Source organism: Mesobacillus thioparans (assembly GCF_965138835.1).
In the GTDB taxonomy this organism is placed as follows: Bacteria; Bacillota; Bacilli; order Bacillales; family Cytobacillaceae; genus Mesobacillus; species Mesobacillus thioparans.
The window spans coordinates 1-57,671 of the sequence record NZ_CBCSFH010000013.1 but is presented as its reverse complement, the minus strand read 5'-3'; the positions used below and the strand labels follow the sequence as shown (position 1 = coordinate 57,671).

Here is a 57,671-nt window from a genome sequence, read left to right as displayed (position 1 = left end):
TTCTTGTAGTCATTCATTGCCCTTTCTATTTGTTGTAACGAAAAAGTCGAGAACTTTCCTGATCCACTGACACCAGCATAAAACTTAAGTGAGTCAAGTAAATTGTAAAGCAGCAGTGCATTACGATTCCCCATGCTAAAACGCGCATAAGCAATTTCTTCCCTTGCTTTATTCAAACCGTATATATCATGACCCATTCATAATCCTCCTTCAAAAATAAAATGAAATGCTTAAGAAACCTTAGTAAAGCTGATAACAGTTACATGGCTAATCACTCCTTTCACGTTTGAAGGGAATTATTTTAAAAACAATACGAGAGTAAGAGATATTCGAAAGACAATCTCAGGATTCATATATGAGGTATTCATGAAAGGTAAGAAATCAAGGATTTTAAATAAGGAGAAAATCGAGAGCGGCATACGAGGAAATTTCTGAAGGTAAGCTGTCTGTCTACAGAAAAAATAATACCATATTACGTATTGTTTCAATTCAGTTTTTTTCAAACTTATCAACAATTATGTGAACACCTTCTATTTATACAATGATTTAGTAGTGTTGCAACTAAAAATCCCTCAAACTCATAGTCTGAGGGATTTCAGTGTAAATGGATTAGTAGATTCCCACCGCGTCAAATCCAGCGTTAGCAGCTGCTTCTTCCTCGCTGCCTTCACCATAAAGATCGATTGCAGACTGGACGACCGCCTGTCTTGCATCGCTAAAGTCGGAATTCGCAGTTAAGTATACCGTTAACGCGCGATAATAGATCTTCCCTAGTTTTTCTCTTCCAAGGTCTTGAGCAATCAAGTATGCCGCATGGTTCGTGATCGATGAGTTAACATGGACTCCGCCGCCATCTACTGAAGTTGGCATATTATAAAACTCGTCCATATGGTCTGGATAGACTCCGCCATTTGTGCTGTATGCCCTTCTTTGCTCATTGCTCACAACAACACCGTTTGGATTGCTTAAGCTGCGCAGTACGGTCATGCCGTCGGCTTTAGCAGCTGGCGCCATAATATCTTCGCCCATTTCCCAGTCCTTATCGTCAACCAGCGCACCAAACACATCGGCAAATGATTCGTTTAGTGCCCCCGATTGATTACGGTAGACTAAATTTGCTGAATGAGTGATCACACCATGTGTCATCTCGTGAGCAGCAACATCAAGGCCAGCTGATAGGGAAATCATGAATTCACCGTCCCCATCACCGTAAGTCATCCATCGTCCATTCCATGACGCATTGTTGTAGTTGTTGCCATAATGGACTTTGGAAATGATCGCCATCCCTTTCCCATCAAGGGAATTCCGGCCATGTTCATTCAGGAAGTAATTATAAACTTTTTCGGAATTATAGTGTGCATCGACAGCGGCGCGGTCATAATCACCGATGAAGGCCGCTGAATTCCCAACATATAGTGTATCATTGCTGGCAGTGTTATCGTTTTTGGCATCGTACGTTTCGATTCCGCCCAGGTTTGCATGGGAATAATCCGCTAACGCAAACTTAGTGCCCGCATTAGCTTCTTTTACCTGGGTGATATGCAATTCCCTGTGGTCACCATGTACACCTTTTCCGGCTCCTTTTTGTGTCTTCATTTCATCCGCGTGCATCAAGCCATTGTACTGATCGATTACCTCGCCTGTCTTTGCATCCACGAAGACAAACCAGTTGCCAGGATCGTCTCCCATGAAGTTGACATTTACTTTATAGGCTGTGTGATTTTTTCCTTCGAAAGGATAGACAACCAGTTCAGCTGTCGGGTCATATGTAAGCTCTTCAGATGCGTTGACAGAAGACTTGGCAGCTTTCAATGCAGCTTCACTGCTGATTGAAGCCGTTGTATCCAATTGCGCGTTGTCGATAGTCTCATTCATTCTTCCATTGACAGACACCACTTCATTATTCTTATTAAAATGCACAATGATGTCTGACCCTTCTACGTTCACTCCATTGACCGACTGATTGAAACGGACGTGAGTCATCCCCAGTTCATCTTTCTCTACATTCTTCACTTTCAGTTTTCTTTCTGGGTCCTTAATTCCTGTTTTAGATTCGTTTTTCTTCAAATAATTCAATGCATTAGCTGGAGTACTGGAAGAGAATTTTTCAGCGAACCGCTCTTTCACAAATAAAGGAACACTAGCTTTCTCATTCCACGCCTTGGAAGCTTGTCCACTGCTGGAATCAAGTGGCTGCGCGAACACACTGCTCACTGGGATCGAACCTACCAACATTGCCGACGACAGAACTACGGGTAAAATAAATTTCTTCTTCAAAAACACCATTCCTCCCATCAATTTCCATTGGATGGGTTAATTATATATTTCCACACGCGAAATATCATGAATAATTAGAATTATTTGAATAAATTAAATAACTGGATAATATATACTAATTTTCCAAGCATAAGGGCGTACCTGTCCTTCTATCTTCCTTCATTGACGCGGGCATTTTGGATTACTGCTTTTAAAGCTGGAATGAATGATTATCATTCCCCTGTCTTTTCATATACCTCATCGCGCAGATGAAATCCATCAGCAATAATAGTGTTATCTATATTACTTTTATCTACAGCAATGGGCGCAAGGAAGAGAGATGGTATTTCTAATTTCCCGTTGTTTATCTTTCTATTCGTTGTAATGGTCTCCCCCCCTGCCATTTTGATAGCTGCTCTTGCAGCTTCGTATGCTAAGGTTTTAATAGGTTTATAAATAGTCATTGTTTGAGTCCCTTGCACAATATGCTGAGCTGCTGCTAAGTCTGCATCCTGTCCGGCAACTGGAATTCCCCCCTCAAGACCTTGTGCTTCAAGGGCTTTTATGACTCCTCCTGCTGTCGCATCGTTTGCAGCAATAACAGCATCTATCTCGTTATTATTTATCTCCAAGGCGGCTTCCATATTGGCAAAAGCATTTTCTGGCGTCCAATTTTCAGTCCATTGATCATACACAATCTGGATATCCCCCCTATCTATGAACGGCTGGAGGACATTAAAAACTCCCTTTTTCAATAAATGGGCATTATTGTCTGTACTTGCCCCGCCGATATATACATACTTCCCTTTTGGAACTAATTTTGTTATTGCCTGAGCTTGAAGTTCCCCAACTAACTCATTGTCAAAAGAGATGTACAAATCTACAGATGAATTTTTTACTAAACGGTCATAGGAAATCACTTTAATGCCCGCAGAATGGGCTTTGTTGACGATGGTTGCTACCGCCTCCGCGTTATGCGGAACGATTACGAGCAAGTCCACTCCGTCGCTGATTAAGGTTTCAGCTTGCACAATTTGCAAGGTATCGTCACCCTTTGCTTCTCGTATCACAACTTCCGCTCCTAATGACTCGACCGCTTCTTTAAAAAAGTCTCTATCTCTAGGCCAACGCTCCTCTTCTAAGGTATCCATCGAAAAACCAATTTTAAGCTTTTTATCAAAATCAGTAACACTTTCATTCTCTGCTTTGTTCTCTTTATGTATTGAAGTTACCCCTTCTTCGCATGCCGCCAATAACATTAGAAGGAAGATAAGATTCAATAAACCAACTTTCCTTAACTTTGTCATCACAAGTTTCCCCTCCCTTCCCTGTGGAACTTCTGTTTCAGTTTTTCATTTTACTAATAGAGTGCATTTTTTCAGGAAAGAGACTAATCTTTTATTCCAAGCAATGTTTTACGATATTCTCTTGGCGTAACATTGCACATCTTTTTAAATACTTTGCTAAAATAATTTGGTTCATGATAGCCAACTTCAATTGTAATTTCCTTAATGCTCTTATCCGGTTCTGCCAACATTTTCTTTGCTTTTTCAATACGGCACTCTGTTAAAAAATCAATATAATTAATCCCCAGCTTTTCCTTGAACATCTTACTGATATAAATGGGGCTTAAACCTACTTTATTACTAAGTGTTTCTAATGAAATATTCTGTTGGGAATTTTCCATGATAAATTGTTTGATCCGATAAATTGTATCCGCTTCCAAACTAGTATAATGCTGATCATAGGATTCTTTCATCTCTGCCAGAAGATTGGCTGTTTCAAAACGTAATTGACGGTAATTTGACGCTTGATAATGGTAAATTGGGGTTGCTGCCCCAATCCCCAAATCGCTTATAATCGACCAGATTGACCATAGTGATTCTAATACATATTGTTGGGCTTGCTGGATTTCTATCCCTTCCATCTCGTAGGCTTGAATAAGATGGCTAAGATTCGATTTTATTTGATCCCACTGCCCTAGTCGTATATGGTCGGTTAGATCCTTTTTTAAGTATTTTGCCTGCTGCCAACTGCCGGTTTCATTCAAAACAGGAATATCTTGATAAAACCGATATTTGACCGGTAGTGTCTTATTGCTCGAAGCAATGATTGCCTCTTGATAAGATTGCCGGATTTTCTCCAATGAGTTGCAATCATCCCCAATCCCAATGAACCAGCCAGACTTCTGCTCCTTTGTTACTTCAAATAAAATATCTCTTGCCAGAGAAGTCGCTTGTGCCCGAAACGACTGGCCGTTTCTGAAGATAATAATCGGCAGCTGTCCATCATAAAGAGCACCCATCCAGCCACTTTTTGTTTTCCTGACTTTTTCCTTAATCCGAGAGTAGAGATGTTCCATGCCCTCCGGTACAATCACATTCATGACGAATACCTGACTTGTTGATTGGATATCGAGCATCTCTATTAGCATGTTCAAATGGACTTCATGCACATGGTCAAAAAGCAGCTGCGTTACAACATCTGTTTCAACGAGAGCTAATGTTTTTTGCATCATTTCCCGTTGTAAGCTGCTTGCTGCTTGTTGCTCCCTCTCGTTTTCTATCTCGTTCAATACCTTCCCTACCGTTGCTCTAATTTCACTTACCTTACTAGGCTTTAAGATATAGTCTTTTGCTCCAAGCTTTAAGGCAGACTGCACATAATTAAACGTATCGTATGCTGTTACCATTATGAATTTTATATGAGGAAAATCAGCGAGTATCTGCTCTACGGCTTCCAACCCATTCATGCCAGGCATCTGAATATCCATTAATACTAGATCCGGTTTAAAGCTTGCTGCTAATTCCACTGCTCTATTCCCATTATTGGCTTGTTCAACAATCAGGTCCGGGAATGCTCGATTTAAAATGGCTTCCATCCCTTCCCGTTCTATTTGTTCGTCATCCACAATTAAAATTTTAATCATGTATCTCGCCTCTTTGTTCCGGAATTTTTAATAGAACGGATGTGCCGCTGCCCAATTTGCTTTCAAGTTGAATGACGTCATCGCTCTCATAAAATAGGCGCAGACGCTTTACAACATTACTGAAACCTATTCCTGTGGAATGTCCTGTTGTTTGCACTTGACGTTCCATTAAAATTTGAGAGATGACTTCATCAGACATGCCTATTCCGTCATCTTCAATTCGAACCAGGACATTTCCATCTTTTCCTTGCACACGAATTGTGATGACACCCCCGTTAATCTTGGGCTCAATTGCATGAATGACAGCATTTTCAATAATCGGCTGCAGGGTTAGTGCGGGAATTGCAACATCTAAGCATGAGTCATCAATGTCTAATTGCAGTTCAAGCCGATCCGTAAAGCGTGCCTTTTGAATCTGCATATATTGATTGACAACAACCAATTCATCTCTTAATGTAACGGACCGGTCAATTTGCTTTAAATTGTAACGTAAAAGGTCTGCCACGCTGACGAGCAAATCACTGATTTCTTCAGACCCTTCTAAGTAGGCTTTTTTTGATAGCGTATTAAGTGTATTAAACAGGAAATGCGGATTCATCTGGCTTTGCAGACTGCGAAAGTGGCTTTCCTGCAGCAAAATTTTGTTTTGCTGCAGTTCGTGTTCCAGCTTTGCTTTTTCCTTTATTTGCTGTATTAAATTATTGATATTCGTACGCATATGATTAAATGTTTTAGCCAGAAAGGCAATTTCATCATTCGATTTGACTGTTATTTCATTATCGAATCTTCCCTTCGCCAGTTCACTTGCAGCCTTCGTTAACTGTTGGACCGGCCTTGTGATGCCTAGGGAAAACCAATAAGTAGCCAATAATAGCAATAAGGAGGTTAATAAAACCATCCATATCGCAAGTTTCACCAATTCTATGGATTGCTCCATAATGCCACGATAAAATGGCTCATGTGTTTTGAGTTCCATATCGATTAAGGTAAGCGTCATATCGGAAATATAGTTACTAATACGTGTAATTTCTGCAAGGTCCTTGACCGCTGCCTCGGAATCTCGTTCAAGTCCCATTAATCTGTCTGTTGTTTCAATTAAGCTGCCCATTAAATTTATGTAATTTGTTAATGTAAAATCATTCACTTCATTTCTTACCTTAAATACTTCATATCTAGCAGATTCCAGTGCCTTTTTGCTGTTCTCTAATTTTTGTAAATTTCCTGGTGTCGATTGGTTCATATAGTTATTCAAGTCTGTGATGACTTGATTACTGGACCTCGAAACATCACTTAATATTAAGTATCGGTTTAAGATATCATTATATTTCACTTGTGTTTTATAGTTATAGAATGTCAGAGCAATCCAAATGATGGACATAATGATGATGATTATAGTGGTGAATGATAATATTTTCTTTCTAATGCTATTCATTTCTGCTGTCCTTCAATATGCGTATGTTTGTGAAGTAACCATTAATATCAAGCGGGACCGTTTCTCCGTTCAGCCATTTAACAATTTGCTGCACACTGACTTCACCCATTGTTTCAGGATCTTGCTCAACGACTCCGTCAATCTTCCCCTCTTCAAAGAGAGGTAACGATTCTGGTCCATCATCAAAGGTATAAATAAAATACGGTTCAACCTGGGAACGTTTCCCGATTTCCTGTACCATTGGACCAATCATCTTAGCGTTTACCGCGATAAATCCATTCACATCCGGCATTTGATTCAACTGATCTCTCATCGTCGTAATGACTTGATCTTTTGACTCTGCTGTTTCGGCAAATTGTATTTTAATATTGGGATACACTTTCAAAGTGGCATAGATGCCCTTTAATCTCTCATTCTGGTAATACTCTTTCTGTTCGTCAGAAAGCAGTACAACCTTCCCTTCAGTACCCATATCATTCAATAACTGTCTTGCTATTAAACCTCCAGCACGAAATTGGTCAGAACCAACGTAGGTTCTTCTTAAGCTTTCCTTCATTGGCACATCATTCGCTACTGTGATAATCGGAATTCCATTAAACGCGGCCTTTACTTTTGTAAGTTCTTTAAACTCATCTGTATCAAGTCCTTGTATGATGATTCCATCCACTTTGGAATGGATCGCCAGTTCTAACTTTTTTAAAAATTGCTCTGAATTATTGCTATAGCTTCCCCAAACTTCAAGGCTGGCTCCTTCTTTCACTGCCTGTCTCGATGCTCCTGTGCCAACCTTATTCCAAAACGCAGTGTCCATGTCTCTCGTGATTAGAACTAAGCGATAGCGAGAGTCTGTTTGCTTTATTGCTTTAGGTAAAGCTATGTCATTACTGAAGACAATGTTGGCTGATACAAAAATGAGATAACAAAGGGAGACAAATACAAGACTCAATATGGCATACATATACTTTTTCATATTTGCATCCTCCCCTTTCCGTTCCATTAACTGTTCGATGTTATGTAATTTGATTCTATCAGCCTGGCTGTTAAACTGCATTATAAATAAGGCTGTTTCCGGAAGATTGTTGTTAAAATCCTAAAGCCGATTTTAACGTGATCATACGCCATTTGTAGTTCGGAATTAAGTGTGCAGGCTCTTTTCTCTAAATTAGTTTTTTTGTGAAAAAATATATGTCTTTGAATCCAATTTTGCAGCCAAAAACAACAAAGTTTGAGAAAAGAGCCATAAATAAAGACAATTATGCAAAAAAGGCTTCCCCAATGATCTTGGTGAAAGCCCGCTAGAAGAGGCAGTTAGTTTCCTTTTTTTCTTGTCATAACATCGAAGATTACAGCTAAGGCTAAAACGCCGCCTTTAATCATATATTGATAGGAAATCCCTACACCGAGCAAGTTCATCCCACTCGTTAAGGATGCCATTACGATTGCTCCGATGATGGCTCCTGTTACTTTACCTACACCGCCTGCCGCAGATACACCGCCAACGTATGCTGCTGCGATGGCATCAAGTTCGAATAGTGTTCCAGCAGTTGTCGTTGCTGACTGAAGGCGAGAGGTAAATAGAATGCCTGATAAAGCTGACAGCAAACCCATTGAACCGAATACAAGGAACGTAATCTTGTTAACGTTAATTCCGCTTAAATGCGCAGCTTCCGGATTGCTGCCGACTGCATAAATATGTCTTCCCATTACTGTCTTCGTTGTCAAGAAATGATAGACAAGCACAACTAATAAGATAATCATTACTGTCCAGGAGAAGCCGTTATATCCAGCTAAGATCCAAGTGATTGCAGCGATGATAGCTGAAACAAACACAAGTTGCAAAATGAAAATCTGCTTTGAAACTACTTCGAAATTATACTTAATTTTGTTTCGGCGATTGGAGACTGCACTAAAATTGTAAAATAATATTCCAAGCACACCAATTAATAAAGATAATAAGTGTAACCCACTAACCTGCATAAGAGATGGAATGTAGCCATTTCCAATTGCGTTAAAAGCGTCATTTTGAACGATAATGGTTCCAGACTTTTCTGTTACTTGCAGAATTGCACCGCGGTAAATCAACCAGCCCGCCAGTGTTGCTACAAATGCAGGAATTCCTACTTTTGCAACAAGGAAGCCTGTAAACAAACCGGCAATCGTCCCAAGTATTAAAATGATAGGAATAACAATATAAACAGGTAAACCATGCTGCATCAGAAGAATGGCCGCAATTGCTCCAAGAAAACCTGCTAAGAACCCGATCGATAAGTCAATATGCCGAATGACAATGACCAGCATAACACCGACAGCCAACACCGCAATATAGCCCGCAGAGTCTAGTAGGTTACTAATATTTCGAGAAGATATAAATAAGCCATCCGTTAAAATGGTAAAGATGAGAAAGATGACAAATAGTGCAATGTACATCCCGTAATCACGAATATTTTTACTGATTAACGTTTTCACGTCATTTATTAAAGTCATTGGTTTAGCCTCCTATTGTGTTGCAAGTTGCATTATTTTTTCCTGATCGGCTTTTTCTATTGGCAATTCGCCTTTGATTTCACCTTCGGCCATGACATAAACTCTGTCACTCATTCCCAATACTTCGCCAAGCTCAGAAGAAATCATGATAATACTCATTCCCTCTTCAATCAGCTTGTTCATCACCGTGTAAATCTCAAATTTTGCGCCTACGTCAATACCTCGGGTAGGCTCATCTAATATTAGGAGTTTAGGGCCAACAAACAGCCACTTGCCTAACGAAACTTTTTGCTGGTTACCGCCACTTAGTTTGCCAACAAGCTGTTCTAAAGAAGCAGCTTTAATATGCAATGAAGATTTATAGCGATCTGCTACTTTAATCTCTTCATTGTCGTTAATGACTCCGTTGGCAGAAATCCCTTGTAAATTCGCGGCAGAAATATTGCTTTTAATATCTTGCAGTAAAAACAACCCATCCCCTTTGCGATCCTCGGTAACATACGCAATTCCAGCCTTAATTGCATCACTAGTATGTTTCAAAGCTTTTGGCATACCATCCAACAGCAAGTCACCTTGCAGCTTATAAGCTTTCGCATTACCAAAGATACTAAGGGCAAGTTCCGTTCGGCCAGAGCCCATTAAGCCTGCCAAACCAATGATTTCACCTTTTTTAACGTTTAAGTTTGCATTTTTCACAACATGTCTGCCAAGCTTTGGGTCGTAAGCAGACCAATCCTTTAACTCTAGTACCTTTTCTTCATATGATTTCTTATCGCGTTTTGGATAAATATCTTGAATTTCGCGTCCAACCATATTTTTTATGATTGTACTTTCTGTTATCTTCCCCTTGGACGCATCCAGGGTCGTAATCGTTTGTCCATCACGAATTACAGTTGCACTATCTGCTATTGAAATGACTTCCTTCAACTTATGGGAGATCATTATGCAGGTAATCCCCTGTTTTCTGAGTTCGTCAAGCAATCTCAATAAATTTTCACTGTCGTCCTCGTTTAAAGCTGCAGTCGGTTCATCGAGAATGAGAAGCTTTACATCTTTACTTAACGCTTTGGCAATTTCAATTAACTGACGTTTCCCTACTCCTAAATCTTTAACAAGTGTTTCCGGGTTAATGTCGAGGTTAACTTTTTCAAGCAGCTTTTTCGCTTCTACAATCGTCTCATTCCAGTCGATAAAAGCCCCTTGCTTGATTTCATTGCCAGCAAATATATTTTCGTAAACTGTGAGATCAGGAAACAAAGCTAGCTCCTGGTAAATGATCACGATACCTGTATTAACACTATCGTTAATCTTATTGAATTGCTGTACCTTACCTTCGTAAACAATATCACCATCATAAGTACCGTAAGGATAAACACCGCTTAGCACTTTCATCAGAGTTGATTTCCCAGCCCCATTTTCTCCAACTAAGCAGTGAATTTCACCCTTCTTCACTTTAAAATTGACATTGTCGAGCGCCTTAACTCCTGTAAATTCCTTTGAAATCTGTTTCATCTCCAGAATATATTCGCTCATCCTCATTCCCTCCAACCAAAACAGCTATAATAACTGCGTGATCGTAATCAAGCTGAATACGATCACGCAGTTTTAATTTTTACAGTCCTTTAAACTCACTGGCTTCATAGTACTCTGAATCAATCAGTTCTTTCTTAACATTCTCTTCGTCTACGACAATTACGTCTGTTTGTTTCGCTTTTACATCGACTTTTCCATTGTTGTAAGAACCCGTTGTCTCTGGTTTTTTATCATCCAGAATGTCGATTGCCATATCAATTGCATCTGCAACCAATGTTCTTACATCTTTAAACACCGTCATAGATTGCTTGCCATCAATGATGTATTGAATCGAAGCTTTCTCAGCATCTTGGCCTGTTACGACGAAACTAGAAATGTCAGAGTCTGTTCCGAACACGTCTGCAATGGATCGAGCCGTTCCATCGTTTGGAGCTAAAACAGCTACATCACCTTTTAAATTCGCAGCAGCTGCTGTTAAGTGTGTTTGCGCTTTATTTTTGGCTTCGTTAGGATCCCAGTTAGTTGTTACCTGACCCAGAATTTTCCCTAACTCATCACGAGAAAGCTCTTGCTTATCTTTTAATGCCACTGCTTCTGTAGAGTTAGCGATCACAAAAGTACCATCCGCAATCTTCGGCTGAAGAACTTTCCAAGCACCCTCAAAGAATAAAAATGCGTTGTTATCAGAAGAAGCACCTGCATAAAGGTATAACGGGACATTCTTGCCTTCTACATTGTCAATTAAGTATTGACCTTGAGCGGCACCTACCGCCAAACTATCAAACGTTACATAATAATCGACTGCGTCTGTTTCTGTAATTAAACGATCATAAGCTATAACGGTTACTCCTTCTTTTTTCGCTGCCTCTACCGCAGAACCAGCTGCTGCGCCATCGTGAGGAGCAATAATTAATACTTTGATCCCTTTGTTAAGCAAAGTTTCTACATTTTCTTTTTCCTTGGCTGAAGAACCCTGGCTGAATAAAATTTCAGTCGTGTAATCAGAATCAGCTAATGCATCTTTAAAGCGCTGCTCATCTTGCACCCATCTAGGCTCATCCTTCGTTGGAAGAACAATTCCCACACTCACCTTACTGCTTCCGCCAGTTTTCCCACTGCATGCTCCCAGCATTCCAGTCAACACTGTCATTACGATTAAAACAGAAAATAATTTCCAAGCTTTTTTCACTAATATTTCCCCCTTTAAAGATGAAATTAATTTGCTACAACTCCATCTTATAGCGGTGTATTAACTTTGAAAGCGTTAACATATAGTAATCTTTTATTATCTTCTGTACTTTTTTATCTTTTCTGAAAAAAGCAGTTCGAGTTAGTTTTCTTAAATGGATTAAATGTACCAGACTCCAGCCTTGTACTATGACTTGACTAGAAGAGCCTCCTCCTTCAAAAAAGGAAAAGGCTCTTTTTTCTACCGTATGAAAAAAAGAACGGAACCAGTTTCACCTGATTCCGCTAGCAACATCTTGTTGTTCCTCATTTAGTCCAGATTTTTTGACGCAAATTCACCAATCAATTCCCGCACTTCAGCTGTTGACTTCGTGTTCATTAATTGATTTCTTAATGCACTTGCCCCTTTAAACCCTTTGACATAAATCTTGAAAAAGCGATGCAGAGCCGTGAACGGCCGCAGTTCTAAATGTGAGTACTTATCATGAAGATCCATATGCAGGTTTAAGAGATCAAGCAATTCTTCACTGCTATGCTCTTTCTTTTCCTTTTCAAAGGCAAATGGATTATGGAAAATGCCACGGCCGATCATCACCCCATCAATACCATATTGACGGGCTAGCTCTAGGCCCTTTTGCCGGTCAGGAATATCTCCATTGATCGTCAAAAGCGTATCCGGGGCCACTTCGTCACGAAGCTTCTTAATCTCCGGAATCAGCTCCCAATGCGCATCGACTTTGCTCATTTCATCCCTTGTACGCAGGTGAATGGAAAGATTGACAATATCCTGTTCCAATATGTGCTTCAGCCAGCTCTTCCATTCGTCCAATTCTGAGAAACCAAGTCTCGTCTTAACACTTACCGGCAATCCACCTGCTTTTGCCGCCTGGATCAGTTCTGCTGCCATGTCCGGACGACGGATCAGGCCGCTTCCCTTCCCGTTCTGCACCACATTTGGCACCGGACAGCCCATATTGATATCCAGACCCTTGAAGCCCATTTCCGCCATACCAATGCTCATTTGCCGGAAATATTCAGGCTTGTCCCCCCAGATATGGGCGACAATCGGCTGTTCATCCTCTGTAAAAGTCAAACGCCCCTGCACACTTTTGATGCCTTCCGGATGACAATAACTGTCACTGTTTGTAAACTCGGTAAAATACACATCAGGCCTCGCCGCCTCACTCACTACATGACGGAAAACAACATCCGTCACTTCCTCCATTGGTGCCAATATAAAAAATGGCCGTGGTAGATCACGCCAGAAATTTTCTTTCATAATCGTTCAGTCCCTCTCATCATGGGATACCAGATTGAACCCTGATCCCAAAATTAAAAAGCAGAATGCTCCTGCTCCTTTTACACTTATACCATGCTTAAGCACTTTTTATCAAACTGATTGAAATGGTAATTTTAGCTTTACAACCAATGTAAATTTAAAACCCCTTGATAAATCCTCACTAAGATGCCCAGATAAAAGACTATCAATTATATGATCAATGGCAACCTTAATTTCTTCTTGCAAAGTACACACAAGAATGAATCCATGCATTTAATTCGACTTATAAGCAGATAGAATTTTGAATTGATATGCCCAAAGATTCCAACTTTTCAACTGCTTTATCTTTCAAACTATCATTAGCTGCTGCAATGGCATCTTTAATAACAGTAACTTTGATCCCTTGCTTTTTCGCACCCTTTGCTGTTGCAAATACACACCCTTCAGCAAAAACACCTACTATTATTACTTCATTAATTTTATGTTCATTTACATATTCCACTAATTTTTTATTATGAAATGCATCACCACTTGTTTTAGAAAAATATAAATCATTAACAACATTTACATCCTCATGAATCATTGCTCCTGCACTGCCTTTTAATGCTGCATTATCCCGGAACCAATTGGATATTAATTGGCTCTTTTTAAATTCATTTCCTATATAGATAATATGCCATTTTTCCTCATTCTTTTTTCGAATAATATGGTTAACATTTGAGATCATAGAGGGAACTTGATGTCTTGCAACTGGAAACTTTGCATTTATACCAATGAAATCATTCTGTAAATCTAATACCAGCACTGCTTTCCCCAAGTTATTCATTCTCTTTCCTCCTTAAATCGGATGACTACTTTCAGATAATTTTTGTTAATTAACCGCATGACCCTCTTATTTGAGGGCTTACTCATTTTTCAATCTCCTCTTACAATTAATAAAACGAATAAAAGGTTAATATGTATACAAATATTTACTAATTTTTTAAAAATAAAAAATGCCTCCCTTTGAAAACCAGATAGTTTGATTGGGACAGGGGAGGGTTTATGTGAATCGAAATACCATTTCAATCCGTGAACTTTTACGCTGGCTAAAGAGCCTTATCCACATTAGGATGAGGCTCACCTATTAATCCAGATTTCCAACTCATCACAATGCAAAGAACGAAGATATTGATACAATGGATGCTGGTGTAGTTATGGGCTTTAGTCTTGGTATATCAAGTTCTACTTCTGACGAACATCAATCCACCAACGATCTTTCGCATTCATATTTTCAGTACTGCCAAACCCACTGTAATGGAAAGCATCAAGGAAGATTGAATCCAATTTATCCTCATCAACAAAATAACCTATATTAATCTTCTTCGTTTGACCTGGTTGGATTCTACTTTATCAAAATCGTTCAAAGCAATTTTTTCTGCAAATTCATCCATTTTTCTTGAGTTCTCATATTTTGTCTTTATTTTTCATTATTACCTTGGTAGTAAATCTCTGATGGATAATTCGAGGCAACTGTAATGAATAAGAAATAACAACCAACCGAACCTAACGTATTTCCAATACTCACGGCTAACTAAGGCTTAATTTAACAGCAATAATCATAAGGATGAAGCGGGGGACTAGCCGGGAATATCCACTTTACATTATATGAAGAGTCCTTCCAGTGCCATGCACCTAACGCAGCTGCACATGCATCGATGGAATGGCTTTCTTCTTCTATTTCAACAGGTAATTGTGTAAGCCCCTGCTCTGTAAGCCAATTACGAATAAAACTTCTAGCGGATTGTTCTTGTTTGTACGCCAACACATATTCAATATTTTGCTTGGACAGTCTTGATCCAATTATGGCCCCTGGATGGACTTCCACTAAAGAAATGGGATACGAGGCGTTTAAATTCTCTATTTCTCTGCTAAGCTTTATTCCCCTTAATGTTAAATACACCATTCTATTTAAGGTTGGCGGCATGATCGACCCAGATCTCATCCCTAAGCCCACAATGAACTTTCTTAGTTCCCGATCACTCTTTCGATCTCCGCCGCCATCTTGATAGGATAATGGTGCATCAATTCCGATCACGACCTCATCTAATTGACTTTGCTCAAATACCTCGTTCAATATATCCTGATCATTTAAGTTATTTGCCCACTTAACCAATTGCAGGTGGTTTCCTTCTTGTTTAAAAATAGCGAGGACTGTATCCTTATGATTTTTTGGTCCTGATAGGTCAATTCCGATTATCCTCAAATTAAATCCTCACTTCCGCCATTACAATTTAGCTCAATGTACATTCAGCAACTTTATTAGCCGAATGACCTTTTGATTGTCACCGGTATCGATACGGACGAGCTTTGTACTTTGAATGATTTCATTATAAAAATCTTTCCCTGCAGGATATTGACCATCCCAGCTCCGTGCAGATTAAAGTTCGAAATCTTGTTAATCTCTATTAGAACACTCTTAAAAGTTCTTCAAAACTCTCAATTTTTATATCATATTGGCTTACCTGGCCAAATCCATATTCAGCATAAATAAAGGGAATATTAGCAAACCTGGCTGCTTCTAAATCACCTTTTGTGTCGCCCACATACACTGGATTTGATAAATTATTCCTCTGAATGATCAAGTTAATATTTTCACCTTTTGACAGACCCGTTCTGCCTGGGTTTTCAAAGTCTAAAAAATACTGATCAAACCTATGAAACTTGTAAAAAGCTTCTATGTAACCATCTTGGCAGTTACTGACGATGTATAGTTTGTATTTTTGGGAAAGCTCCTTCAGCACATTCTCTACATTTGGAAAAAGAACCCCTCCGTTTTTTTCTATGAAAGAATGTTCTACTTCGCAACAATCCTTTATTATTTTTTGCCGCTCCTGATCATTGAGAGCAGGGAAGAACCTCCTGCTGATTTCATCCATCTGTAAACCCATCGTACCTTCAAAGTCCTTCCGGGTTAATTCCCTATTTATCTGATTGCTTTTTCTAATAACGCCGTTCCAAGCACTAAGGACTATGTCGATTGGATCCCAGATGGTTCCATCCAAATCAAAAATGATACTATCCAATTCAGTTCATTCCCCTTTCAAGGTAACCCTTTCCTTCAAGGCCCTCTAAAGACTCATACCAATATAACACACCAAAAGATGGAAATGAAATAAACTACTAAAAGAGCCTTATCCACAAAGGGATAAGACTCTCTAGTTTTGCAACAGCTTCACAATTTGTATTTATAAGATTTCATTTACTTCTGGCAATTGGGACAAAAGTACGTTTTCCGAGAAGAGATTTCGCCTTTTATAATGGAAGCATGGCAACGCGAACACGCTTCACCTTCTCTGTCATAAACATAAAATGGATAGCCTCCTGTTTTACCATCCCCTTTATAAAGCGGGTTTTCCATATAACCACCTTGTTGAATTCCTTTTTTAAGAATAAATTGAATCGAATGATATAGGCGTGATAATTGTTGATCATCAAGATCATTGATTTTTTTATCAGGGCGAATCTCTGCATGCCAAAGAATCTCATCAGAATACCCATTCCCTATTCCAGCTAGCACTTCTTGATTGATCAAAGTCGTTTTAATTGTTCCTTTTCTTTTTTGCATGATTTGATGAAAGGCATCCAATGTAAAACCAGGATCAAACACTTCAGGTCCCAGTTTTTTGAACTCTTCCTGAACCTCTTCAGGTGATAAAAGATGCAGGTAGCCCAATCTCAGGCCAATGAAATATAAATGTTGTTCACCGAAAGATAACTTTACTTGAATGGTCCTGTTTGGTTTATCTTCCTCTTTCCCAAAAAACATCCATCCCCCAAGCATCAGGTGCAATAATAAACATTTTCCATTCTGTAATTGAAATATTAAATATTTTGCTCTTCTAGTAATCGTAGTTATAGCTTGATTTGAAACTTGCATGTTAAACGTAGCAACTGGTACGTTAATAGATTTTTCCCGCCCAATCTCGACATTCGTAACTTTTTGCCCGCCAATCAGTGATTCCAGCAAGCTTTTATATGTTTCCATCTCTGGCAATTCAGGCATGATTCTATCCCCCAGATTACAATTTATTTTTACAGTATTTCCTATTGGTGGGTTATTATTAATGGCATGATGCATGAGATATTGGCAGTGATGTCCATCTCACTTGAGAAGGGACATATCATTTCATTTGGTAAAATGAGCACTAAAATAGCCTTACCCACTAACGGATAAGGCTATCGTATTTATGCAAGTACTATCTTTGCAACTGCTTCACAGTGTGTCGTCTGCGGAAACATATCAACTGGCTGTACTTCAACTGTCTTGTACCCGCCATCTTCCAGGATTCGCAGATCTCTGGCTAAGGTGGCCGGGTTACAGGATACGTACACGACTTTCTTCGGTTTCATATCGATAATAGTTTGCAGCAGTGCTTCGTCGCAGCCTTTGCGTGGCGGGTCGACAACTAATACATCTGCAGAGTTGCCTTCTTTGTACCAGGCCGGGATGACTGCCTCGGCTTCTCCTACTGCGAATTCAGCGTTTAAGATGGCGTTCAATTCAGCGTTACGTTTCGCATCTTCGATGGCTTCGGGGACGATTTCGACTCCGAAAACCTTTTTGGCTTTTTGTGCTAGAAATAACGAGATTGTGCCGATGCCGCAGTATGCGTCAATCACGGACTCTTCGCCTGTAAGTTCAGCATACTCAAGCGCTTTGTCGTAGAGCACCTTTGTCTGTTCAGGATTGACCTGATAGAACGAGCGCGCTGAGATTGCGAATTTTATGTCTCCAATATAGTCATAGATAACTTCGCTGCCCCAGAGGACTTCTGTTTTGTCCCCCATTATGACATTCGTTTTCTTTGAATTAACGTTATGAACGATTGATTTTACCTTAGGAAGCCGAGCGATGATTTCCTCGACCAATTTACTCTTATGTGGGACCTCATTTGTCCTCGTCACAAAAACAACCATCAGCTCGCCGGTTTGCCTGCCATAGCGGGCCATGATATGACGAAGGACTCCTTTATGGTTCTCCTCATTATATGGCTGGATTCCCAGATCGCTGGCGATTTCTTTTACCGCCTTGATTGCCTCGTTGATTTCATGCAGATGCAGCAAGCTCTCGTTCGTATCGACGATTTCATGGCTGCGCGGCTTGAAGAAGCCTGCAATCAGCTTGCCGTCCTTCTCGCCAACCGGCACCTGGGCCTTGTTCCGGTAATGCCATGGGTTGTCCATTCCCAAAATTGGGTGTACCACCACATCCTCAAGCTTTCCGATCCTTGTCAGTACCTGTTTCACCTGGTTTTCCTTATACTTCAGCTGGCCTTCATAACTGATATGCTGCAGCTGGCAGCCTCCATATTTATGGGCTTCCTCAGCTGGGCATTCGACCCGGAAGGTGCTTCTTTCGAGAATCTCCATCAGGCGGCCAAAGCCATAGCCCTTATTCACCTTAGTGACTTTGATTGTTGCTTTTTCCCCTGGAAGTCCGCCCTGGACAAAGATCGGGTAGCCATCAACCTTGGCTACACCCGCCCCATCATGTGTCAAATCCGCAAACTCTACATCTATATAATCATTTTTTTTAACAGGTATCGTTTTGCTCATCTCTTCCGTCCTTTGCTGTGAATTAGCTAAGTCAGATTTTATCATAATGCTGGTGTGATTGCGAAACGCTGAACCGTGACTTTTATGCATACTGTGCATTTAGACCAAGATCCATTCGTCACTCATTGATATCTACTCTATCACAAGTAAAAAAGCACAACCAATTGGAATAAATTCGCTGTGCTTCACTTCCAGTTTACTAAATTTAATCTCTTAACATTAATTTTAAAATCCCTTCCGTCCTTGCCAATGTCCACCTGACCAGGGCTGGTCTTCCTGCCATGGTCCTCCTGGATATCCGGGACCTCCGCCATGCCAAGGCCCTCCATGCCAATGGTAATGGGGTCCCAAACCGCCATGCAACGGCAATCCGTGGTATGGACCAAAACCGCCATATTGGCCATATCCTGGCATTCCTGGATAGCCTAAACCACCACCGTAGCCTTGTCCTCCTGGGTAACCGTATCCCCCAGGCTGCATGAACCCAGCTAACGGTCCCATCATACCACCTGCTCCAAAGGTTCTCGCTTCTGGTACAAAATGGGCATTCATTGTATCTGTATACATGTAAACTCTCCTCTCAGGGGGTTTCAATATGTTCCCTTAACACCTTATGTAAATTTAGGCAAATCGCTTAGTGCAATGGCCTAAGTTTGTTGGAAATGGGCACTATGACGTAAATATATTAAGGCATCCAACTCTTTCATCCGTAAAAAGCGTTTTTTGTTCAAGGATACTCAAAAAATAGCATTGGATCTTTTTCTTCCTGCTCCTATACTGAACACGAATTGCCTCTTAGGCATTTCCCTATAGCCGATTTCCTTTTCATGAATATAATTCAGTATATGTAACAATCCCATGGAAAAAGGAATGATCGAATGGAGGGCATAGAAATGGACTCGAATTTTAAAAAAGGGGACAGTTTGAGCAAAGAGGAGAAGATTGCTCAAATCGAAAAACAAATTTCAGTCTCTCTCTTCATCCAGGCTGCCGCCCAGATTACAGAAGCGATTTTATTGTCCAGATTATATGCTCTGAGAGATGGAACAGAAGGAGAAAGTGAAATTGTTGCAGGTGTATGGGTCCAATCAATCGGTCAGACAATCGAAGCTTTAGCTGTCAGCAAAGAGCTATCAACCTTCAATCCGGAGGAGGTGAGAGAACTGCAGAAAATCATCGTCTCTTCGGATTTTATACAATCGATCGGCGCAGCCATAGAAGGCGCGGGTGGAATCAAAGCCCTCAAGGAAACAACAGAATCGTTCATCCCGTAAAAAAAAAAGAAAGCCACCTTTTTGGTCAGCTTTCGATTCCTTGAATATTATTTACGTTCTATTCTCTTTGCTGTAGCTTGTTCGGGATAGCTTTCCCTGATACTGCCGTCAATCCAGAACTCAATATGGTCGCCTTTTTTTAGCTTACCCGCATCATCATACTCCAGCCAGATTAATTCCAATCCTCCTTGGTCGATTAATGCGTCACCGGGAACATCTTTGATTTCATTATATCTTTCCTGATTTATGTTTTTTACGACCAGAATTGCCTCTTCGCTTACCTCTAAAATAAAACCTTCGCCAGAAACCTGTTCATTCGTGCAGGCTGCAAGGCCTAAAGCCAGCAGAAATACCATTAAGATCGCACTTCTTCTTGTTCTCATTTCGATTCTCCCTTTTTATCTGGATGCCGCCCATTTGGACATCCTTAAAGCGTTACGATTAGGTACAAGCCCCTTCACAAAACGGATCATTCTTTTCTTATTTTCGTGGTTTCTCATCACTCAACAGAGAATTCCTTTGTCACCTTGAACTTTTTTCCTTCCTTCGGCGTCATCCAGACAGAAAGGACATACTCTCCTTTATCAAGGGAAAGCTCATGTAGGTCGATGTCATAGCTCAACGTCTCCCCCTGCTTCACTTTTTCCTCTCCTAAAGCCTGTAAAAAGCTGGCGACACTTGAGAATAGGAAGATTTCCTTTCCATCCTTTTTCTCGACCGAATAATCGTACCGCTGGGAACTTGTAAATTCCAACGTTACTTCCTGTTCCGTTTGATTTTTCACTTCATATTGAAAAACCAGCGGGCTCTTCTCTGTCATACTTGCAGCCATTTCTCCTGCCACGATTCCCGCACCTCCATTTTCCTGGTTGTTGTTATTCGAAACCTGGTTCCCCGTACCGCAGCCGGTCACCAGCAAGCCCATAAGCAAGACTATCCATAATTTTCTCATTGTCTTATCCTCCTGTTGAAAAAACTCTTTATCTATTTGTCAGGAGAACGGCTAAAAAGGTTACACTCTTTGATTAACTTAATGAACCATTTTTAAACAAGGTTGTTTTCGTAAAGATTGTTGTTAAAATCCTAAAGCCGATTTTAACGTGTAATAGCCATTTTGTATGTCGGTACTAAGTTTGCAAGCTCTTTTCTCAGCGTAAGCGTTAATTGTGTGAATAACCTTAGGTGATTAAATTCTATTTTGTAGAGAATAGCAACAAAGTTTGAGAAAAAAAGCCTTAAACAAAAAGAGAAGTGCCTGGGCACCTCTCCCTCTTTTAACCTCTTTTATACTTTTTATCAAAATACTTTTGCAGCCCGCTGCTCGTCATGGAGAAGGCGAAAATGGTAATCCCGATGGCGACGGTTCCGGTAATCGGCAGCCATGGATGTGACCAGATATGGTTGGTGATGTTCACAAAGTAGGTTGGCCAGACATTAGACTTGTTCATTGCCTGATAGCCGCCATCGAGCTGGGAAACGAATTCAACGCTGAGGAAGATTCCCACGATGCCCAGCTGGCCGATTAGGAACAATGTTCTTCCAAGGTCAGAGAAAAACTGGACGATAAAAGACGGTCTTAACGGCGGCCAGTAGTAATTTTTCAACATCGTCAACGGGGTAGACCCTGAGACGATCCCCGCTTCCACAAAAGGCTTCTTCGAGATATCAACCATCCCCTGGTAAAAAATATCGGCAACCCGGCCTACTTCAATTACCGCAAGAATGAGCAAAATCCAAAGATATCGATTATCCGAAAACACGACAAACGGAGTGCCAAGAATCAGGATCACAAAGAATATCGGCGGCATGAAGGAGAATAATCGATTCCAAAGGATCAGGACCCTCCTGAAAAAAAGCGAATAAAAACTAGCCATCGCCAGCGGAATCGCGATGATATAACGGATCAGGACAATCGCCAGGATCGTTAACAGCGTTTCTTTCGTACCCAGCAGAACCCTGCTCAATAAATCCACGCCTTTGTCGTCCGAGCCGATTGGGAAATCCGCTGTTGGCGCGAATGGAGGAAGCTCAAACCCGCCGCCTTCCTTTTGCTTCATCACCGTTTCTTTTAACGAGGTATCCACGAACGGAAGATATGGAGCGATAAATGCAATGACCACTAGAAAAGATAAAATGAGTAAGCCGAAAAGTAGTGATTTATTCATGATCCACCTCTTGCGAAACCGGGATGACGAGACTTTTAAAAATCTGGGTGACCAGATTCGAAACTAATATGATTGAGGCAAAAAAGACCGTGTAACCCGCTGCCGAGATCCCGTCCACCATGATTTCCATCCCAACCTTGAAGCCTGTGCCCCTGAGGACAGCATTAAACAGGCCATCCGCCGCCCCTTGAAAGTTCATCAGTTTTTCTACAATAAATAGATTCGATAATACATAGAGTTTTATCGTATTCGCATGCGCCAGGATCCTTGGAAACGAATTTTTCAGGAGATGTATGAACAATATTTTCATACCGGATGTCCCTTTGGATTGAGCGGTCCGGATATAATCATTCCCCGACTGCTCCTGAAGGCTCACATTCGTGATATTCGCAAGGTAGAATACAGGATAAATCAGCAAAAATAGGATTCCAACCACATAGGTTTCCAGCTTTTCACTGCCATATAACGTTACATGGAAAAACAGTCCTTTTTCATATAAAAACATCAGTCCAATCTGGATGATGATGATGAAAAAGAGATCCGGCATCGAGATGAACAGCCATGTCGTTCCATTTCCGAGAAAGTTCAACTTCCTTTTTTGCATCTGGAAATCAAAGATCCCTTTTAGAATGCCAAAAATATAAGCAAAAATTAATGTTGGAACAATCAAAAGCAGACTCTTCCACGCTTTGCCTGCAATCCGGTGGGCATACGATTCGCCAGGGACAAACTCCCCCAGGTCCGGGTTTTCTTTTATAAATGCAAAGAAACCTTTGATATTATCAATGTGCTTGTCCAATTCATAATGATAGCTAGCCGATTCAAATTCCCCGCCCTGCCCAGTCTGGTATTCCGTCGTAACCGGCAAAAACAAAATCCCGATAAACAAACACACACAGACAATCCATAACACAAACTGCTCGATTGCCTTTTTAAAATAAACCATGAAGCCTCCTTATGGACCATATTTTAATTCTGCTATTCTAACTTTCTCTCAATCTCCCAGATCCTCGTAATGAACGCCTTCTTCAGGCAGTTCCGCATCCGGCACCCCAATATCGACCTGCTTGATTTCATCCTCGTTGACAGAATAAGCGTAACTCCAGCCCGGCTCACTGGCGAACCTGACTTCCAGATGATACGGATTATAGCTCCGGCTCGTTCGATAACTGATCTCGAAATCCTCTCCCGGATACCTCTTCTCCAGGTATTCAGTCAGCTGATCCGTTTTGATCCCACGATGATAGTCAATCCATAAAGGACGGATTCCAAAGAAAGCCAGCTCCAGCACTAATACAATCAAGACAACCTTGATCGCAGTTTTTCTCCTTCTGAGCGGCAAAAAATAACCAACACCTAAAATCAGCAGGAGCAAACCCAATGCCATTAAAATCTCAATAACCGTTATCGGATGCATTCTCACACCAGCCCTCTTTTTAGCACTAGTTATATTTTACCAGTTTTAATTTTTCTGAAAAGTGTTATTTTAGTTTGACCTTGGTAAAGTTATAGGATTTTATGCTGATAGAGAGTAAGACTTACCGGAAATTAACCAGATCTTGTGCCCCCGTATACTTGCGAGGTCAAGAATTAGTGCCTAAATTGCTATATCTGACCCGTTTTTCCCTTTCTTCACCTAACCGGGCACATATCCTTCTTTTATATGAGTCGTTTTCCCTTTTCCCCACCAAACCGGGAACATATCACTTCATTATGACCGAACTGACAACTCCTCCCTGGCCAAAGTGGATAACATCAAAAAAAGACGAAGCCCCCTGGCTTCGTCTCATCCTAATGTACCTTCTTTTTGGACATATACAAAAATGCCTTGATCATAAAATAACTGACCTCATCAGGCAGCAGTTCCTTGATTGGCTTGAGCCTGTCGCGGCCGGCTTCTGCCACGGCCTGCTCCAGGTCATCGATGAACCTGGCAGGAATCAGCACGTCATAGTCGACTTCCATTCCCTGCTGGATGCATTGGATCAGGTGATTTTCGACTGTGCTTTCCACCAGTTCGCGCCTGGCGGAAATTTCTGCCACAGACAGTTTCTCCTGGTGCAGCTTGTAGGTTTCTAGATGGGAATCTCCGACGGCCTTCTTTGCCGGTTTCTTCACTGACTCCGCAACAGCATTCATCACGGGCTGGCGCTCCGGGTGCTCCTCGCAGAACTCGATGATCCTCTCAATGAAAGGTGCACCGTACTTCTGTAATTTATGCTCTCCTACTCCAGCCACACCGAGGAATTCTCCATCCGTCAGCGGCAGCTTCAGGCACATATCCTTCAGAGAGGAATCGGAGAAAATCACAAATGGAGGCACTTTTTCCGCAGAGGCAATCTCACGCCGCAACTCCCGCAGTTCTTCAAATAACGGATCATCGTTTGAAACCTGCTTGACCCGTACTGCTTCCTTCCTGAACACCTTCGTCTTTCCAAGCAAAACATCCTTCCCTTTTTCAGGGACATAAATCGTTGGGTAAGTTCCGTGCTCGACACCAATCAGTTCCTGCGAAATCAGGAACTCGATCAAATCATTCACCTGCTTCGTGCTCCGATTCTTCATCAGACCGTACGTCGGCAGTTTATCAAGCCGGAACTCAAGCACCTTCTTATTTCGCGAGCCGGTCAAAACATTCGCCGTCATTGCCTTGCCGTATTTCTGGCCCATCCGGATGATGCACGACAGCACCATCTGCGCATCCTTCGTGACATCCTCCGTTTCACGGGAGTCGGTACAATTGCCGCAGCGTCCGCACGGCTCCGCATCACTCTCGCCAAAATAATGGAGGATATAGGATTGCAGGCATTCTTCGGTATGACAATAGCCTACCATTTGCTGAAGCTTTTCCAGTTCAGGCGCAATCCGCTCACGATCCGCGGACTGGTCAATCAAGAAGCGCTGCACCTGGACATCCTGGGACGAATACAGCACGACACATTCACTGTCCAGGCCATCACGGCCGGCACGGCCTGCCTCCTGGTAATAGCTCTCCATATTCTTCGGAAGCTGAAAATGGAGAACATAGCGGATATTGCTTTTGTCGATGCCCATCCCGAATGCTGAGGTCGCAACCATCACGGTAGCTTCGTCCTGTAAAAAACGCTCCTGTTCGCGGTTCCGGTCTTCATCATTCATTCCTGCGTGATAGCGGGTGGCATTGAAGCCTTCCTTCTGCAGCCACTCATATAGCTGGTCGACATTCTTCCGTGTCGCCGCATAAATGATGCCTGCTTCCTTTTCATTCTTTTTGATGAAATCTTTTAAATATGCCTGGCGGTCCTGGCCTTTCACGACGGAAAAGCTCAGGTTGCTGCGCTCGAATCCTGTGATCACTGTATTCTTAGGGTTTATTTTTAGCGAGGCACAGATGTCTTCCCTTACCTTAGGTGTCGCGGTTGCCGTCAAGGCGAGCACGATCGGCTTTCTCGGCAGGCGGTCCGCAAGTCCCGAAATCTGCAGATAGCTCGGGCGGAAATCATGGCCCCACTGCGAAATACAGTGCGCTTCATCGACGGCAATCAGCGGGATTTCCATATCCTGCAGGTCATCGATGAACTCCCAGGATCCAAGCCGCTCTGGCGCGATATACAACAGCTTGTACTTTCCGTTCCTGGCGTCATCCATCCGGCTGGCAGCTTCTCCAGCAGTCAGCGAACTGTTGATATACGTCGCCGGGATTCCGTGCTGGATGAGCGTGTCCACCTGGTCCTTCATCAAAGAGATCAATGGCGAAATGACAATGGTCGTCCCTGGCAGCACGAGTGCCGGAATTTGATAGACGATCGACTTACCTCCGCCGGTCGGCATGACGCAGACCGTGTTCTTTCCTTCAAGCACAGAGGTGATCGCCTGGTCCTGCCCTCTGCGGAATGAAGTATAGCCAAAATGATTTTGCAATAATTCTTGGGCTTTTTGCAGCATTGTGGTGGCTCCTTTCAGTGAGAAAAAGTGGGGGAGTGATGAGGAAATACTCTTTCATTGTAACAGATAAACAGCAAAAATGCCCTGCCCCGGTTAGGAGCAAAGCACAAATTATTTTTCCGATTCTATACCCAGTAATCTTGGCAGACAGATTTTGATCGTTGTGCCTTCGCCAAGCTTGCTCTTGATATCAATACGGCCCTTGTGGAGGTCGATGATCCGCTTGCAGGTGATCAGCCCCAGACCGGTCCCTTTTTCCTTTGTTGAATAAAACGGTTCGAACAGCCTGTTGATCCTTGATTCCGAAATTCCGCAGCCTTTATCGATGATTGTCACCATAACAGAATCCGTCTCCATTTCTTCAAGCCTAACTTCAATGAGATGTCCGCTGTCCTCTGTCGCCTCAATCGCGTTTTGCAGCAAATTAATCAGAACCTGTTTCATTTGTTTACGGTCACAATTCAAGATGATTTTCGAATCGGACTGCAGCCCTATTTCAATACTTTTCAGGTTGGCCTGCGGTGCCATGAAGTGGATGCATTCCTGTAATAGCTGATTAAGATTGGTTTTCTGAAAATTAACATGTTCACTTGGTTTCGCAATGAACATGAACTCATTTACGATTTCATTGATCCTGTCCATCTCATCCAGCATGATGTCCAGGTACGGCACTAAATTCGTGTCAGACACGCTTTCTTTGACGATTTTCGCAAAACCTTTCAGGGATGTGAGCGGATTTCGGATTTCATGTGCAATCCCTGCCGCCAATTCACCAACTACAGAAAGCTTCTCCATCTGCTGGACATGCTTTTCTCTCGCTTTTTCCTTTGTGATGTCGATCGTCGTCCCAATTACCTCCACAGTCACTCCGCTTTGCCTGACGGGATTCAGTACAGCCAGGTAGTGGATTCCGCCTAAGCTCCCTTCATAGTTCACATGTTCCCCGTTCCAGGCTTTTTCATAAAAAGCTTCCTTACGGAGTGCCTGTTCGGCCGGAAGGAATTCAAACAAGGTTTTCCCCACAATTAATTCAGGGTAAAGACCGACTTTTTCGATCAGTTTGCCCTCAATAAAGGTATGAATGAAGGTGTTGTCTTTCTTTTCGAACTTAAATATAAAGCCCGTTTCTCTTGGAATGAATTGCTCATAATCCACCTTGCACTTCTGGTCATTCACACGGCAACACCCTTAACAAAAGATTGATTCTCTAATAATTCTTTATCCATAGAGAAAATCCCTTTGGAAAAAACAGGTATTTTACAAGGGCATAAAAAGGCTGCCTCCCCCTCAGGAAAGCAGCCTACATGATTAGATATTCTCTCCAGTCATCTCCATGACCTTTTCTTTCACTTCTTCTATATTGCGCATCTTGTTGTCCCAGCATTTCTGGCTGAGGTCCACAGGGTATTCTTCAGGATTAAGCATGCGCGTGTATTCTTCCCAAAGCACGCCGAGGCAGTAGGTTGAATGCTTGCGGACTTCTTCAAGGCTCGGCTGTTCATACACCAGCTTGCCATCCGTAAAAATGTCATGATGCAAATCCCGTGCATCAAAATTGGTGACGAACTTACTGATGAACGTATGGACCGGGTGGAACATTTTCAGGCGCTTTTCCTGCTGAGGATTTTCACCCTCGATTGTGATGTAGTCCCCCTCAGAACGGTTATTGGCTTTGTTGATGATCCTGTACACATTTTTGATTCCAGGCGTCGTCACTTTTTCAGGATTCGAGGAAATCTTGATGGTGTCCTCCATCCTTCCATCGGACTGCTCAACTGAAACGATTTTATAAACAGCGCCAAGCGCAGCCTGTTCATAGGCAGTAATGAGCTTTGTGCCTACTCCCCAAATATCAATTTTTGCGCCCTGGGCTTTCAGGTTCATGATCGTGTATTCATCCAGGTCACTGGAAGCAACGATTTTTGCATCCTTAAACCCTGCTTCATCCAGCATTTTGCGTGCTTCCTTTGAAAGATACGCAAGGTCACCGCTGTCGAGGCGGATCCCGATGAAGTTGATTTTGTCGCCAAATTCCCTGGCAACCTTGATGGCGTTCGGCACACCGGACCTTAGCGTATCGTACGTATCAACAAGGAATACGCAGTCCTTATGCGTTTCAGCGTATTTTTTAAAAGCGGTATAGTCATCCTTGTAGGCCTGAACCATGGAATGCGCATGAGTCCCGGCAGTTGGAATCCCGAACAGCTTGCCCGCACGTACATTACTGGTCGAGTCGAATCCTCCGATATAGGCAGCGCGGGTGCCCCAGAGCGCCGCATCCAGCTCATGCGCCCGGCGCGTACCGAACTCCATCGCCACTTCAGACTTCACCACCTGCTTGATGCGGGAAGCCTTTGTCGCAATCAATGTCTGGTAGTTGACAATGTTGAGAAGCGCTGTCTCAATCAACTGGGCTTCAGCAAGCGGAGCATCCACCCGAATCAACGGCTCATTGGCAAAAACAATCTCACCCTCCTGCATGGAACGGATCGAGCCAGTGAATTTCAAATCTTTTAAAAAGGCTAGGAAATCTTCACCAAACTTTCCTTCCTCTCTTAAATACTGAATATCATCCTCTGTAAAGCCAAATTTCTCGATGTACTGGATGATTTTTTCAAGACCGGCAAAAACGGCGTAACCATTGCCGAATGGAAGCTTGCGGAAAAACAAATCAAACACCGCCCGGCGATTATGGACGCCATCACGCCAGTAAGTTTCCATCATATTTAACTGGTATAAGTCCGTATGGAGCATCAAGCTATCATCTGTGAATTTCGTACTCATCAAAAAACCTCCAAATTAACTGCATCTAATTCATCGTGGCTAATGCATGGATTTCGTTATAACCTAAAACACGGAAAATTGCTTATCCTTTTACCGCTTTCCATCCCATAACCACGTGCGATATCTACCTGACTTCTGCCCCAATCGAGCTCTCGAAATGACGGAGCGACCATTCATGGCCGACCTGGTCGAAAGAAGCCACCGCATTTTTATACACTATAACCTTAAAGCCCTTATTGTAAGCATCAAGCGCTGTATGCAGCACGCAAATATCCGTACATACACCGACGAGATGCACCTCCGTGATGCCTCGCTCGCGCAGCTTCATTTCCAAGTCCGTACCGGCGAATGCTGAATACCTCGTTTTGTCGATATAGTAAACATGGTCCAGATGCTTGTTTTCTTCATAAACCTCTTGAAGGCTGCCGTACAAATCTCTTCCCCTTGTGCCGCGGATATTATGAGGCGGGTACAATTTTGTCTCCGGATGGAACTCATCCCCCTCATCATGGACATCGATCGTGAAAACAACATAATCACCATTCTTGATGAATTCCTTCGTCACGCCAACCAGATTCTCTTCAATTGCCTGGCCCGGATCCCCGCAAGTCAGCCGTCCATCATCCGCCACAAAGTCATACGTATAGTCGATATTGATTAACGCCTTCTTCCCCATTATGTATCCACATCCTTTTTTTCATATTATCTATTATTTTCTTCCAATTATGTTTTTCAGGCAAATTTTTCATATCACCGCATACCAAAGCTTCATTGGTACCTTGCAAAAAATAGGTCGCATTCAACAATAATTTTTGATTTAGGAATAATTTCAGGAATATAGTATAACTGTTGGTTTAAAGAATATATCTGTAATTCTAAGGAATATCCTTCTATACCCTTTTTCAAAATGCAAAAAAACCACTCCAACCTAGGAGTGGTTTCCATTTATTCTGCTTTAAAGTTCAATTCCAGGTTCTCCGGACGATCTTCTGGACGGATTTCGTCGAGCGGCACGTAGACTTCGATGTGCCTGAACAGGTTTTCGAATTCGGCTGGAAGGTTTCCTCCGTATTCTCCGTCGAGATTCAGCTGGACGGTTTCCTTCGAATGCACCTTGATCCGGTTGGCCTGCGTGTAAATTACGCCAGGATCATTAATGTGCTCGCCACGGACTGCCAGTGAAGCAATCCTAATGAAATCAGCCAGATTCGTCTTCTTCAAAATCAACAGCGAGAACAAGCCGTCATTGATCGATGAATGCGGTGCCAGGCGTTCAAAGCCGCCGACAGAGTTCGTCAGCCCGACGAGGAACATCATGACCTCGCCTTCATACAGCTTGCCATCGTATTCAATCGACACTTCAGATGCACGGATCGATGGCAGCATCTCGATGCCTTTTAAATAGTATGCAAGCTGTCCCAGCATCGTCTTGAGCTTGCTTGGAACTTCGTATGTCAGCTCAGTCAGCCTGCCGCCCCCTGCAATATTAATGAAATATTTATCGTTGATCCGGCCTACATCAACCGGGATTGTTTCACCTTTTACAATGATGTCGACCGCTGCCTCGATATCCCGTGGGATATGCAGTGCGCGGGCAAAGTCATTCGTTGTGCCAACTGGAATGACGCCAATTTTAGGGCGATATTCCTGCTCGGCGATTCCATTGACCACTTCATTGATCGTCCCATCGCCTCCAGCCGCAATCACAAGGTCATAACGGCGCTCGACCGCAATCCTCGCAGCCTGCGTCGCATCCCCTTCACATGTCGTTGCGTGGCAGGAAGTTTCATAGCCCGCTTTCTCCAGCTTCCCCAAAACCTCGGCAAGATGCTTTTTAAAGACTTCACGTCCCGAAGTCGGATTATAAATGATTCTTGCTCTTTTCATACCCATCATCCTACTTAATATGGTTTTTGATTCCATCATTTTACATCATAGCTCATATTTTCAATCCAAGCAATGACCCGGATATATCATAAACTACTTTACACCTATTTGCCAAAAAGAAACATAGTATTTAATCAAAGTGTTAACTATCGTATTTTTCAGAAAAACTCTTTCAATCATACCATTTATTTTTTACAATACAGGAAGGGTGGTTACATAAATTGGTAATACCCCAGAAGGCAAAACCATCAGAACATTTAATTTAGATAAAAGGGTGACTTTTTATGATTTGGCTGATTCTCCTGGCTGCATACTTAATTGGCTCGATTCCGACAGCTTTATTGGTCGGCAAATATTTTTTCCATGTGGATATCAGGGACCATGGCAGCAAAAATCCCGGCGCCACCAATACACTGCGGGTGATGGGCAAAAGAGCTGCCACCGTTGTCCTGCTGATTGATGTGGCAAAAGGAATGCTAGCTGCCTCCCTCCCGCTGATTTTCAATATCCCGGTTGAACCTTTGTATGCCGGATTGATTGGGGTCATCGGACACTGCTTCCCGATTTTTGCGGGATTCCGGGGCGGCAAGGCTATCGCGACGACGGCAGGGGCTCTGCTGATCGTTGATTTTGGAATGTTCCTGGCCGTTTACGTGACATTTTTCGCCGTGATTTTTGTTTCGAAATATGTTTTTATGGGATCCATCTCGGTTGGAATCGCAATGTTCATTTATTCGCTCTTCTCTCCAGACATCAATGAACCGCTTATTTTCACTGCTTTTATTATATTTTTAATTTTCCTGCACCGTTCAAATCTGCAGAACTTCTTCAAAGGCATAGAACCGAAGATTAACGATAAAAAAGTGAAGGGAGACCGCCTGCCCCCTAAAAACTTCTGACGAAAAACCATGGTTGCCCAACCATGGTTTTGTTATTTCCTATAGATATATTAATAAAGTAAATTACTATTTATGGAATAGCTTTTTTAGCAAAAAAATAGATTGTTAATCATTCAATTGAAATGATAGAATATTAATTGTATTAGCAATATTTTTTTAATATTTTTTCACAATAACAAAGGGGGAAAGATTATGTCCAATGAAATGTATCAAATCATTGCCATCGGGATTTACATGGGCGCGATGCTTTATATCGGCTGGTATTCCTACAGAAAAACGAGCAATCTGACTGACTACATGCTTGGCGGCAGATCGCTTGGTCCGGCAGTCACAGCGCTAAGCGCAGGTGCGGCTGACATGAGCGGCTGGCTCTTGATGGGTCTTCCAGGGGGAATTTATGTAAGCGGTTTAGCGAATGCATGGATTGCCATTGGATTGACCGTTGGCGCTTATCTCAACTGGCTTTATGTAGCACCTCGACTTCGCTCATACACGCATGTCGCGAATGACTCCATCACGATTCCAAGCTTCCTTGAAAACCGGTTTAAAGATGATACAAAGCTATTGAGAATTGTATCCGGAATTGTTATTCTTCTATTTTTTACTTTCTACGTTTCCTCCGGAATGGTCGCCGGAGCTGTTTTCTTCCAAAGTTCATTCGACCTTGATTACCATACCGGCTTATTGCTTGTTTCTGCAGTCGTAGTGGCTTACACACTATTCGGCGGCTTCCTGGCAGTAAGCTACACCGATTTCATCCAGGGAATGATGATGCTCTTCGCCCTGCTTCTCGTTCCAATCATCGGCTTCGGGAAAACCGGCGGCCCGGCAGAAACGTTCGAAACCATCCGGGCAATCGACCCAACCCTGCTTGACTTGTTCAAAGGCACTACAGTTCTTGGCATCATTTCAACTGCGGCATGGGGCCTCGGGTACTTCGGCCAGCCGCATATCCTCACCCGCTTCATGGCGATTACCACCGTAAAAGAAACAAAAAGCGCCAGAAGAATCGGCATGGGCTGGATGATTTTCTCACTGATCGGCACCATTCTGACTGCATTGATTGGTCTTGCTTATTTTACACAGAATCCAGATATCAAACTGGATAATCCAGAGGCCGTCTTCATCGAGCTTGGACAATTATTCTTCCATCCATTGTTCGCCGGACTTATGCTTGCTGCTGTTCTTGCCGCAATCATGAGCACGATCTCTTCCCAGCTGATCGTTACATCGAGCGCACTGACGGAGGATTTGTACAAAATCTTATTCAAAAAAGAAAAATCCGATAAGCAGTATGTATTTTTCGGACGTATGGCAGTACTAGTTGTAGCGATCATCGCTGCTTCCCTTGCCTGGGTACAGAACGACACCATCCTTGGCCTCGTTGCCTACGCATGGGCAGGCTTCGGTGCAGCCTTCGGACCAATCATCCTGCTTAGCCTGTACTGGAAAAAGATGACCAACTGGGGCGCAATCCTCGGTATGATCGCCGGTGCAGCCACTGTCGTCATCTGGAGCAATGTCGGCCTCAGCAGTGTCATGTACGAAATCGTACCAGGTTTCATAATCAACCTGATCATTTCAGTGGTTGTCAGCATGGTAACTTATAGACCAAACCCTGAGATTGAGAAAGAATTCGATATGAGTGTTGAAAACTTAAAATCGTAATATTAGTAAAGATGCCACAGACATTTCAACTCTGTGGCATTTTTGTATTGTATTTACGAGAATTTCCTATTTAAAACGTTCAATATCGGATTTTCCCTGGTGAATGTTCCACGTGGAGAGTCAGAAAAGTTCGACATTCCCGAGGAGGCAGGAGAAAAGCCTGATACTTTTTTTTTTTACTGTATTAAAGTTTAATTGGCTGAACAACCCCAACAGAATTCCATTACTTTGCAAAAACTTGGTTATTTATTAGTTTATATAAAATGGAAGGCCACCAATCCTTTACTCCCCACTTTTCCCCAAGACGAATTGCGATTGCATTGTTTTTTGGACTAATATAAAGTACTTGCCCTAAGTTTCCTAATGCAAAATAATCATTATTTTCTTCCAGATTTTTATGTCCCCACCACAAATATTTATAATACGCTTTATTTTGTTTGAACCACATTTTTCCCCAAGGATGATTATTATAATAATGGAAATATTGCCTGTCGGATATGACATTTTCAGGACTAGTAGATTCCTTGATCCACTCTGGGTTAATAAGCTGTTCTCCCTGCCACTTCCCTTGATTAAGATACAAGGAGCCAAACTTCGCCAAATCAATGGCTGTCATGACAAGTCCACTTTCAGTTTTTTCAAAAGCATGTTTCTCACTATCTAGAATCCAGTGGCTTTGAAACTCCAAACCCATTTTACTGAGTAGCCGTTGGTACATGTATTCTGACACCGTTTTACCTGTAACTCTTTCAAGAATCAGCCCCAAAATTAGCAGGTGATAATCATTATAGTGAAAAAACGATCCGCTTGAATCCTCCACTACTGATAATGCCAGCTCTCTAGCATTTGGATGTAAATAAACCTTTGCTTCATCGCTCCAAGGAAAGAGACCTTCCTTATATTTAATACCTGATTCCATTTGTAATAGTTGCTTGATCGTCATATTTTTCAACTTCAATTCAGGAATATAGGCATTAATCGGATCATCAATGTGAATTAACCCTTCATTCACGACAATTCCCAATAAGGCAGACATATATGATTTCGTAATAGAGAAAAGTTTGTGAGGGGTTTCTCTATTATAGCCGTTAAAATAATCTTCATAATATATCTGATCATCTTTAATAAGAATGAGAGCTGTGGTTCCAGAGTGTTCCATGAAATCCTTGAAAGGGCTCGTTTGTTTTTGTCCTTTATGCATATATTCGATTTGGATAAATTCACTTCTTTTAAGCGACATTTCATATTCAAAGTACTCATCACTTCTTGGGAAATCTTTTGTCGAGAATAAATGATAATCATCGTGAGCAACAGTGAATCCATTTTTCAGTAAGTAGGAAACATAGGACTGCATGTAACTGTTTTGCTTCAATTGTGCTTTCATGGTTTTCCTCCGCATAAATAATACACACACTACATATTCCATTGTTTGGCGGTAAACTCCTTTGTACCATTAAATATTTCTTAAAAATCCCTTATGGATTTTTTGTTGAAGGCTCAGTTAAACAAGAATTTTTGATATAAAATTATTGAGAATAAATTTAAAACAATGGAATCAAACTTTAGTCTTTTGCAAATGGCTTACCCTTGGTTCTGTCTAATGCTTAGTATGTTTGTAGAAATTTGCATTTATAGGTTTATTCTTCATTAGCCGTATCCCCCTTTCCCGGGAAATATCGACAAAAAAGCTGGCGATTGGTTCGCCAGCTTTCGCTATTATCTCTTATTCAATTCTTCAACAAGCAATTTGTTTACCAGTGGCGGGTTTGCCTGGCCTTTTGTCGCTTTCATGATCTGGCCGACAAGGAAACCTTTTGCTTTGTCCTTTCCGCCTTTGAAGTCTTCGACGGATTGCGGGTTGGCGTCGATGATTTCGGTGATGATTTTTAGCAGCGCACCTTCATCAGAAATTTGCACAAGCCCCTTCTCTTTGACGATCTGCTCTGGATCGCCGCCTTTTTCAACCAATTCCTTGAATACCTGTTTGGCGATCTTGGAAGAAATCGTGCCGTTCTCGATCAGCTTGACCAAGCCGGCAAGCGCTTCAGGAGTCAATGCTGTTTCATGCAGTTCTTTCGATTCAGACTTCATATAGGCAGAGAACTCGCCCATCAGCCAGTTAGAAGCCTGTTTTGGATCGGCCTCAGCTTTGACGACAGATTCAAAGAAGTCTGCCATCTCTTTCGATACGGTCAATACCTCTGCATCATACGCCGGCAGTCCCATCTCCTCGATATATCGCTTCTTGCGCTTATCCGGAAGCTCTGGAATTTTTGCACGGACTCTCGCCTTCCACTCTTCATCAATGTAAAGATCAGGCAGGTCCGGTTCAGGGAAATATCGATAATCATCCGATCCTTCTTTTACACGCATTAAGATAGTAGTGTTCGACGCATCATCGTAGCGGCGTGTTTCCTGCTGGATTTCGCGACCAGCCAGGATTTCCTCTTCCTGCCGTTTTTCTTCGTATTCAAGGCCTTTTCGGACAAAGTTGAAGGAATTCAGGTTCTTGAGTTCGGTTTTCGTTCCGAATTCCTCCTGTCCGACTGGCCTGATGGAGATGTTCGCATCACAGCGAAGTGAACCTTCTTCCATCTTGCAATCCGATACGCCGGTGTATTGGATAATGGACTTCAACTTCTCAAGATAGGCATAAGCTTCGTCAGGAGTGCGAATATCGGGCTCCGATACGATCTCTACGAGCGGCGTTCCCTGGCGGTTATAGTCCACTAGCGAATAGCCATTGCCGTGCGTCAGTTTTCCTGCATCCTCTTCCATATGAATGCGGGTAATTCCGATTTTCTTTTTATAGCCATTGACCTCAATTTCGATCCAACCATTTTCACCAATCGGCTTATCGAACTGGGAAATCTGGTAGGCTTTCGGATTGTCCGGGTAAAAATAGTTCTTCCGGTCGAATTTCGTATGTTCTGCAATTTCACAGTTCAAAGCCATAGCGGCTTTCATAGCGTAATCGACTGCTTTCTTATTCACGACCGGCAGTACACCCGGATAGCCCAGGTCGATTACGGTTGTATTTGTATTCGGCTCGGCACCAAAATGGTTCGGGCTCGCCGAAAAGATTTTCGAATCTGTTTTTAATTCAACATGGACCTCAAGTCCAATTACCGTTTCAAACTTCATCGTTTTCACCCCTTTACAGTTCAGGTTGTTGTTTATGGAATTCTGTTGCCTGCTCGAATGCATGGGCAACCTTATATACTGTGCTTTCATCGAAATGGCGGCCGATAATCTGCAATCCAAGCGGCAGGCCTTTGTCAAATCCGCACGGAACTGAAATGGCCGGCACACCTGCAAGATTGACTGGAATCGTTAAAATATCATTCACATACATTGTCATCGGGTCCCTTGTATTCTCGCCAAGTTTGAAAGCAGCAGTTGGCGTTGTCGGTCCAATAATAACATCATATTGTTCGAATACTTTTTCAAAGTCCTGCTTGATCAGCGTACGGACCTTCTGGGCTTTTTTATAATACGCATCATAATAACCAGAGCTGAGCGCAAACGTACCAAGCATGATCCGTCGCTTTACTTCCTCACCGAAGCCTTCTGCACGAGTCTTTTTATACATATCGATCAGATTCTCGGCGTTCGGTGTGCGGTAGCCGTAGCGCACGCCATCAAAGCGCGCTAGGTTCGCAGACGCTTCGGATGAAGATAATAGATAATAAGTAGCCAAGGCATACTTGGAATGCGGCAGGGAAACCTCTTCATATGTCGCTCCAAGTCGCTCAAGGACTTCGAGTGCATCCATAACCGATTTACGGACCTCTTCGTCGACACCCTCACCAAGATATTCCTTTGGAACGGCAATCTTCATTCCTTTTATATCGCCAGACAGGGAACCGATATAGTCAGGGATGTCCACTTTTGCAGAGGTGGAATCCATCTCATCGTGACCCGCAATTGCTTTTAACAAAAATGCATTGTCTTCAACATTTCGTGTGATCGGGCCGATTTGGTCCAAAGATGACGCGAAGGCAATCAATCCGAAACGGGAAACGAGGCCATATGTAGGCTTCATGCCAACCACTCCACAGAACGATGCCGGCTGTCGGATTGATCCGCCTGTATCAGAACCAAGCGAAAACAGCACTTCACCTCCGGCGACTGAAGCTGCGGACCCACCGGAAGACCCACCTGGTACACGCTCAAGGTTCCAAGGGTTAAGCGTCTTTTTGAAGCCGGAGTTTTCATTCGATGACCCCATCGCAAACTCGTCCATGTTCAGCTTGCCGATGGTCACCGTATCGGCCTGTTTCAGCTTCTGGATGACCGTCGCATCGTAAATAGGATTGAAGTTTTCGAGAATCTTGCTCGCTGCCGTCGTGCGCAGGCCATTTGTTACGATATTGTCCTTGATTCCAATTGGCAGGCCGTATAATGCATTGGTTGGAGCGTTCTGCACTGCCTTCTCATCCAACGCTTTCGCTGCTGCTCTGGCATTTTCTTCATCCAATGTCAAAAACGCCTGGACCTTGCCTTCGACATCGCCAATCCGCTTGAACGATTCGTCGACCAGGTCGGAAACGCTAAGCTCTTTTTTATGTAAAAACTCATGAAGCTCCGAAATCTTATGTTCGAATAAACTCATTGCTGGTCCTCCTACTCCATAATTCCAGGTACTTTGATCTGCCCATCCTGGTGCTCAGGCGCATTCTTTAAAACCTCTTCGCGCGGAAGGCCCTTTTCGGCACGATCCTCGCGCATGACATTCTTTATCTCAAGCACATGAGCAGTCGGTTCAACATTATGCGTATTCAGCTCATTCAACTGTTCTGCGTAGGTAATGATTTTATCCAGCTGGTCTGTCAGCATTTGCGCCTCTTCCTCGTTAATCGCCAGCCTCGCCAGGTGTGCGACATGCTTCACCTGATCCTCTGAAATCCTTGACATATAAACACCTCCATTTTAAATCGTCAGACAATAATAATGATCATAGCAAAGTTTTCCGCGTTAAAGCAATACAAGCCTTGCTGTTTGTACTATTTTAACATGAGAGGTGGGTGATCGCAGAAAAAAAGAATAAAAGAGCCGCCTGAATTGAGGCCGCTCTCTTCACCCTACCTTTTGAACAACTTTGAAAAGAAGCCCTTTTTCTCCTTCAACTGAACAGGTGATGCAATTGGGCTGACTTTTTCCGTGAGATAAATCTCCTCTTTATCAATCGCATAGTCATGTGCCAAAACCAGGCCAAGCTCGGAATCATAATCTTTGTTGGTAACAATCGTAAACTCGATGCCGCGTTTTTCAGCCGCTTTGATGTACTCTGACAAATATGGATATGAAATATTCCCATTCAGAAAAAGATGGGCCTTCGGGTTTTCTTCCATCAGCTGCACGACCTGCGGCTCCACACCCTTCTTCATCACCTGCCCCTGAGTCAGCGCAATGACCACACGCTCCCTCAAGGTCGTCAGGAATCTCCTTCTCTCATCAGGCTTCGTCTGCTTCGCCCCATGGATCCCCTGCTGTAAATAATCATCCAACTTGCTGTTGTTCAAACCGATCCACCCCCAACTTAATACAGCTTCCGTATTTACTCTTATCTTAACCTTTTCTCAGCCTCTTGAGTTAAAGCTCTGCTTTCCCACTCTTTTATGACGGACACTTCTTTCACTTTTCCTTCGATTTTTGTCCATCATAATCTCCATGACGGACTAAAGCCACACCGCTGCTCCATTTCTGTCCATGATCGCAAATATAGCAGCATACTTCCACTAATACTATGTATGTTCCCGCCCATTTGTCTGTGCTAGTTTAAGGTTAACCTATTTTGAGCAAAAAAAACCTCCTCTTCGCAGCGAAGAGAAGGAAACAAATAGGAGAATGCAAGGTAAAAAAATCAAAACCTACTATGGTGAATCTTCGCCTGAGTTGGAGAGCCCAGGCGAATAGAAAACCCGTAATCAAGAAGTGGTGAACTGCGCTTCTTCCGTAGATCCTTTTAGTGCAGTCGTTGAGGAAGTTCCACCGGAAATGACCATTGATACATCATCGAAGTAGCCTGTTCCGACTTCGCGCTGGTGTCTTGTTGCTGTGTAGCCGTGCTGTTCGCTTGCGAATTCAGCCTGCTGCAGCTCGGAGTATGCAGCCATGCCGCGCTCTTTGTAGCCGCGCGCCAGTTCGAACATGCTGTGGTTCAATGCATGGAAGCCTGCAAGTGTAACGAATTGGAACTTGTAGCCCATCTTGCCAAGCTCAACCTGGAACTTCGCGATTGTTTCGTCGTCCAGCTTTTTCTTCCAGTTGAATGATGGTGAGCAGTTGTAAGCAAGCAGCTTGCCAGGGAACTTTTCATGAATTGCTTCAGCAAAACGGCGAGCTTCATCTAAATCAGGCTCGGAAGTTTCACACCAGACAAGGTCAGCATATGGAGCATAAGCCAAGCCGCGTGCGATTGCCTGGTCAAGGCCAGCCTTCACACGGAAGAATCCTTCAGGAGTCCTATCACCAGTGATGAACGGAGCATCATATGGATCTACATCGCTCGTGATTAAATCAGCAGCGTTCGCATCAGTACGAGCTACAATCAAAGTTGGCGTGCCCATGACATCTGCCGCAAGTCGGGCGGCAATCAGGTTACGGACTGCTGTCTGTGTAGGAAGCAGTACTTTTCCACCAAGGTGTCCGCATTTCTTTTCAGAGGAAAGCTGATCCTCGAAGTGAACGCCTGCCGCACCCGCTTCGATCATGCCCTTCATTAGTTCGAACACGTTCAACTGGCCGCCGAATCCTGCCTCGGCATCAGCCACGATCGGTGCGAACCAGTCGATCGAATCGTCGCCTTCTCCATGAGTAATCTGGTCAGCACGCTGCAGCGCCTGGTTGATGCGCTTAACTACCGCTGGAACACTGTTCGCAGGGTACAAGCTCTGGTCAGGATACATATTTCCGGAAAGGTTCGCGTCCGCTGCAACTTGCCAGCCGCTCAGATAAATCGCCTTCAGTCCTGCTTTTACCTGCTGGACTGCCTGGTTGCCAGTCAAAGCGCCAAGTGCATTGACGAAGTCTTCTTCATTTACAAGCTTCCACAGCTTTTCCGCACCGCGGCGAGCCAGTGTATACTCGATATCAATCGAACCGCGAAGCTTGATGACATCCTCCGCAGAATACGTTCTTTCCACTCCTGCCCATCTGCCATCCAATTCCCAGCTTTCCTGCAATTGCTTTATACGATCTTGAGTCATTTTTGTTCCTCCTAATGTTTGGTTTATATGAATCTATCAATCTATTAAGCTAAAGCCTGATAGCCAGGCAATGTTAAAAACTCAACGAATTCGTCATTTAAAATCAACTGATCAAACAGCCCTGCTGCCTGCTCAAATTTTCCGTTCTCAAATACCGCATCGCCGACTTCCAGCTTGATTTTCTCAAGCTCCTCTTCCTTCAGTTCCTGATACATTTCAACTGTCACTTTGCGCCCATCTTCAAGAACTCCTTTTGGATGGCGAATCCATTGCCACAGCTGGGCCCTGGAGATTTCCGCTGTGGCAGCGTCCTCCATCAGATTATGGATTGGCGCTGCGCCGCGGCCATTCAGCCAGCTGGCCACATATTGGATGCCGACATTGATGTTCATTCGCACGCCCGCTTCTGTTATCGTGCCTTCTGGTACAGCAAGCAGGTCAGCTGCTTTTACCTCCACATCCATCTGCTTTCCTGATTCAATCTGGTTCGGCTGCGGCATTTCTTTATTGAATGCCTCCATCGCTACCGGTACCAGACCTGGATGTGCGACCCATGTGCCGTCATGTCCATCACGGGCTTCGCGTTCTTTGTCAGCCTGCACCTTTGCGAATGCCTCAGCATTTGCTTCCTCATCATTTTTAATCGGGATTTGCGCCGCCATGCCGCCCATTGCCGGTGCCTTGCGGCGGTGGCATGTCTGGATTGTCAGCAAGGAGTATGACCTCATGAACGGAACCGTCATCGTCACTTGTGAGCGATCCGGTAAAATTACATCATCCTGTGATCGCAGTTTTTTCAGATAGCTGAAAATATAATCCCATCTTCCGCAGTTCAAGCCAGCGGAGTGCTCTTTCAGTTCATATAAAATCTCATTCATTTCGAATGAAGCCAGAATCGTTTCGATCAAAACAGTTGCTTTAATCGTTCCCTGTGGAATGCCAAGATAGTTCTGTGCATAAACGAACACATCATTCCATAGGCGCGCTTCGAGGTGGCTCTCCATCTTAGGAAGGTAGAAGTATGGGCCTGTGCCCTGCTCCACCAGCTTTTTCGCATTATGGAAAAAGTACATCGCAAAATCGAATAATCCGCCGGAAATCGGGTTGCCATCGAGCAATACATGTTTTTCCTCTAGGTGCCAGCCTCGTGGGCGAACCATTAAAACAGCCGTTTTTTCATTCAATTGATACTTTTTTCCATTGGGATTTTCAAAAGAGATTGTCCGGTTGACAGCATCCCTCAGATTGATCTGGCCTTCCACAATCGCTTCCCATGTCGGCGAAGTCGAATCCTCGCAGTCTGCCATGAAGATTTTCGCTCCGGAATTAAGTGCGTTAATGACCATCTTCCTGTCAGTCGGACCCGTGATTTCCACCCGGCGATCCTGCAAATCCTTTGGCAACGGTGCGATTCTCCACTCGCTTTCACGGATATGCTTCGTTTCTGGCAGGAAATCCGGAAGCTTGCCAGCGTTGATTTCTGCCTGGCGCTTTTCCCGGGCTGCCAGCAATTCCACCCGACGCTCGCCAAAATGCCTTTCTAGCCGCTCTACAAAATCAAGGGCCTCTGGTGTCAAAATTTCTTCGTATCCGCTTTTCATGCTGCCTACAATTTCAATTCCTGTAGTTTGTGTCGACATTTTCTGTCTTCACCCCTTTGTTATAGTACAGAATCAATAACTCTAATATGTATTATATAACAGGGTTTTTAGATTGCAACTATTTTGCGATATTTTTCTGAAAATTTTTTTAAATAGGGCTATAGTCCTTCATCCATAAATAGGTAAACGGTGCGATTATGCTTTTGAAGCGTGCAATTATGTCATCAGAACGTGCAATTCTTCCCCTTTTCGGTGCAATTAAACGCGGTGATGGTGCAATTCCTGGTCTTGACCGTGCAATTAATATTACCAACACAAAAAATCCCCCTCTCTCAACGAGAAGGGGATTCCAGATCTGTATTAATACATTTCAGAAGTAGTCTTTGCTTGCATGTGAAGCATCAGGTAGTCAGGTCCGCCAGCTTTTGAATCCGTTCCTGACATGTTGAAGCCGCCGAATGGCTGGTAGCCAACGATTGCGCCTGTGCAGCCGCGGTTGAAGTAAAGGTTTCCGACATGGAAATCTTCACGTGCCTTTTGGATGTTTTCACGATTGCGAGTGATAACCGCTCCAGTCAGGCCGTATTCTGTGTTGTTCGCAATTTCAAGAGCATGGTCGAAGTCCTTCGCTTTTGCGAAAGCGACAACTGGTCCGAAGATTTCTTCCTGCATGATGCGAGCCTGTGGATCGACATCAGCGATTACTGTTGGCTTGATGAAGTAGCCTTTTGAGCTGTCTCCTTCTCCCCCAGTCATCAAACGGCCTTCTTCCTTGCCGATTTCGATATAGCTCATGATCTTGTCGAATGCACCCTGGTCATTTACAGGGCCCATGAATGTACTTTGATCAGTAGGATCATCAAGCTTAAGCTCATTTGTCAATTCAACGACACGGTTCAGAACCTGGTCGTATACATCTTCAACGATGACTGCACGTGAACATGCAGAACATTTTTGTCCTGAGAAGCCGAAAGCAGAAGCCGTGATCGCTTGAGCAGCCAATTCAAGATCAGCATCGCTGTCGACAACCATCGTGTCTTTTCCGCCCATTTCAGCGATGACGCGCTTAAGCCAGATTTGGCCTTCGCTCAATTTAGAAGCGCGCTCGTAAATACGCAGACCCACATCACGAGAACCTGTGAAGCTTACGAAGCGAGTGTCTTTGTGGTCAACAAGATAGTCGCCCACTTCTGCGCCGCTTCCTGGTACGAAGTTAAGGACGCCGGCAGGAAGGCCTGCTTCTTCCATCACTTCAACGAACTTAGCCGCAACAACTGGAGTAGTTGAAGCTGGCTTCAATAGAACTGTGTTTCCTGTAACGATTGCTGCTACAGTTGTACCAGCCATGATCGCCAGCGGGAAGTTCCATGGAGAAATGATGATTCCCACTCCAAGAGGAATGTAGTCATAACGGTTATATTCATTTGGACGGCTTTCTACTGGCACACCGTCTTTGATTCGTAGCATTTGACGAGCATAGAACTCAAGGAAGTCGATTGCTTCTGCTGTATCAGCATCTGCTTCGTTCCATGGCTTACCCGCTTCTTTTGTTAAAAGCGCTGAGAACTCATGCTTACGGCGGCGAATGATGGCAGCAGCCTTGAATAAAACATCTGCACGTGTCTCAGGTTTTACTTTTCTCCAAGTCTTGAACGCTTCGACTGCCGCCTGCATTGCTTTTTCAGCTAGATCGCGGTTTGCCTTTGAAACGCGTCCAATAACTTCTTCTTTATTGGATGGGTTGTAAGATACAATCTTGTCTTCAGTCGAGATTCTATCTCCGCCGATCACCAAGTCGTAATCCTGGCCAAGATAACCTTCAACTGTCTTCAATCCTGTAAGGTATCCTTCACGGTGATCCTCATTTTTAAAATTCGTGAAAGGCTCGTGTTTGTATGGCTGAACCATTCTATCCCCTCCTATGTAGTAAAACGTTTTCATTCCTTCCCATTCTATCATGAGAATCTCATAGTGTTCAATGACAACGTACTAGCAAGTCTTGGATTGCGAATTTTCTTGATATTTATTATGGCAATATTGTAATTTGGCCAGATTTATGGACTTGGTCGATATATCGGGAAAAGTGGTCGATATAATTGTAAATGTGGTCGATATAATCTAATTTTCCCCGATAAAAGGATCAGAGCGAGAAAAACATACTGAATATCAGCAGGTATCCCCTGAATCTATTGAAAACCTTTCTATCAAAGAACTGTCTCTTTGCTTTTTCTTCTCTACTCTCCAGCAACCTCTGCTTCAATTTTCTTAATCAACTTATCTACATGGATTGTCGGATAATCAAGGGCTTTTATCTCGGCAAAGTAAGGAAACATGTCTTTAATATCATTCGCATAATAGCTCCCATCCCTTGGAATAGTGTGGCTGATGACTTGTAGGGAACCTTCTGTCTGATCAATCTTCAGAACCATCGGGACAGACATACCGGTACCTTGCTCCATTTTTGAACCATCCTTATAATATTCCTGGATTAACGCCCAGATGTATAGTTCACCTTTCTTCTCGTTGGATCCCAGTATCTCATAGGCGGTGAAAATCTCTCCATCGAAGTTTGGCGACATCACTTCTTCCCGGATGTACCTTTCAATCTCCTGTTGATTTTCCGCAGAGAGAGAGATTGAGCTGGATGATCGTGCATAACCCGCCACTAGTAAAATAAGGAGTATTCCTCCCAGAGCCCATAGCCTCACCATGTATTTCCTCCTCAAAGTGTTTCTAATAAAGACGATATGCACAGCCTGTTCGATACACTTTGTCAGAAAAATATGTATCCCGCCCCAGCGAAGCACTTTCAGGAATCCAACCAACTTCAGCAATTCTGGTGAAGAATGCAAAAAAGCAAAGAGCCAATCTGCTCTTTGCTTTGCTTTGCTTTTACTCATAAATATGAACAAATGGTTCATCCTGGTCCGGCTTCTTGACGATCAGCGCTTCTTGTCCGAGGACGGAGGAGACACTGACCTGCACGGAGACATAGTTTGGAAAATGCTCCATGACGAGGCCGGTTAAGTACTGGGTGAATCCAATCGCTTCTGCTTTTCCGTAGAATTGGATAGGAATTTCAATGTTCAGTTCCTGCAGCTGGCCGTCGACATAAAATCCCTTGCCGATGACGCCGTTGAAGTTAGGGAAGTATTCTTCGACATCCTGCTTGAAATTCTGGAAGAATGTCAGGTCATCCCTGTGATCCTTCTGGGCCTTGTCGGATGGGAAGAGGATATACTCTTCTTTAACATCCTTCCAGCTGCCGATATCACTGCTTCCCTGAGAAACTTCTGTAAAGGCGAAGAAGTTTCCTGGTACGACTGAAGAACGGCTTTCCTGCTCAAATAATCCGATCGTGATCGGCACATTCTTTAGCTCGTCGATGGTCCGGAGTCTCTTAACGACTTCCTGGGCGATTTTCTTTCCTTCTGTCTCAAGGACGGAACGGGAGATGTTTTTCTCGAAAACCGCTCCAAATGCTTCCTCACGATAATAGTGGACGGAATTCAGCGCCAGGCCAATGGCGATGCCGCCAAGCTGGTAAGTGCCCTTTTCCCCGGATTGGACGAGATAGTCATGCTCGAGGATGTGAGCGAGATATATCGGATTCTTTTTATTCCGTTCATGGACATCTCCATTGCCAGAGTCGATAGGGTTCAGCCCAAGGTTCTTCACTGTGACCTTTTTAGTGCTATTTTCTTTTTTAGCCTTGGCCTGCAGCTCTTCTTCCTTCGCCTTAACCTGGGCAGGGGTCATTTCCCGTTCCAGCCAGGCGGACACAGTGCCTCCATCAAGGTATTGGCCTTCCTTGAACACGTACTTGTCTGTTGGAAAAGAGTTTTGCGCAATCCGCATCAGCCCAGTTTCGAACTCGGTGATGTCGTAGCGTGTATTCAAATTATTGACGACCATGCCGCGGGCCTCCCCTGGCTCAAATGGCATGATGGTACGGTAATATTTGTCCGAAATTTTGTATTTCGGGATAATCGCTTTTTCTTTTGTATCATCATCCTTCTTCTGGACGACCTCTTCCTGTTTTTGAAAATTAGGGGCGCAGGCCGTCAGCAAAAGGACAAGAGATAGAGCGACCATTGAGAGTTTTCTCATGGCGTGTACACCTCTTATTTATTTAATTCTTCAAGCATTTTCTCCTCATTCCACACTTCAATCCCAAGGCTTTCTGCTTTTGTCAGTTTCGAACCGGCATCTTCTCCGGCAATGACCAGGTCGGTTTTCTTGCTGACGCTGCCGGATACATTGCCGCCAAGCGCTTCGATCTTTTCTTTCGCTTCGTTTCGGCCCATTTGTTCAAGCTTTCCGGTCAACACGATCGTTTTACCGGCAAAAAATGAATCCGATTCTTCTGCGGTCACTTTCTTAGGTCCCTTGTATTCCATATTGACGCCAACAGACTTCAGCTCGGAAATCAGTTCCTTCACTTCATCGTTGTCAAAATACGTGACGATGGAGTCGGCCATTTTGTCGCCAATTTCGTTGATGGCAGTCAGTTCTTCCTTCGATGCGGCCATAAGATGATCCATCGTTCCAAATTCCTGGGCCAACGTCTTCGCCGCTTTAGCGCCAACGAGGCGGATACCCAGGCCAAACAATAGCTTTTCCAATGAATTATCCTTCGTCGCTTCAATCGCTGACATCAAGTTGTTGACAGACTTCTCGCCCATCCGTTCAAGGGCCAGCAGCTGCTCACGTGTCAGCTTATAAATGTCGGCTACATCCTTGATCAGTTCCTGGGCAAACAGCTGGCTGACCACTCTTTCTCCGAGACCATCGATGTTCATCGCATCACGGGAAACGAAATGGATCAAGCCTTCCCTGATCTGGGCAGGACATTTTGGATTGATGCAGCGGAGCGCAACCTCTCCCTCAATCCTGACAAGCTCGCTTTCGCATTCAGGGCAATGGGTTGGCATCTGGAACTCGACTTCCTCGCCAGTCCGCTGTTCAACAAGAACATTCACGACTTCAGGAATGATGTCGCCCGCTTTTTTGACGACGACCTTGTCGCCAATTTTGATATCTTTTTCACGGATCAAGTCTTCATTGTGCAAGGAAGCACGGCCAACGGTTGTACCTGCTACCTGTACAGGCTCAAGGATGGCTGTCGGTGTGACAACACCTGTGCGGCCGACGCTCAATTCAATCTCCTTCAAAGTCGTCACGACTTCTTCGGCAGGGAACTTATAAGCGATTGCCCAGCGCGGGCTTTTCGCCGTCGTTCCCAGCTCTTCCTGCTGGTCAAGAGAATCGACCTTGATGACAATGCCATCAATATCATACGGAAGGTCCGGGCGCTTTTCGACCCAGCCGTTCACATACTCGATGACACCTTCAATACTGTCAACCTTGCGACGCTCTTTATTCGTTTTGAACCCGAGCTGTTCCAGATAGTCCAGTCCCTTGCTATGAGCACGGATTCCTGTATCACCGACATTGGCGATCCCATAAAGGAAAACATCAAGATTCCTTGAGGCGGCAATCTTGGGATCAAGCTGACGCAAAGAACCTGCTGCCGCATTGCGCGGATTGGCAAATGGCTCTTCTTCCCTATCTTTCCGCTTCTTGTTCAACGCTTCAAAAGACTTCTTCGGCATGAACGCTTCACCGCGGACTTCAAGCGAAACCGGCTCCTTCAGGCGGATTGGCAGGGAACGAATTGTCCTCAGATTAGACGTAATATCCTCGCCTGTTGTTCCATCGCCGCGAGTCGCACCACGCACGAGCATGCCTTCCTCATAAATCAGGGACACCGCAAGTCCATCGATCTTCAACTCGCAAACATAGGAAACATTATCACCAACACCCTGGCGCACCCGGCGGTCAAAATCACGCAGGTCCTGGTCGTCAAACGCATTTCCGAGGCTAAGCATCGGAATCGCATGCTGCACCTTGTTGAACATCGTTAAAATTTCGCCGCCAACACGCAGTGTAGGCGAATCAGGAGTCTGCAATTCAGGGAATTGCTCCTCGATTTCAATCAGTTCTCTTAAGAGCCTATCGTATTCTGCATCCGGAACCGACGGCTGATCAAGAACATAGTATTCATAAGCATATTGGTTCAGCAGATTTTGCAAATCCTTGGCTTTTTTCTCAGCACTTTGAAAATCCATAAATCCAACCCTTTCATAACCGAAAAGCGGAAGCGCCTTGGTCAGCTCCGACAAGCGATGGAGGGCCTGACAGTGAAGTCGTTCTTTGACTTCATTGGCAGGACCGAACTCGAAAAGCGAAGGCGACTGCCCTACTCCGACAAGCGTTGGAGGACCTGACAGTGAAGTCGCTCTTTGACTTCATTGGCAGGGCCGAAACGTCTCGAGGAGTTAGGAGCCGCAGCTAGACAAGCGTCTCGAGCTGCTCAAAGCTAATGCTTTTCGCAAGATACTCGAGGAAGCACTCGCAGAGACGAAAACTGGCTACGCGCTGGAGCTAGACAGAAATTTAATTGTAAGAATGGTATAGATTAAGCCTTTGTAATCGGCGCGAACTTGGCCAGCAGTCGCTTGATTCCTGTTGGGCTTGGGAAAGCGATATCCAGCTCGGTTCCTTCTCCGGAGCCTTTTACGCTGACAACGGTTCCTGTTCCCCACTTGCCATGCTGGGCTTTGTCGCCAACCTTCCAGTCGATGCCTTCGCCGCCGCTTGCAGCTGCAGCCGGACGGGTCACAGCTCCGCGGGTCGGCATGGACGGTCTTGCTGAAGTACCTGGTCTGCCGCCGCTGGTTGGTGCAGGTCTTCCACCGCTGGTTGGAGCAGGCCTTCTGACTTTTGGCACGGCGTCTTCAACCAAATCAGCCGGTATTTCCTTGATGAACCGTGATTCCGGGTTCATGTTCGTACGGCCGAAAAGCGTACGCATTTGAGCATTCGTAATGAAGAGCTGTTCCTCTGCACGGGTGATTCCCACGTAGGCAAGACGGCGTTCTTCTTCCATCTCATCCTCCTCCATCAAGGAGCGGCTGTGCGGGAAGACTCCCTCTTCCATGCCGATCAGGAACACAACCGGGAACTCGAGTCCCTTGGCTGAGTGCAGGGTCATCAATGTGACGAAATCTGTTTTTTTCTCGCCGTCATCGTCGAGACGGTCGATATCCGCAACAAGCGCTAAATCCGTCAGGAACGCGACAAGGCTCTTATCTTCACTGCTTTCTTCAAAGCTTTTTGTTACGGTTAAAAATTCATCTATGTTTTCAAGTCGGCTCTGTGATTCCAGCGATTTTTCCGCCTTCAGCATATCACGGTAGCCTGTTTTATCAAGAACCTCTTCTACTAGCTCGGTCACGGACAAGTATTCCTGCTGGTGAGTGTAATTGCTGACCAGGTTGCGGAATTCCGCCGCAGCTTTTTCTGCCTTCGGGCTGAGTCCAATCATTTCAATCGTCTCTAGCGCCTGGAACATCGACAGGTCATGCATTGTTGCGAAGTTGGCGATTTTATCAATCGAGGTTGAACCGATCGCACGCTTCGGAACATTGATGATCCTCTGCAAACTGATGTCATCATCAGGGTTGGAAATCAGGCGCAGGTAGGCGAGAATGTCCTTGATTTCTTTTCTGTCATAGAACTTGATGCCGCCGACGATTGAGTAATCGATGTTTGACTTCAAGAAAGATTCCTCGATCACACGGGACTGGGCGTTCGTACGATAGAGAATCGCGATATCAGACAGCTTGCGGCCATTGCGAAGCTGCTCCTGGATTTTCCCGATAACAAACTGTGCTTCTCCCTGTTCGCTATCCGCACGATAGTACATGATCTTGTTGCCCTCAGCATTTTCCGTCCAAAGGTTCTTCGGCTTCCGGTTCATATTGTTCTGGATGACCATATTCGCCGCAAGCAAAATCTTCTTCGTTGAGCGGTAATTCTGCTCCAGCAAAATCACACTCGCTTTTGGGTAGTCCTTTTCAAAAGAAAGGATATTCGCGATGTCGGCACCGCGCCAGCGATAGATCGACTGGTCGGAGTCCCCGACGACACAAAGGTTCTGGAAGCGCTGCGCGAGCAGTTTTACCAGCATGTATTGTGCCCTGTTCGTATCCTGATACTCATCGACGTGGATGTACTGGAACTTTCGCTGATAGTATTCAAGCACTTCAGGCACGCGGATGAACAGCGTGATCGTCGACATGATCAGATCATCGAAATCCAGCGCGTTATTTTTACGAAGCCTACGCTGGTACTCTTCGTACACATCGCTGACTTTCTGTGAAAAATAGTCCCCAGCTGTTTTGGCATACTCTTCCGGCGTGATCAATTCGTTCTTCGCCGAGCTGATCGTTCCTAAAATCGCACGCGGATCAAACTTCTTCGGATCCATGTTCTTGTCCTTCAAGATCGACTTAATGACCGATTGCTGGTCCGTCGAGTCAAGAATCGTGAAGTTGCGATTATAGCCGAGACGGTCAATGTCCCTGCGCAAAATCCGCACACACATCGAGTGGAACGTCGAAATCCAGATATCATCTGCCGCTCCGCCCATCATCTTCTGGATTCTTTCGCGCATCTCGCGCGCCGCTTTATTCGTAAATGTGATCGCCAGGATGTTATAAGGATTTACCCCTTTTTCCACCATTAAATACGCAATCCTGTGTGTCAAAACTCTTGTTTTACCAGAGCCTGCCCCTGCCATCAGAAGCAGCGGTCCATCGACTGTCTTGACAGCCTTCTGCTGCTCCGGATTCAGACCGTTCAATAATTTATCCGTCAAAAATTGCACACTCTTCACCACCATACAAACATTTGTTCTTATTTTATCTCATAATAGCATTCTAAACAACAGAGTTATTACTTTACTGATGCAACTGTCTTCAATGCCTCATCCAGATTGCTGTAGATCACATTCCCAACCACGATGACATCGGCATGTGCAGCCATTTCCGCTGCCTGCTGGGCCGTTTCGATCCCGCCTCCATAAAAGAGGACCGTTTGCTCGAGAACTTCTTTTGCAGCTTTCACATATTCAGGATTGCCGTACGTGCCGCTGTATTCCAAATAGAAAATCGGCAGGTTGAACATTTTTTCCGCCATCATCGCGTAGGCTTGTACATCTTCGACTGAAAGCTCGGTCTTCGCTTCGGTCAGTTTGGCTGCCTTGCAATCCGGATTAAGGATGCAATAACCTTCCATTTTCAGCTCGTCCCAATCCATCAGGTCGCCATATTCCTTGACCGCTTTATGATGCAGCCCGGTAATCCACTCTGGATTGCCGCTGTTCAGCACCGTCGGGATAAAATAAAAATCGAATCCCGGCGTGATCGAGTCGATCGTCGATACTTCGAGAATGCACGGAACCGTGTACCGGCGGACGCGGGCCATCAAATCGAGCACGCCTTCAAGCGTGACCCCATCCGTTCCACCAACCATAATCGCGTCGGTCCCGGACTCGCAAATTCTTTCTAATTCATCATCAGTGATCTCTTTATTTGGATCGAGTTTGAACACATGTCTCCACTCGCGAACATCGTACATCCCAGAATTGCCCCCATTCTATCTATCCATTCCACCATTATAGCATTTGTTGCTGGTATATAAAAAAGGAAACATAAGGTTGTTTGCGAGAAATCCGCAAGCGATGACGCCAGGCTGTTTTCACAGTAAAATTAAATGAACACTCCTATATATGCAGAAAAAAGCGTCCCGCCTTCCGGAACGCTTTTCAGCGATTTCTTTACAAATCGCGATGCTCGTATTGCTCTTTGAACAATTTTGAAAAAACATAGAAGCTGATGCCGCTCACAATCAGTGCGAGATAAATAGGATCAAGCCCGAAGAAACTGATGTATTCCTTTTCGCCAAGATAGACTGCGAGACTGCCAAGGAACAAGGACGCCAGGCTGCCTGCCGGGGTCGCTTTTTCCCAGACATGCCCGAGCACATAAGGAATGAAGGCGCCTCCCGCTCTCAAAGTAAAAGAGAACATCAATAGCGTGATAATATCCGAGACATTCCAGATCGCTGTCAGCAAAGCGAAGACAGAAACGACATACATCGTGTAGCGAACCATTTTCAATAGCTTCCTATCCGCTGCTTCCTTGTTGATATATTGATGGTAAATATCATTGGTGAAAATGGAGCCGGCCGCCAATAGATTACTTGATGCGCTCGACATCGTTGCCGAAATCAGCGCGGCGAACAGGATGCCTGTGACTACATCCGGCAGCACCTCCATCGCCAGTACGGGCAATGCGTACTGCGCGCCTCTTTCCATCAGCATGCCACCGTCGATCTGGCCGTTTTCGACCATGCCATACATAAACAGACCGATCATCGCAGGGATGAACGCGAACAGCACATAGACGAACGAAGTAATATAGGAAGCGTGCTTCGCCGCCTTGCCATCTTTAGCAGAATAATAGCGCTGGACCGCCTCCTGGCCAACCGTGAAGGAAGCAATATACATCACGACCAGCGCAATGATCGTTCCCCAGCCCGCACCGTCGACAAGGCTCCATTTCGCTTCAGGAATATTGGCCGTCACTTGCTCGAAGCCACCGCCTGCCTGGAGCGTGAACGGAATGATCAGCACCATCCCGACGATGATGAAAATCCACTGGACCACATCGGTGTAAACTACACTGTACATGCCGCCCATCACACTGTATAACGTGACAACAACAGTGACAATGATGACCGAAACCGTGTAGCTCCAGCCCGTCATCACCGACAGGATCGTCGCTGAGGCGATGAACTGCACCGCCGTCAGACCGACCATCGGCAGCAGCATGATGATGGATGTTACCAGTGAATTTGCTTCCCCGTACCGCCTGCGGAAGTATTCCGGTACTGTTTTTACAGCCGCTTCCCGCAGCATAGGCGCAAGGAACGCCAGCACGACAAAGGCAATCGCCATTGTGATGACATACCAGACGGCCGACAGCCCCCAGTCTCCATAAGCTTTTTCAACCACCCCGAGCGACGACCCACCGCCCACTTCAGTCGCAGCAAGGCTTCCCGCCAGCAGCCACGGACCCATCTTCCGTCCCGCCACAAGAAAATCCTCATTATCATTGATTTTTTTCGAAGATATGTACCCAATCATGATCATAATGCCTAAATAAATGATTACTATTGCAATAACCGTCAAGCTTGCCCCCATCAACTCACTCCAAAATGTATATTTTATCTACCCCCTACCCTTTTAAAATAACTGGTAACCTAGTTTATTGGCGAAGTTCACAGTTTTATTAACGATTTTCACATGTTTATTGGAGAAAATAAAAATTTATTGGCGATTTTCCGATTTTATTGGCGAACTGGAAATAATCTGTGTTTTTTTTAACTTTCTCAGTAGTTTTTAAGTAGTTTATATACGCAGCTTAGCCAGGTTCGATTTGAAGTATTGCGATATTATTTTTTTATAGCGACTTTTCCGTTTTTATAGCGGAATTTTCATTTTTATAGCGATTTTTTCATTTTTATAGCGAAAAAATCATTTTTATAGCGACTTTTTCATTTTTATAGCGAATTGGAAATTATCCATGATTTTTTCCAATTTTATCAACCCGCAAAAAAGAACGGAACCACAACTGGTTCCGTCCTCTGTCATAAACTATTTCGCTTTTTCGCCATTTTCCTGTTCTTTCAATCGTTCGAGCGCCATTTCGTAGGCGTCGTTTCCATAGTTCAGGCAGCGTTTGACACGTGAAATCGTTGCTGTGCTCGCGCCTGTTTCTGTTTCGATTTTATGGTAGGTCTTGCCTTCACGAAGCATGCGGGCCACTTCAAGGCGCTGCGCGAGTGACTGGATTTCGTTCACTGTTGCCAGGTCATCGAAGAAACGGTACGCTTCATCAAGATCCTTAAGCGATAAAACCGCCTTGAATAATTGGTCTAGTTCCTTGCCTCTTAATTTATCAATTTGCATATAGTCTACCCCTTAATTCACTCAGAATTTTATTGTTGAGAGTCGAATGAGACATCGCTGATTGATGGGACAATGTTGATCCATGTCTTCCCGGGAACGAAACCAGCTTTTGACCCATCTTTATAAGGGACGATCCTGCCAGCTTCATTTTTCCATTGTATCTCATTCACTTTGCCTTTTTGGAACAGATAGCCCTTGCCGCCGTACTTCATATCGATTTCCCTGCGCCCGGCATTATCGACGATCTTATGGTTCATTTGCACGACAAGGATGTTGTCGAGCAGAACAGGTTCCTTCGACTCAAGGTCAACTGTTTCTTCACTGCCGTTGAAACGGTGGTACTTCTGCTGGTCAGCATCATACTCGTAAATCACATCGAACGACGGCGAACCGTAGGATACCATGAAGTCTTCCGCCGGAGTTCCCTCCAGCTGACCGGCTTCCTCACCGATCAAGAATACAGCAGGTTCAGGAGCTTTGTCCATCCCATATCCTCTCATCTCCGCGCCCTTCAAGATATTCTTAAAAGTGATATACGAATTATGTGGTGCCTTACGGAAATCGGCTCGCTTGAACAAGGTACCGTCATATTGCATTCCGTTGATGTTATCTATTTCGCCGCGTTCTAACATTTCCTTCGCTTCAGGACTGTATCCATGGGCGATGAAAAAGCTGTCAAACCCTGATGCCAGACCGATGAAGTATTCCCGCGCACTGCGGACCGGGCCGACTTTTTCAGGCTTCTCGCTCTGGAAAAGCGCCACGAATCTTGTTACGCCGCCTTCAGCCAGAACTTCGTATACGATGTCAGCTTCAGGAAGGCCAGATTGCGGCCTGGCTTTCGGGTGGTTATTGACAATCACTGCTACTGCCCTGTCCGAGGATTCCTCTTTGCTGCCCACTCCAGTCAGCGGGAATCGGTACGGCAGCTCTTCTGTTTCCTTTTCAACTGTTTCTACTTCTTTTTCTTTATGTTCTTTAACTGTTTCTTTTTTCTCTGTCTCTTTGCTGCTGCATCCGCTTGCAAGCACCATTGCCGCAACCAGCACAGCGATCCATGTTTTTCTCATTTTCGCCACCCCTTGAACCTAGTTCATTCATGGCTGTCTATCTCTAGAAGCACTTTTATATTTTAACGCATTATCGTTGGAAAGAGTACCGTTTTTTTCATCACGTCATAGATGCCCTGCTGGGTGATGCGGATGTACGGCAAATGCGTTGATGAGAAGAATAGCAGGGAATAGATCGGATCGGCAAATTTGTAGCCCTTATCCTTCAAATATTCCAGCAAATGCTTTTCCTCCGCCATCAGCTCCGTTACCGGATGGCTCGACATGATGCCCTGGAGTCTCAGCGGGATTTCCCTGACAGGGATTCCATTTTCACAGGCAACAATGCCGCCGCCAAGCTCCTTCATCCTGTTAAAAGCAGCGATCATATCCTGCTTGTTTTTTCCGATTAAAATAATGTCACCGGTATTGGAGAACGAGCTCGCAAGCCCCTGCAAATCGGTGGCAAAGCCCTTAAGGACCGTATTGATGCGCCAATTCCCATTGCGGTCGATCAGTGTGAAGAAGCATTCATCATGCTTTGAGGACAATTGCTCTTCGGACACATCAATCGAGATAGAATATGGCTTCGTGATCACTGAATTCTCCATCTTGATTCCGAATGGCATCGAAAACTGCAGATCGTCCATCGTTAAATCCCAATCCATTTTCAACGGAGCAAAACCCATCTCCGGCCAATTCAATTCTTTTGCTGCATCAATTGCCTCACCATCGCGCTTCACCCACTGGCCCTTTGCCAGCACCGAAACAGGAGTAGGGTTCATCTCATCGCTCAGGATGTTGATGTTCGCAATCCTGCCGGTCGCAATGTTCCCGTGCAGATGCTCAAAATTATAATAGCGCGCCACATTGATTGTCGCCATATTATAGGCATCGATAACCGGAACTCCATGATCGATGGCAATCCGGATCAATTCATCGATCACACCATTTTCGTAAAACGCCGTCGATGCCCCGTCCGTTGTCATCATAAAACGGTCATACACTGCGATGTCCAGCTCATGGATTTCATCGAGCAGCTTCGGTAAATCAGGCCGGATCGATGAATGGCGCAGCGATACCATATATCCCTGCATCAGTCTTCTTCTGACTTCCTCGCCCGTCATCGCCTCATGGTCGCAATCCGCGCCGAACAGCATCATTTTTGCCAGTGTTTTCTCTGATGCACCAGGGAAATGCCCCTCGATCTTCTTGTGCAGACGCTTCGTTTCCTGCATCCAGTGAAGGATCATGTCATCTCCGTTCATCAGCTTCGGCCAGCAGGTCAGCTCGCCACCCTGGACAACATTTTCATGCTCAAGCCATGCTCTGACATTGCCGTTGGAGAATACCTCCTCCTCATGCTGGATTTCCGTCTGCGCGTCAAAACGGCTCCACCAGTACATCGTGACCGGGTTGTCATTCAACTCATTGATAAAAGAAAACGCTTTCTTTTTATCCAATTGTAAAGCAAGCACCATATTGTCATTGATCAGTGTAGTCGTCCCCGTCTGCGATGCATAGGCAGCGAAAGAATGGGGATTATAAAGTTGAAATGGGTGGGCGTGAGGTTCTATATAACCCGGCACCAGCTTCATTCCGGCGCAATCCACTATTTCACACCGCTGCGTATTTTCCGGCAGGTTTTCACCAACATACACAATCCTGTCATTGTAAATCCATATGTTCGCAGTCATCCACTTGCGGAATGTCTGGTTCAAATACGTTGCATTTTTCAATAAGATCGTCGGTGAAAGGGTGCCGTCCAAAACAGCAGCATGGTTGCGCAATTGTTTGTTTTTCCAGCGATAACGTTGTTCCATACCATGTTCCCCTTTTCTCTATGTTAAAACGAAAAGCGCAAGCGCCTTGATCAGCCCCGACAAGCGCTGGAGGGCCGACCAGTGAAGTCGGTCTTTGACTTCATTGGTCGGACCGAAATCGAAAAGTATAGCCGACTGTCCAGAAACGCAGAAACTGGAGACTCCGCCGGCAGAAGCGCTTTTTGCTTCTGCCGGCGGAGTTGAAGTTTCGGAGTTTCTAGGAGGCGAAACTGGACAAGCGACTCGAGGGGCTAGGCGCTGGAGCTGGACATTTCTCGTTTTTTTAAAAGAAAGCCCTTACATTATTGTACTATCGTAACATATTTCGCTGTTTAACGCACTAAAGAATTTCAAATTAACTGTAAATGTATTTAAAAAGGAGCGATGGAACATGAAGGTACGTCCGAATATTGGTATCATCAATTCACTTGTGAGAATTACAGCAGGTTTGACGATCCTGGCATGGTCGACCTCTAAAATGGTTAAGCGTCCATGGAAGGATTCCTATCTTTTTGTTGCGATGCTTGGTGCGATGAAAGTCGGGGAAGGAATCGTCCGCTACTGCCCGCTCACTGCCGCCTATGAAAAAGGCCAGGACATGATGGAGCAGAAGAATTCAGAGGATGAGGACTCTGAGGGTTGGATCCAGTATAACCCTAGTTGATTGTTGTATGGTTCAAAGCAAGAACAAAAAGCGCAAGCGCCTTGTTCAGCCCCGACAAGCGCTGGAGGGCCTGACAGTGAAGTCGTTCTTTGACTTCATTGGCAGGACCGAAGCGTCTCGAGGGGCTAGGCGCTGGAGCTGG

47 protein-coding genes and 1 pseudogene (1 of these 48 running past the window's edge) are annotated in these 57,671 nt (G+C 44.2%); 4 read left to right on the top strand and 44 right to left on the bottom strand.

Annotation, left to right across the window (positions count from 1 at the left end; genetic code table 11):
• The 17 genes and pseudogenes from ACNAZ4_RS18620 to ACNAZ4_RS18540 form a co-directional block, all read right to left on the bottom strand.
• A protein-coding gene (locus ACNAZ4_RS18620) for a hypothetical protein (RefSeq protein ID WP_415816895.1) crosses the window boundary here: on the bottom strand, positions 1–197 show its 5' portion. It extends 133 nt beyond the left edge of the window; only the first 197 of its 330 coding nucleotides appear in the window; the start codon lies at positions 195–197; its stop codon lies off the left edge, out of view.
• A 412-nt stretch (positions 198–609) separates the two neighbouring features.
• Positions 610–2,277, bottom strand: coding sequence for a M4 family metallopeptidase (locus ACNAZ4_RS18615; protein ID WP_415816893.1), 1,668 nt, complete (start codon positions 2,275–2,277; stop codon positions 610–612).
• A gap of 212 nt (positions 2,278–2,489) precedes the next feature.
• The gene (gene xylF, locus ACNAZ4_RS18610) at positions 2,490–3,563 is read right to left on the bottom strand and encodes a D-xylose ABC transporter substrate-binding protein (protein WP_415817046.1); all 1,074 of its coding nucleotides are present in this window, start codon (positions 3,561–3,563) and stop codon (positions 2,490–2,492) included.
• A gap of 83 nt (positions 3,564–3,646) precedes the next feature.
• Complete coding sequence (locus ACNAZ4_RS18605; RefSeq protein WP_415816891.1) at positions 3,647–5,185, bottom strand: response regulator; 1,539 nt, start codon at positions 5,183–5,185, stop codon at positions 3,647–3,649.
• Positions 5,178–6,617, bottom strand: a complete 1,440-nt coding sequence (locus ACNAZ4_RS18600) for a sensor histidine kinase (protein WP_415816889.1) — start codon at positions 6,615–6,617, stop codon at positions 5,178–5,180. The genes ACNAZ4_RS18605 and ACNAZ4_RS18600 overlap by 8 nt, the downstream gene beginning before the upstream one ends.
• A complete protein-coding gene (locus tag ACNAZ4_RS18595) occupies positions 6,610–7,587 on the bottom strand; it encodes a sugar ABC transporter substrate-binding protein (RefSeq protein WP_415816887.1) in 978 nt (325 codons plus the stop codon). The genes ACNAZ4_RS18600 and ACNAZ4_RS18595 overlap by 8 nt, the downstream gene beginning before the upstream one ends.
• Positions 7,588–7,925: 338 nt before the next feature.
• The gene (locus ACNAZ4_RS18590; RefSeq protein ID WP_415816885.1) at positions 7,926–9,101 is read right to left on the bottom strand and encodes a sugar ABC transporter permease; all 1,176 of its coding nucleotides are present in this window, start codon (positions 9,099–9,101) and stop codon (positions 7,926–7,928) included.
• Positions 9,102–9,113: 12 nt separating this feature from the next.
• The gene (locus ACNAZ4_RS18585) at positions 9,114–10,634 is read right to left on the bottom strand and encodes an ATP-binding cassette domain-containing protein (protein ID WP_415816883.1); all 1,521 of its coding nucleotides are present in this window, start codon (positions 10,632–10,634) and stop codon (positions 9,114–9,116) included.
• Positions 10,635–10,713: 79 nt separating this feature from the next.
• Positions 10,714–11,823 (bottom strand): sugar ABC transporter substrate-binding protein, encoded by a 1,110-nt coding sequence (locus ACNAZ4_RS18580; protein ID WP_415816881.1) that lies wholly within the window; start codon positions 11,821–11,823, stop codon positions 10,714–10,716.
• Positions 11,824–12,132: 309 nt separating this feature from the next.
• Positions 12,133–13,101, bottom strand: coding sequence for a tRNA dihydrouridine synthase (locus tag ACNAZ4_RS18575; protein ID WP_415816879.1), 969 nt, complete (start codon positions 13,099–13,101; stop codon positions 12,133–12,135).
• 283 nt (positions 13,102–13,384) lie between these two features.
• Positions 13,385–13,927: a cysteine hydrolase family protein gene (locus tag ACNAZ4_RS18570; protein ID WP_415816877.1), complete on the bottom strand. Its 543-nt coding sequence runs from the start codon at positions 13,925–13,927 to the stop codon at positions 13,385–13,387.
• A gap of 398 nt (positions 13,928–14,325) precedes the next feature.
• Positions 14,326–14,484 (bottom strand): annotated as a pseudogene (locus tag ACNAZ4_RS18565) (anti-sigma factor); the annotation flags it as partial.
• A gap of 202 nt (positions 14,485–14,686) precedes the next feature.
• On the bottom strand, positions 14,687–15,346 hold the full coding sequence (locus tag ACNAZ4_RS18560; RefSeq protein WP_415816875.1) for a DUF429 domain-containing protein: 660 nt from the start codon (positions 15,344–15,346) through the stop codon (positions 14,687–14,689).
• Positions 15,347–15,548: 202 nt separating this feature from the next.
• Positions 15,549–16,166, bottom strand: coding sequence for an HAD family hydrolase (locus tag ACNAZ4_RS18555; protein ID WP_415816873.1), 618 nt, complete (start codon positions 16,164–16,166; stop codon positions 15,549–15,551).
• A gap of 176 nt (positions 16,167–16,342) precedes the next feature.
• A complete protein-coding gene (gene mutM, locus ACNAZ4_RS18550) occupies positions 16,343–17,146 on the bottom strand; it encodes a bifunctional DNA-formamidopyrimidine glycosylase/DNA-(apurinic or apyrimidinic site) lyase (protein WP_415816871.1) in 804 nt (267 codons plus the stop codon).
• Positions 17,147–17,328: 182 nt separating this feature from the next.
• Positions 17,329–18,699, bottom strand: coding sequence for a 23S rRNA (uracil(1939)-C(5))-methyltransferase RlmD (rlmD, locus tag ACNAZ4_RS18545; protein ID WP_415816869.1), 1,371 nt, complete (start codon positions 18,697–18,699; stop codon positions 17,329–17,331).
• Between the two features lie 225 nt (positions 18,700–18,924).
• A complete protein-coding gene (locus ACNAZ4_RS18540) occupies positions 18,925–19,266 on the bottom strand; it encodes a hypothetical protein (RefSeq protein ID WP_415816867.1) in 342 nt (113 codons plus the stop codon).
• Between the two features lie 326 nt (positions 19,267–19,592).
• Here ACNAZ4_RS18540 and ACNAZ4_RS18535 point away from each other — a divergent pair, with 326 nt between their 5' ends.
• Positions 19,593–19,973, top strand: a complete 381-nt coding sequence (locus tag ACNAZ4_RS18535) for a hypothetical protein (RefSeq protein WP_415816865.1) — start codon at positions 19,593–19,595, stop codon at positions 19,971–19,973.
• 47 nt (positions 19,974–20,020) lie between these two features.
• Here ACNAZ4_RS18535 and ACNAZ4_RS18530 read toward each other — a convergent pair whose 3' ends face one another.
• The 10 genes from ACNAZ4_RS18530 to ACNAZ4_RS18485 form a co-directional block, all read right to left on the bottom strand.
• Entirely contained in the window at positions 20,021–20,356 is a 336-nt protein-coding gene (locus ACNAZ4_RS18530; protein ID WP_415816863.1) for a DUF3221 domain-containing protein, read from the bottom strand.
• A 116-nt stretch (positions 20,357–20,472) separates the two neighbouring features.
• Complete coding sequence (locus tag ACNAZ4_RS18525; protein ID WP_415816861.1) at positions 20,473–20,925, bottom strand: BsuPI-related putative proteinase inhibitor; 453 nt, start codon at positions 20,923–20,925, stop codon at positions 20,473–20,475.
• Positions 20,926–21,247: 322 nt separating this feature from the next.
• A complete protein-coding gene (locus ACNAZ4_RS18520; protein ID WP_415816859.1) occupies positions 21,248–22,138 on the bottom strand; it encodes an ABC transporter permease subunit in 891 nt (296 codons plus the stop codon).
• Positions 22,131–23,084 (bottom strand): ABC transporter permease subunit, encoded by a 954-nt coding sequence (locus tag ACNAZ4_RS18515; RefSeq protein WP_415816857.1) that lies wholly within the window; start codon positions 23,082–23,084, stop codon positions 22,131–22,133. Before ACNAZ4_RS18515 ends, ACNAZ4_RS18520 begins: the two co-directional genes overlap by 8 nt.
• A 48-nt stretch (positions 23,085–23,132) precedes the next feature.
• On the bottom strand, positions 23,133–23,561 hold the full coding sequence (locus ACNAZ4_RS18510; RefSeq protein ID WP_415816855.1) for a hypothetical protein: 429 nt from the start codon (positions 23,559–23,561) through the stop codon (positions 23,133–23,135).
• A 368-nt stretch (positions 23,562–23,929) separates the two neighbouring features.
• Positions 23,930–26,062 (bottom strand): DNA helicase RecQ, encoded by a 2,133-nt coding sequence (recQ, locus tag ACNAZ4_RS18505; RefSeq protein ID WP_415816853.1) that lies wholly within the window; start codon positions 26,060–26,062, stop codon positions 23,930–23,932.
• A gap of 111 nt (positions 26,063–26,173) precedes the next feature.
• Positions 26,174–27,238: an ATP-binding protein gene (locus ACNAZ4_RS18500; protein ID WP_415816851.1), complete on the bottom strand. Its 1,065-nt coding sequence runs from the start codon at positions 27,236–27,238 to the stop codon at positions 26,174–26,176.
• Positions 27,239–27,370: 132 nt separating this feature from the next.
• Positions 27,371–28,846, bottom strand: a complete 1,476-nt coding sequence (locus ACNAZ4_RS18495; protein ID WP_415816849.1) for a nicotinate phosphoribosyltransferase — start codon at positions 28,844–28,846, stop codon at positions 27,371–27,373.
• 124 nt (positions 28,847–28,970) lie between these two features.
• Positions 28,971–29,522, bottom strand: a complete 552-nt coding sequence (locus ACNAZ4_RS18490) for a cysteine hydrolase family protein (protein ID WP_415816847.1) — start codon at positions 29,520–29,522, stop codon at positions 28,971–28,973.
• A gap of 269 nt (positions 29,523–29,791) precedes the next feature.
• Positions 29,792–30,733: a diacylglycerol kinase gene (locus ACNAZ4_RS18485; protein ID WP_415816845.1), complete on the bottom strand. Its 942-nt coding sequence runs from the start codon at positions 30,731–30,733 to the stop codon at positions 29,792–29,794.
• Between the two features lie 284 nt (positions 30,734–31,017).
• On the opposite strand from ACNAZ4_RS18485, the gene plsY reads away from it, so the two are divergent.
• Both plsY and putP read left to right on the top strand, forming a co-directional pair.
• On the top strand, positions 31,018–31,632 hold the full coding sequence (gene plsY, locus ACNAZ4_RS18480) for a glycerol-3-phosphate 1-O-acyltransferase PlsY (protein ID WP_415816843.1): 615 nt from the start codon (positions 31,018–31,020) through the stop codon (positions 31,630–31,632).
• 192 nt (positions 31,633–31,824) lie between these two features.
• Positions 31,825–33,300, top strand: coding sequence for a sodium/proline symporter PutP (gene putP / locus ACNAZ4_RS18475; RefSeq protein ID WP_415816841.1), 1,476 nt, complete (start codon positions 31,825–31,827; stop codon positions 33,298–33,300).
• Positions 33,301–33,523: 223 nt separating this feature from the next.
• Here the strand turns inward: putP and ACNAZ4_RS18470 are convergent, their stop codons facing one another.
• The 17 genes from ACNAZ4_RS18470 to ACNAZ4_RS18390 all read right to left on the bottom strand — a co-directional run bounded on the left by ACNAZ4_RS18470 (position 33,524) and on the right by ACNAZ4_RS18390 (position 56,865).
• On the bottom strand, positions 33,524–34,684 hold the full coding sequence (locus ACNAZ4_RS18470) for a serine hydrolase domain-containing protein (RefSeq protein WP_415816839.1): 1,161 nt from the start codon (positions 34,682–34,684) through the stop codon (positions 33,524–33,526).
• 332 nt (positions 34,685–35,016) lie between these two features.
• The gene (gene gatB, locus ACNAZ4_RS18465) at positions 35,017–36,444 is read right to left on the bottom strand and encodes an Asp-tRNA(Asn)/Glu-tRNA(Gln) amidotransferase subunit GatB (protein WP_415816837.1); all 1,428 of its coding nucleotides are present in this window, start codon (positions 36,442–36,444) and stop codon (positions 35,017–35,019) included.
• Between the two features lie 13 nt (positions 36,445–36,457).
• Positions 36,458–37,915 (bottom strand): Asp-tRNA(Asn)/Glu-tRNA(Gln) amidotransferase subunit GatA, encoded by a 1,458-nt coding sequence (gene gatA / locus ACNAZ4_RS18460; RefSeq protein WP_415816835.1) that lies wholly within the window; start codon positions 37,913–37,915, stop codon positions 36,458–36,460.
• 11 nt (positions 37,916–37,926) lie between these two features.
• Entirely contained in the window at positions 37,927–38,217 is a 291-nt protein-coding gene (gatC, locus tag ACNAZ4_RS18455; protein ID WP_415816833.1) for an Asp-tRNA(Asn)/Glu-tRNA(Gln) amidotransferase subunit GatC, read from the bottom strand.
• Between the two features lie 167 nt (positions 38,218–38,384).
• Positions 38,385–38,825 (bottom strand): YueI family protein, encoded by a 441-nt coding sequence (locus tag ACNAZ4_RS18450; RefSeq protein WP_415816831.1) that lies wholly within the window; start codon positions 38,823–38,825, stop codon positions 38,385–38,387.
• A gap of 405 nt (positions 38,826–39,230) precedes the next feature.
• A complete protein-coding gene (aceA, locus tag ACNAZ4_RS18445) occupies positions 39,231–40,511 on the bottom strand; it encodes an isocitrate lyase (protein ID WP_415816829.1) in 1,281 nt (426 codons plus the stop codon).
• A 44-nt stretch (positions 40,512–40,555) separates the two neighbouring features.
• Positions 40,556–42,151, bottom strand: a complete 1,596-nt coding sequence (gene aceB / locus ACNAZ4_RS18440) for a malate synthase A (RefSeq protein WP_415816827.1) — start codon at positions 42,149–42,151, stop codon at positions 40,556–40,558.
• A gap of 321 nt (positions 42,152–42,472) precedes the next feature.
• Positions 42,473–44,020 carry an L-glutamate gamma-semialdehyde dehydrogenase gene (gene pruA / locus ACNAZ4_RS18435; RefSeq protein ID WP_415816825.1) on the bottom strand — a complete coding sequence of 516 codons (1,548 nt, stop codon included), beginning with the start codon at positions 44,018–44,020 and terminating at the stop codon, positions 42,473–42,475.
• A 326-nt stretch (positions 44,021–44,346) separates the two neighbouring features.
• On the bottom strand, positions 44,347–44,823 hold the full coding sequence (locus ACNAZ4_RS18430) for a hypothetical protein (RefSeq protein WP_415816823.1): 477 nt from the start codon (positions 44,821–44,823) through the stop codon (positions 44,347–44,349).
• A gap of 181 nt (positions 44,824–45,004) precedes the next feature.
• On the bottom strand, positions 45,005–46,222 hold the full coding sequence (locus ACNAZ4_RS18425; RefSeq protein ID WP_415816821.1) for a CamS family sex pheromone protein: 1,218 nt from the start codon (positions 46,220–46,222) through the stop codon (positions 45,005–45,007).
• A gap of 14 nt (positions 46,223–46,236) precedes the next feature.
• Complete coding sequence (ligA, locus tag ACNAZ4_RS18420) at positions 46,237–48,243, bottom strand: NAD-dependent DNA ligase LigA (protein WP_415816819.1); 2,007 nt, start codon at positions 48,241–48,243, stop codon at positions 46,237–46,239.
• Positions 48,244–48,593: 350 nt separating this feature from the next.
• Positions 48,594–50,846 (bottom strand): DNA helicase PcrA, encoded by a 2,253-nt coding sequence (pcrA, locus tag ACNAZ4_RS18415; RefSeq protein ID WP_415816817.1) that lies wholly within the window; start codon positions 50,844–50,846, stop codon positions 48,594–48,596.
• A 68-nt stretch (positions 50,847–50,914) separates the two neighbouring features.
• The gene (gene pcrB / locus ACNAZ4_RS18410) at positions 50,915–51,598 is read right to left on the bottom strand and encodes a heptaprenylglyceryl phosphate synthase (RefSeq protein WP_415816815.1); all 684 of its coding nucleotides are present in this window, start codon (positions 51,596–51,598) and stop codon (positions 50,915–50,917) included.
• Between the two features lie 199 nt (positions 51,599–51,797).
• Positions 51,798–53,225 carry a sodium:solute symporter family protein gene (locus ACNAZ4_RS18405; RefSeq protein ID WP_415816813.1) on the bottom strand — a complete coding sequence of 476 codons (1,428 nt, stop codon included), beginning with the start codon at positions 53,223–53,225 and terminating at the stop codon, positions 51,798–51,800.
• A 453-nt stretch (positions 53,226–53,678) separates the two neighbouring features.
• A complete protein-coding gene (locus tag ACNAZ4_RS18400) occupies positions 53,679–53,993 on the bottom strand; it encodes a YerC/YecD family TrpR-related protein (RefSeq protein WP_415816811.1) in 315 nt (104 codons plus the stop codon).
• Between the two features lie 29 nt (positions 53,994–54,022).
• Positions 54,023–55,063 (bottom strand): DUF3048 domain-containing protein, encoded by a 1,041-nt coding sequence (locus ACNAZ4_RS18395; RefSeq protein ID WP_415816809.1) that lies wholly within the window; start codon positions 55,061–55,063, stop codon positions 54,023–54,025.
• Positions 55,064–55,125: 62 nt separating this feature from the next.
• Positions 55,126–56,865 (bottom strand): adenine deaminase C-terminal domain-containing protein, encoded by a 1,740-nt coding sequence (locus ACNAZ4_RS18390; RefSeq protein WP_415816807.1) that lies wholly within the window; start codon positions 56,863–56,865, stop codon positions 55,126–55,128.
• 391 nt (positions 56,866–57,256) lie between these two features.
• Between ACNAZ4_RS18390 and ACNAZ4_RS18385 the strand changes: the two genes are divergently transcribed.
• The gene (locus tag ACNAZ4_RS18385; protein WP_415816805.1) at positions 57,257–57,529 is read left to right on the top strand and encodes a YgaP family membrane protein; all 273 of its coding nucleotides are present in this window, start codon (positions 57,257–57,259) and stop codon (positions 57,527–57,529) included.
• The last annotated feature ends 142 nt before the right edge of the window (positions 57,530–57,671 follow it).

Bases quoted from the DNA above. Each gene is read 5' to 3' on its own strand.
- xylF (WP_415817046.1), bottom strand. From the start codon at position 3,563: ATGACAAAGTTAAGGAAAGTTGGTTTATTGAATCTTATCTTCCTTCTA.
- ACNAZ4_RS18605 (WP_415816891.1), bottom strand. From the start codon at position 5,185: ATGATTAAAATTTTAATTGTGGATGACGAACAAATAGAACGGGAAGGG.
- ACNAZ4_RS18600 (WP_415816889.1), bottom strand. From the start codon at position 6,617: ATGAATAGCATTAGAAAGAAAATATTATCATTCACCACTATAATCATC.
- ACNAZ4_RS18595 (WP_415816887.1), bottom strand. From the start codon at position 7,587: ATGAAAAAGTATATGTATGCCATATTGAGTCTTGTATTTGTCTCCCTT.
- ACNAZ4_RS18590 (WP_415816885.1), bottom strand. From the start codon at position 9,101: ATGACTTTAATAAATGACGTGAAAACGTTAATCAGTAAAAATATTCGT.
- ACNAZ4_RS18585 (WP_415816883.1), bottom strand. From the start codon at position 10,634: ATGAGCGAATATATTCTGGAGATGAAACAGATTTCAAAGGAATTTACA.
- ACNAZ4_RS18575 (WP_415816879.1), bottom strand. From the start codon at position 13,101: ATGAAAGAAAATTTCTGGCGTGATCTACCACGGCCATTTTTTATATTG.
- ACNAZ4_RS18570 (WP_415816877.1), bottom strand. From the start codon at position 13,927: ATGAATAACTTGGGGAAAGCAGTGCTGGTATTAGATTTACAGAATGAT.
- mutM (WP_415816871.1), bottom strand. From the start codon at position 17,146: ATGCCTGAATTGCCAGAGATGGAAACATATAAAAGCTTGCTGGAATCA.
- rlmD (WP_415816869.1), bottom strand. From the start codon at position 18,699: ATGAGCAAAACGATACCTGTTAAAAAAAATGATTATATAGATGTAGAG.
- ACNAZ4_RS18540 (WP_415816867.1), bottom strand. From the start codon at position 19,266: ATGTATACAGATACAATGAATGCCCATTTTGTACCAGAAGCGAGAACC.
- ACNAZ4_RS18535 (WP_415816865.1), top strand. From the start codon at position 19,593: ATGGACTCGAATTTTAAAAAAGGGGACAGTTTGAGCAAAGAGGAGAAG.
- ACNAZ4_RS18530 (WP_415816863.1), bottom strand. From the start codon at position 20,356: ATGAGAACAAGAAGAAGTGCGATCTTAATGGTATTTCTGCTGGCTTTA.
- ACNAZ4_RS18525 (WP_415816861.1), bottom strand. From the start codon at position 20,925: ATGAGAAAATTATGGATAGTCTTGCTTATGGGCTTGCTGGTGACCGGC.
- ACNAZ4_RS18520 (WP_415816859.1), bottom strand. From the start codon at position 22,138: ATGAATAAATCACTACTTTTCGGCTTACTCATTTTATCTTTTCTAGTG.
- ACNAZ4_RS18515 (WP_415816857.1), bottom strand. From the start codon at position 23,084: ATGGTTTATTTTAAAAAGGCAATCGAGCAGTTTGTGTTATGGATTGTC.
- recQ (WP_415816853.1), bottom strand. From the start codon at position 26,062: ATGCTGCAAAAAGCCCAAGAATTATTGCAAAATCATTTTGGCTATACT.
- ACNAZ4_RS18495 (WP_415816849.1), bottom strand. From the start codon at position 28,846: ATGAGTACGAAATTCACAGATGATAGCTTGATGCTCCATACGGACTTA.
- ACNAZ4_RS18490 (WP_415816847.1), bottom strand. From the start codon at position 29,522: ATGGGGAAGAAGGCGTTAATCAATATCGACTATACGTATGACTTTGTG.
- ACNAZ4_RS18485 (WP_415816845.1), bottom strand. From the start codon at position 30,733: ATGAAAAGAGCAAGAATCATTTATAATCCGACTTCGGGACGTGAAGTC.
- plsY (WP_415816843.1), top strand. From the start codon at position 31,018: ATGATTTGGCTGATTCTCCTGGCTGCATACTTAATTGGCTCGATTCCG.
- putP (WP_415816841.1), top strand. From the start codon at position 31,825: ATGTCCAATGAAATGTATCAAATCATTGCCATCGGGATTTACATGGGC.
- ACNAZ4_RS18470 (WP_415816839.1), bottom strand. From the start codon at position 34,684: ATGAAAGCACAATTGAAGCAAAACAGTTACATGCAGTCCTATGTTTCC.
- gatB (WP_415816837.1), bottom strand. From the start codon at position 36,444: ATGAAGTTTGAAACGGTAATTGGACTTGAGGTCCATGTTGAATTAAAA.
- gatA (WP_415816835.1), bottom strand. From the start codon at position 37,915: ATGAGTTTATTCGAACATAAGATTTCGGAGCTTCATGAGTTTTTACAT.
- gatC (WP_415816833.1), bottom strand. From the start codon at position 38,217: ATGTCAAGGATTTCAGAGGATCAGGTGAAGCATGTCGCACACCTGGCG.
- aceA (WP_415816829.1), bottom strand. From the start codon at position 40,511: ATGACTCAAGATCGTATAAAGCAATTGCAGGAAAGCTGGGAATTGGAT.
- aceB (WP_415816827.1), bottom strand. From the start codon at position 42,151: ATGTCGACACAAACTACAGGAATTGAAATTGTAGGCAGCATGAAAAGC.
- pruA (WP_415816825.1), bottom strand. From the start codon at position 44,020: ATGGTTCAGCCATACAAACACGAGCCTTTCACGAATTTTAAAAATGAG.
- ACNAZ4_RS18430 (WP_415816823.1), bottom strand. From the start codon at position 44,823: ATGGTGAGGCTATGGGCTCTGGGAGGAATACTCCTTATTTTACTAGTG.
- ACNAZ4_RS18425 (WP_415816821.1), bottom strand. From the start codon at position 46,222: ATGAGAAAACTCTCAATGGTCGCTCTATCTCTTGTCCTTTTGCTGACG.
- ligA (WP_415816819.1), bottom strand. From the start codon at position 48,243: ATGGATTTTCAAAGTGCTGAGAAAAAAGCCAAGGATTTGCAAAATCTG.
- pcrB (WP_415816815.1), bottom strand. From the start codon at position 51,598: ATGTACGATGTTCGCGAGTGGAGACATGTGTTCAAACTCGATCCAAAT.
- ACNAZ4_RS18405 (WP_415816813.1), bottom strand. From the start codon at position 53,225: ATGGGGGCAAGCTTGACGGTTATTGCAATAGTAATCATTTATTTAGGC.
- ACNAZ4_RS18400 (WP_415816811.1), bottom strand. From the start codon at position 53,993: ATGCAAATTGATAAATTAAGAGGCAAGGAACTAGACCAATTATTCAAG.
- ACNAZ4_RS18395 (WP_415816809.1), bottom strand. From the start codon at position 55,063: ATGAGAAAAACATGGATCGCTGTGCTGGTTGCGGCAATGGTGCTTGCA.
- ACNAZ4_RS18390 (WP_415816807.1), bottom strand. From the start codon at position 56,865: ATGGAACAACGTTATCGCTGGAAAAACAAACAATTGCGCAACCATGCT.
- ACNAZ4_RS18385 (WP_415816805.1), top strand. From the start codon at position 57,257: ATGAAGGTACGTCCGAATATTGGTATCATCAATTCACTTGTGAGAATT.